Annotated in this window: 6 protein-coding genes; all 6 read right to left on the bottom strand. The window is 73.5% G+C overall.

Features of this window, described 5'->3' with window-relative positions; all coding sequences use genetic code 11:
• A partial coding sequence (locus tag NBY69_RS27990) for a type I polyketide synthase (RefSeq protein WP_284349434.1) occupies nt 1-2,932 on the bottom strand: 2,932 nt, incomplete at its 3' end.
• Between the two features lie 58 nt (nt 2,933-2,990).
• Complete coding sequence (locus NBY69_RS28000; protein ID WP_374211351.1) at nt 2,991-17,660, bottom strand: type I polyketide synthase; 14,670 nt, start codon at nt 17,658-17,660, stop codon at nt 2,991-2,993.
• Nucleotides 17,611-28,254, bottom strand: a complete 10,644-nt coding sequence (locus tag NBY69_RS28005) for a type I polyketide synthase (RefSeq protein WP_250304649.1) — start codon at nt 28,252-28,254, stop codon at nt 17,611-17,613. The genes NBY69_RS28000 and NBY69_RS28005 overlap by 50 nt, the downstream gene beginning before the upstream one ends.
• A 69-nt stretch (nt 28,255-28,323) precedes the next feature.
• A complete protein-coding gene (locus NBY69_RS28010; protein WP_250304652.1) occupies nt 28,324-43,434 on the bottom strand; it encodes a type I polyketide synthase in 15,111 nt (5,036 codons plus the stop codon).
• Nucleotides 43,434-55,844, bottom strand: coding sequence for a type I polyketide synthase (locus NBY69_RS28015; RefSeq protein WP_250304654.1), 12,411 nt, complete (start codon nt 55,842-55,844; stop codon nt 43,434-43,436). The genes NBY69_RS28010 and NBY69_RS28015 overlap by 1 nt, the downstream gene beginning before the upstream one ends.
• A 281-nt stretch (nt 55,845-56,125) precedes the next feature.
• Complete coding sequence (locus NBY69_RS28020; protein WP_250304656.1) at nt 56,126-57,502, bottom strand: NDP-hexose 2,3-dehydratase family protein; 1,377 nt, start codon at nt 57,500-57,502, stop codon at nt 56,126-56,128.
• Nucleotides 57,503-57,671 lie beyond the last annotated feature (169 nt).

Below are 57,671 nucleotides of genomic sequence, written 5' to 3' on the forward strand. Positions count from 1 at the left end.
GATCGGAACTCACACCCACCGGAGTCCACGAGACCTCGTACTTCAGCCGGTCCACCGCCGCACGCTCCTGGCGACGCTTACGCCACGCGGAAAGCGCCGGAAGCGCTTCGCTCAGCGAAGACCCTGCCCCCAGCCCGAGCTCTGCGGCAAACAGATCGGCATCACCCCGCTCGACCGCCTCCCATATCTCGGCGTCGGCACCCACACCAAGCTCCGCCAGGGCAGCGGGCTTCACACGCGGCCAGTAGCGCTCGCGCTGGAAGACATACGTCGGCAGGTCGACGGCGACCGCACCCGTGGGCGCGTAGAACCCCTGCCAGTCCACCGGACAACCATCCACCCACAACCGGCCCAACCCCATCACCGCAGTCAGCGGCTCCGAACGCTTACGGTGCAGCAACGGCACCGCAAGCACGTCATCACCACAGGTCTCACCGACCGCGCCCACCAGACTCGCGTCAGGACCAACCTCCACGAACCGGGACACACCCAGGGCCTGAAGCCGGGTCACCGCATCCGCGAACCTGACCGTCCCACGCACCTGATCCACCCAATACCGCCCCGTGAACTCCTCCACCAACTCACCCGTCAGCGTCGAGACCACAGGAATCTGCGGGCGATGTATCTCCATGCCAGAAGCCACATCCCCGAACGCCTCCAACATCGGATCCATCAGGACCGAATGGAACGCGTGACTCACCTCCAACCAGCGCCCCTCACGGGCGGACAGAGACGCAGCGACGGACTCAACAGCCGTACGCTCGCCCGACAGAACCACCTGGCCAGGAGCGTTCACCGCAGCGATGGACACACCCTCGACCAGAAGCGGCGTGACCTCCTCCGCAGACGCCCGCACCGCCCACATCACACCCCCCTCAGGCAACGCCTCCATCAACCCGGCACGCGCCGCCACCAAACGACACGCATCCCCCAGAGACAACCCACCCGCCACATACGCAGCAGCCAACTCACCCACCGAATGACCCACCACATAATCCGGCCGCACACCCCACGACTCCACCAGCCGGAACAACGCCACCTCGATAGCGAACAGCGCAGGCTGTGCCCAACCCGTCCGCCCCAACGCCACCCCGTCCCCGAACATCACCTCACGCAGCGGACGGTCGAGCAGCACGTCGAAATGCCCACACACCTCACCCAACACAGCACCGAACAACGGGAACGCCTCAGCCAACTCCCGCCCCATACCAACCCGCTGCCCACCCTGACCCGAGAAGACGAACCCGGTCAGTCCCTCACGTACCGTTCCTGAGATTCCGGTCCCAGCCGATGCCGTTCCCTCGGCCAGTTCCCGGAGTCCGGAGCGCAGTTCTTCCGTGTTCGTGCCGAGTACGACGGCACGGTGTTCAAGGCCCGAGCGGGTCGTCGCCAGTGACAGGCCCACGTCCACGCCCGCAGCTCCCCGCACCGCGGAGGCCAGCCGGGCCGCCTGTGCGGGCACAGCTGCGGCGGTCTTCGCCGAGACCAGCCACGGGATCACCGGCAACGCGACACCGGGGACAGCAGCCTCCGGTGCGTCGGCAGCCGCGTCCTCGTCGTCGGGTGTCCCGATCGGAGGTGCTTCTTCGATGATCACGTGTGCGTTGGTGCCGCTGACGCCGAACGCGGACACACCGGCCCGCCGCGGCCGGTCCGTCTCCGGCCAGGCCCGACCCTCGGCAAGCAGTTCCACCGCGCCAGCCGACCAGTCCACGTGCGACGACGGCATACCCACATGCAGCGACTTGGGCATGGCCCCGTGGCGCATCGCCTGCACCATCTTGATGACCCCGGCCACACCCGCCGCAGCCTGGGTGTGACCGATGTTCGACTTCACCGAACCCAGCCACAACGGCTCACCGTCCCGGCGGTCCTGGCCGTATGTGGCGAGCAGCGCCTGCGCTTCGATCGGGTCACCCAACGACGTACCCGTACCGTGCGCCTCCACCACATCCACATCGGAGGCCGACAGCCGGGCGCTAGACAGGGCCTGGCGGATCACTCGCTGCTGCGAGGGACCGTTCGGCGCCGTCAGACCGTTGGACGCACCGTCCTGGTTGACCGCCGAGCCTCTGACGACTGCCAGCACCCGCCGGCCATGACGCCGCGCGTCGGACAGCCGCTCCAGTACGAGAACGCCCACGCCCTCGCCCCAGCCCGTACCGTCCGCATCGTCCGAGAACGCCTTGCACCGGCCGTCCGTGGACAGGCCGCCCTGCCGGGCGAATTCGACGAAGGCCGCCGGTGTCGACATCACCGTCACACCACCGGCCATGGCGAGAGAGCACTCGCCGGAGCGCAGCGACTGCACGGCCATGTGCAGCGCCACCAGCGACGACGAACATGCGGTGTCCACGGTGACCGCCGGGCCCTCAAGGCCCAGCGCGTACGAGACCCGGCCGGACAGGACGCTGCCCGAACTGCCGGTCATCACATAGCCGTCGACGCCGTCGGCAGCCGACAGACGGGTGTCGTATCCGGACGGAGAACCGCCCACGAAGACACCGACGCGGTCGCCCTTCAGGGACAGCGGTGCGATTCCGGCGTGCTCCAGCGCCTCCCAGGAGCACTCCAGGAGCAGGCGCTGCTGGGGGTCCATGGCCAGGGCCTCGCGCGGCGCGATGCCGAAGAGCCCGGCGTCGAAGTCGGCGACGTCGTGAACGAATCCGCCCCGGGTCGATGCGTCGACGCCCGGCAGTCCGGTGAGGTCCCAGCCGCGGTCCAGCGGTACCGCACCGAGGGCGTCGACGCCACCGTCGACAAGCTCCCACAGGTCGTCCGCGGAACGGACGCCGCCCGGGAAACGGCAGTTCATCGCCACGATCGCGATGGGTTCCCGGGCCGCGTCCTCCACCTCACGAAGACGCTGGCGCGTCTCGTGAAGGTCGGCCGTTGTCCACTTGAGGTAGTCGCGAAGCTTGTCCTCGTTCACTTACGGACCGTCTCCTGTAGGCGTCGCCACGGGAATCGGTAGCTTCGGCGCACCCGCCTCAAGAAGACTTACCGAACTCCCGGTGGATGAATTCGAACAGCTCGTCGTCGGAGGCTGTCTCCAGCTTTCGGGACACAGGCTGGCCGGTTTCGGCGGACTGCCTGTCGCCCAGCGTCGAGATTAGGCTTCGCAGCCTGGCCTGAACGGCGTCCAGGTCGTGGTCTGGGGAAAGAGCTGAAATTCCGGCCTCAAGCTTGTCCAAGTCGGAGAGCACTGCCTGTTCCGGCGGAAGCTCCTGCTGCTCACCGGCGAACTCGGCGCGCAGCAGGGCCGTCAGGTCGAGCGGGGTCGGGTGGTCGAAGACCAGGGTCGCGGGCAGGGTCAGGCCGGTCGCGGAGGTCAGCCTGTTACGCAGTTCGACGGAGGTCAGGGAGTCGAAGCCGAGGTCCTTGAAGGCCCGTCCGGCTTCGACCGCCTGGGCGCTCTCGTGACCCAGTACGGCGGCGACGGCGGAGCGCACCAGGTCGAGCAGCGCGGCCTCGCGCTCGGCCTGCGGCATGTTCCGCAGCCGCTCGCCCGGCCCGGTGCCGGGTGTGCCGGTTTCCCCGACGGGGGCTTGCGATTCGCGCAAGGCCCGTCGTGCCTCCGGCAGTTCGTCGAGCAGCGGGCGCGGTCTCGCGGCGGCGAAGCTCGGCGCGAACCGGGCCCAGTCCACATCGGCGACGGCCACCACGGTGTCCTGGTGCTCCAGGGCCTGGCGCAGTGCGGCGAGGGCCTGTTCCGGTGCCATCACCAGGACGCCACGGCGGCGCAGGTGTTCCTCGGCCCCGGGATCCGCGGCCATTCCGCCGCCGCCCCAGGCACCCCAGGCGATGGAGGTCGCGGCGAGGCCACGCTCCTGGCGTGACTGCGCGAGTACGTCGAGGGAAGCGTTGGCCGCCGCGTACGCGCCCTGGCCACCACTGCCCCAGACTCCGGCGTTGGACGAGAACAGGACGAAGGCGTCCAGCGGTTCGTCGTCGAACAGTGCGTCCAGATGGGCCGCGCCCAGTGCCTTGGCGGAGAGCACCTCGGCGCACTCGCCCAGACTCATCTCCCGCAGCGCGGTGGCCTGTACCACTCCGGCCGCGTGCACGACGGTACGGATCTGCTCGCCTTCGGCCCGCAGGCCGGACACCAGCGCGGTCAGTGCCTCGCGGTCGGCGACGTCGCAGGCCGCGAAGGTCACCCGGGCGCCGAGGGCGTTCAGTTGGGTGCGCAACTCGGCTGCGCCCGGGGCGGTGTCTCCCCGCCGGCTGGTCAGCACGAGGTGTTCGGTACCGGCCTCGGCCAGCCAGCGGGCCACCTGTGCGCCGATCCCGCCCGTTCCGCCGGTGATGAGTGCGGTGTCCCGCGGCTGCCAGTTGCGCCGGGGAGGCGTGTCGCCGACCGGTGCGTGTACCAGCCTCCGTACGAACAGGCCCTGTTCGCGTACGGCGATCTGATCCTCTCCCGGTCCGGCGCCGGAACCGGAGCTGGAGCCGGAACCGGAGGAGCCACCAGAACCACCGGAACCGCCGGTGCCGATGATGCCGCCGAGTGCCTGGCGCAGTCGGTGTGCGGCCCGTTCTTCGATTTCTGCGGGAAGGTCGATCAATCCGCCCCAACGATCGGGGTGTTCGAGTCCGATGACCCGGCCGAGGCCCCAGATCTGTCCCTGGCGGAGGCCGGAGAGCCGGTCGGCCGGGGTGGCCAGGACCGCTTCCCGGGTCGCCAGCCACAGGGGTGCGTCGAGTGCCGCGTCGGCCATCGCCTGGGTCAGCAGCAGGGTCGCGGCCAGTCCGGTGGACATCGCGGGATGCGCAGGATGTGGCTGTTCGTCGACTCCGAGCAGGGAGAGGACGCCGTCGATCCGGCCTGCCTCGCTCAGGTGGCGGCCCAGCTGTGCGGCGAAGTTCTCGCGGGTGAGTGTGGCCGGGTCGACCTCCACCGTCACCAGGTGTGCTCCGGAGGCGTCCAGTGCCCGGCCGATCGCCCCGCTCCACTGCGGGTCGCTCGCGTCGGAGGCCAACAGGAGCCAGTTCCCGTCGAGTTGGAACGACGGCCGATCGGAGTTCCGGCCGGACTGCTGCCCGGACTGGCGGTCGGACTGGTGGTCGGTGAGCGGACGCCAGGTGACGCGGTAGCGCCAGGAGTCCAGGGCCGTCGCTTCGCGTCGCGTACGCCGCCAGCCGGCCAGGGCGGGCAGAACCTCGGCGAGTGCGGGGGTGCCGAGACCGAGGGTGTCGGCCAGGCCGTCCAGGTTCTCCTGCTCGACCGCCTCCCAGAACGCGCTGTCCACCGGGTCGGCGTTCGTCGGGGCCTCGTCGCGTTCGGCGGGGCGGGGCCAGAAGGTCCGGTGCTGGAAGGCGTACGTGGGGAGTTCGACGTGGTCCGGCCCGGCTTCGCCGAGCACGGACGTCCAGTCGACGTCCACTCCGGTCACGTAGGCCTCGGCGAGGGAGGTGGTGAAGCGTCGCGCGCCGCCGTCGTCGCGGCGCAGCGAGCCGCCCACGAAGACCCTTCCGGCGGTGACGTCGAGGGCGTCGAGCGTTTCCTGCACGGGAACGGTCAGGACCGGGTGCGGGCTGATCTCCACGAAGGTCCGGTGGCCGGTCGCTGCCAGTTCGCGGATCGCCGGGGCCAGCATGACGGGCCGGCGCAGATTGCGGAACCAGTAGTCGGCGTCGACCGTGCCCGCCTCGTCCGCGCCGATCCATTCCCCGGTGAGCGTCGACAGCATGGGCACGACGGGCTGCCGTGGCGCCGTCGGGCTCAGTGCGGTGAGCAGCTCTTCGCGGATCCGGTCGACGTGCGCGGAGTGCGAGGCGTAGTTCACCGGGATGCGCCTCGCCCGGGTTCCCCGGTCGGCGCAGTCGCGAAGGAGCAGGTCCAGGGCTTGTGCGTCGCCCGAGACGACGACCGACGCGGGGCCGTTGACCGCCGCGACCGAGAGGCGGCCGTCGTATCCGGCGATCAGCTCACCGACCTGCGCGGGGTCGAGCATGAGCGAGACCATCCCGCCCTCCGACGCCGGTGCCTGTTCGGTCGAAGCGGCGGTCGAAGCGCTCGGAATTGTCGGAGCTGTGGGGGCGGCACCGGGTCCGGCGGGGGCCGGCCGGTCGGGTCCGAGCGCGATCAGTGCCTGGCTCCGCAGGCAGACCACCCGGGCGGCGTCGCGCAGCGAGAGTGCTCCGGCGACGCAGGCCGCCGCGATCTCGCCCTGGGAGTGGCCGATCACCGCATGGGGGCGGACCCCGGAGGACTGCCAGAGCTCCGCCAGCGAGACCATCACCGCGAACAGTGCGGGCTGCACCACGTCCACCCGGTCGAGACCGGGCGCGGCAGGGTCGCCGCGCAGTACGCCGGTCAGTGACCAGTCCACGAACTCGGCGAGTGCCTCTTCGCAGTCGGCCAGCTTCGCGGCGAACACCGGTGAGGAATCCCGGAGTTCCGTGGCCATGCCGAGCCACTGACTGCCCTGGCCGGGGAAGACGAACACCGTCTTCCCCGGGGCGCCTGCGGTCCCGGTGACGAGGTGGTGTGCCTCCCGGCCGTCCGCGAGAGAGGTCAGGCCCGCTGCCATCTCGTCGGGTGTGGCACCGATGACGGCGGCGCGCTGTTCGAGTGCCGCGCGCGAGGTGGCGAGTGACCGGGCGATGTCACCCGGGGAAGGGGTCCGATCGCCGTCAGCACCTGTCCGGGCCATGGGAAGCAGCCGTGCGGCCTGACCGGCGAGTGCTTCTGCTGTCTTCCCGGACAGCAGCCACGGTACGACCGGGGGCCCCGACGAGGCCGGTGCGGCAGGTGCGGCAGGTGCGACAGGTGCGGCGTCTTCGGTGGCCTGACCCTCAAGGTCAAGGCCGGTGGGGTCGACCAGGCCGGGCGGGGCCGGGAGCGAAGATACGGGCGGCTCGGCCGGGGCCGGTTCGGGTGCCTGTTCCAGGATGGCGTGGGCGTTGGTGCCGCTGACGCCGAAGGCGGAGACACCAGCGCGGCGCGGCCGGTCGAGGCCGGGCCAGGGGCGGGGCTCCGTCAGTAGTCGTACGCTGCCGTCGTCCCAGTTGACGTGCGAGGACGGCGCGGAGACATGCAGTGTCCTGGGCAGTGTGCCGTGGCGCAGTGCCAGCACCATCTTGATGACCCCGGCCAGACCGGCCGCCGCCTGGGTGTGGCCGAGGTTCGACTTGACGGAGCCGAGCCAGAGCGGCCGGTCGTCCGGGCGGTCCTGGCCGTAGGTGGCGAGCAGGGCCTGCGCCTCGATCGGGTCGCCCAGCGCGGTACCCGTACCGTGCGCCTCCACCACGTCCACGTCCGAAGCCGACAGCCCCGCGTTGGAGAGGGCCTGACGGATCACCCGCTGCTGGGCGGGGCCGCTGGGCGCGGTGAGGCCGTTGGACGCACCGTCCTGGTTGACCGCGGTTCCCCGGATGACGGCGAGCACCGGGTGGCCGTTGCGGCGGGCGTCGGAGAGGCGCTCGACCATGACCAGGCCCACGCCCTCTCCCCAGCCCGTGCCGTCGGCGTCGTCGGAGAACGCCTTGCACCGGCCGTCCGCCGACAGGGCCCGCTGCCTGCTGAACTCCATGAACACGCCCGGGGTGCTCATCACCGTCGCACCGCCCACCAGCGCCGCGGTGCATTCGCCCGCGCGCAGGGCCTGGCAGGCCAGGTGGAGGGCGACCAGCGAGGCCGAACAGGCGGTGTCCACGGTCAGGGCGGGTCCTTCGAGGCCGAAGGCGTAGGCGACCCGGCCGGAGAACACACTGGCCGCGCTGCCGGTGGCGACGTAGCCCGCGACGTTCTCGGCGGAGCCCTGCAGAGCGGCGGGGTAGTCCTGGCCGTTGGTCCCGGCGAACACTCCGATGCGGCTGCCGCGTACGGCCTTCGGGTCGATCCCGGCCCGCTCCAGTGCCTCCCAGGAGCACTCCAGGAGCAGCCGCTGCTGGGGGTCCATGGCGAGGGCTTCGCGCGGGTTGATGCCGAAGAGCTCGGCGTCGAAGTCCCCCGCGCCGTGCAGGAAGCCGCCCTCCTGGACGTAGCAGGTGCCTTCGTGGTCGGGGTCCGGGTGGTAGAGCGACGCGGTGTCCCAGCCACGGTCCTCGGGGAACGCCGACATCGCGTCGGCCCCGTCGGAGAGCAGCCGCCACAGGTCTTCGGGGGTGTCGACGCCACCGGCGAACCGGCAGCTCATGCTGACGACGGCGATCGGTTCGTCGTCGGCGCGGGCCGGCCGGTCCGGGGACGGGCCGTCCGTCTGCGGGTGCCGGCGGGTGCCGGTGAGTTCGTCGAGCAGGTACCGGGCGAGCGAGTCGGCGGTCGGCCGGTCGAACACGAGCGTGGCCGGAAGGGCCAGCCCGGTCAGCGAGTTGAGCCGGGAGCGGAGGTCGAGTGCGAGCAGGGAGTCGAAGCCGAGTGCCGAGAACGCGGCGCCGGGTTCGACCGGTTCGATGGACGGGTGGCCGAGCACGGCGGCGGCCTGGGTGCGTACGGCTTCCAGGACCGCGTCGTGGCGTGCGGCCGGGGGCAGCGCCAGTACGTCGCGGCGCAGCGCGGTGTCGCCGTCCGGCGGCCCGTCCGTGGTGGGGGCGGGTGTACGGCCGGTGAGTTCGGCGATGAGCGGTGCGGGGTGCGTGGTGTCCCGGGCGCTCAACCGTGCCCAGTCCACGTCGGCGATCACGGTGCAGGGCGCGCCGCCGGACAGGGCCCGTTCCAGGGCTGCCAGCGCGGGCGCGGAGTCCATCGGGTTCAGTCCGTGCTGCCGCATGCCTTCCGCCAGGGCTTCGGTGGCGGCCATCCCGGCGCCGGCCCACGGGCCCCAGGCGACGGACAGGGCCGGGAGCCCGGCACGGGTGCGGGTCTCCGCGAGCCCGTCCAGATAGGCGTTCGCCGCCGCGTATCCGGCCTGTCCCACGGAGCCGAGGGTGCCCGCGAGGGAGGAGAACAGCACGAACGCGGACAGCTCACGGTCGCCCAGGAGTTCGTGCAGGTGGGCGGCGGCCGTCGCCTTCGCCGCCCATACGGCTGCCAGTTGCTGCGGGGTCGTGGTGTGCAGCAGGGCGTCGTCGACGACACCGGCGGCGTGCACCACCGCGTCGATGGCCACCCCGTCGGCGTCCAGGGTCCGGACGGCCGCGGCGAGCGCGTCGCGGTCCGATGCGTCGCAGGCCACGATGGTGACCTCGGCGCCGGAAGCGGTCAGTTCCGCCCGGAGCAGGTCCGCGCCGGGGGTTTCCGCGCCGCGTCGGCCGAGCAGGACGAGCCGGGCCGCGCCGCGACCGGCCAGCCACCGGGCGACCTCGCTCCCGAGTGCGCCGGTGCCTCCGGTGATCAGCACGGTGCCGCCCAGGGGCCACTCGGCGTCAGTGCGCTGACCAGCGACAGCGTGCTGACCAGTGGAAGTGTGCTGACCAGCCGGGGACGCGCCGCGCACGAGCCGTCGTACGAAGACACCGCCGGGCCGGATCGCGAACTGGTCCTCGCCGGAACGCCCGGCGAGCAGCGCGGTCAGCCGGCCGATGTCCCGGGCTTCGGGTGCGGCCGGAAGGTCCGCCAACCCGCCCCAGCGGTCCGGGTGTTCGAGTGCGGCGACCCGGCCGAGGCCCCAGGCCGCGGCCAGTCCGGGGTGCGGCGGGACGTCCGAGCCGCCGATGGAGACGGCGCCGGAGGTGACGTACCAGAGCGGGGCAGCCACCGCTGCGTCGCCCAGCGCCTGGATCACCTCGGCAGCCAGCGCGGAGGCAGCGGCGCCGGGCCCGGTCGACGGGCTCAGCAGGAGGAGCACTCCGGAGACGTCCGGGTGGCCACGCAGCAGTTCCGTGAGGGCGGCGCGGTCCACCTCCTCGTCCACCGCCACCGGTACGGGTTCTGCGCCTGATATCCGCAGGCCCTCCGCGAGTGCGGTGCACACCGGGCCCTCGGCGTCGGGCCGGGGCGCGAGCAGCAACCAGCGTCCGGTGAGGTCACCGCCCGGCCCGGCGGTGACCGGCCGCCATTCGGTGCGGTAGCTCCACGGGTCCGTGCCCGACGGGCGGTCCGCGGCGGTTCCGTGCAGCCAGAAGCGCTGATGCTGGAAGGCGTACGTGGGCAGGTCGGTGACGGCGGCACCGGTCGGCGCGTAGAACGCCTGCCAGTCGACCGGGCAGCCGTCCGCCCACAGCCGGGCGAGCGCCGTCACGGCGGTGGCGGGCTCCGGGCGGTCCCGGCGCAGCAGCGACACGGCGAGCGGCCCGCCGCCGGTCGTCCTGGTGATCTCGGAGGCCCCAGAGGTCTCAGAGATCCGGGGGGTCCCAGCGGTCCCAGCGGCCTCGACGGCCTCAGCGGCCTCGACGGCCTCAGCGGCCTCGACGGCCTCAGCGGTCCCCGTGGTCTCAGCGGTCCCCGTGGTCTCAGCGGTCTCGGTGGTCTCGGTGGTCTCGACGATCGCGCCGATCAGCCCGGCGTCCGGGCCGAGTTCCGCGAAGCGGGTCACCCCGAGGTCCGTCAGACGGGCGATCGCGTCGGCGAACCGGACCGTGCCCCGGACCTGGTCGACCCAGTAGCGCGCGGTGAACTCCTCGATCACCTCGCCGGTCAGGCTCGACACGACCGGGATCTCCGGGCGGCGCATCCCGATGGCCGATGCGGCCCGGCCGAACTCCTCCAGCATCGGGTCCATCAGCCCGGAGTGGAAGGCGTGGCTGACGTCCAGCCGGCGGTTCTCCCGGCCGGGCAGCGCGGCGACGACCGACTTCACGGCCTCCCGGGTGCCCGAGAGGGTCAGTTGGCCGGGGGCGTTGACCGCTGCGAGGGACACCCCGTCGGTCAGCAGGGGCCGGACCTCGTCCGCCGAGGCCCGGACCGCCCACATCACACCGCCGTCGGGCAGCGCCGCCATCAGCCCGGCCCGTGCCGCGACCAGCGTGCAGGCGTCCGCGAGCGGGAGCACCCCGGCCGCGTGTGCGGCGGCCAGTTCGCCGACCGAGTGGCCCACCAGACAGTCCGGCCGCAGGCCCCAGGACTCGACCAGCCGGAACAGGGCCACCTCGAACGCGAACAGTGCGGGCTGCGCCCAGCCCGTGTTCGTCAGCAGCCCCTCGGGGTCCTCGGCCATGATCGCGCGCAGCGGCCGGTCGAGCAGCCCGTCGAAGTGGGCGCACACCTCGCTCAGCGCCGCGTCGAACACCGGGAAGGTGTGGGCCAACTCCGTTCCCATTCCTGGCCGTTGGCCACCCTGGCCGGAGAAGACGAACGCGGTCAGGCCGGTGCCCGCCACCCCCGACACGACGCCCTCGGCCGTCGGGGTTCTGTCGGCGAGCGACCGCAACGCGGAGCGCAGCTCTTCCGTGCTTCCGCCGAGCACCACCGACCGGTGTGTCAGGGCCGTACGGGTCGTGGCCAGCGACAACGCCACGTCCGCGGGGGCCTTTCCGGCCGTCGCGGACGACAGCCGGTCCGCCTGCGCGACGAGTGCGGCGGGCGACTTCGCCGACATCACCCACGGGATCACCGGCAGGTTCACCGTGTCGGGCACCCCGTCAGGCACCGCGTGCGTCACGGCATCGGAACCGGGACGGGACCCGCCGGGTTCCACAGTCTCCGGGACCTGCGAGGCCTCCGGGACCTGCGAGGCCTCCGGGACCTGCGAGGCCTCCGGGATCTGCGGGACCTGGGGGGACTGCGAGGCCTCCGGAACCCGCGGGGCCTCTTCGATGATCACGTGTGCGTTCGTCCCGCTGATACCGAAGGACGACACGCCCGCGCGGCGCGGCCCGTCCCCGCGGGTCCACTCCCGTTCCTCCGTGAGCAGTTCCACCGCGCCGGCCGACCAGTCCACCTGGGTCGAAGGGGTGCTCACGTGCAGCGTCCTGGGCATCACCCCGTGCTGGATCGCGAGCACCATCTTCATGACTCCGGCGACACCGGCCGCCGACTGGGTGTGTCCGATGTTCGACTTGATCGAGCCGAGCCGCAGCGGCCGGTCGGCGGCGCGCCCCTGGCCGTACGTCGCCAGCAGCGCGTGTGCCTCGATCGGGTCGCCCAGGGCCGTGCCGGTACCGTGCGCCTCGACCGCGTCCACGTCGGACGCCGACAGTCCGGCGTCGGCCAGGGCCTGCCGGATCACCCGCTGCTGGGCGGGGCCGCTCGGCGCGCTCAGGCCGTTGGACGCGCCGTCCTGGTTGGTGGCGCTGCCGGTGACGAGGGCGAGGACCCGGTGTCCGTTGCGGCGGGCGTCGGACAGTTTCTCCAGGACGAGGATGCCGACGCCCTCGCCCCAGCCCGTACCGTCCGCCTCGTCGGAGAACGCCTTGCAGCGGCCGTCCCCGGCGAGTCCGCCCTGGCGGCTGAACTCGGTGAAACTGTCGGGCGTCACCAGCACGGTGACCCCGCCGGCCAGCGCCAGCGTGGACTCGCCCGAGCGCAGCGACCTGCTTGCCCAGTGCAGCGCCACCAGGGACGACGAGCACGCCGTGTCCAGTGTCACGGCGGGGCCTTCGAGCCCCAGGGTGTAGGCGACCCGCCCGGAGACGACGCTCGTCGCGTTCCCGACGAGCAGATGCCCCTGGACGCCTTCGGGGATGTCGGGGCCCGTCCCGTATCCCTGGTTGTTGGCTCCCATGAACACGCCAGTCCGGGTGGCGCGCACCGAGTCGGGGGCGATGCCCGCGTGTTCGAAGGCCTCCCAGGCGGCTTCGAGGACCAGCCGCTGCTGCGGGTCCGTCGCCAGTGCCTCGCGTGGGCTCATCCCGAAGAAGGCCGGATCGAAGTCGATCGCGTCGTGGACGAATCCCCCCTCGCTCACGCCGCCTTCGACATGGGACGGCCAGCCGCGGTCGGCGGGGAACGGGGTCAACGCGTCGGTGCCCGCGGCCAGGAGCTGCCAGAGCTCTTCCGGCGACCGCACGTTGCCGGGGAACCGGCAGCTCATCCCGATGATCGCGATGGGTTCGTCGTCGGCCGCGCCGCCCGGTACGACCGTGTCCTGCCCGGAGTCCTCCCCGGTCAGCTCGGTACGGAGACGGGCGGCCAGCGCCTGTGGCTGGGCGTGGTCGAAGACCAGGGTGGCGGGCAGGCGCAGCCCGGTCACCGTGCTCAGCCGGTTCCGCAGTTCGATCGCGGTCAGCGAGTCGAAGCCGAGTTCCCGGAAGGCGCGTCCGGCCTCGATGGCGCTCGTGTCCTCGTGGCCGAGTACCGCGGCGGCGTGCGTGCACACCAGGGTGAGCAGGTCCCTCAGCTGCTCGGCCGGGGACCGTCCGGCCAGCCGGGTGCGGAGCGCGCCGGTGGTCGAGTCGGGATCGGCCGCAGGCTCCCCCGTCTCCGACACCGCCCGTACTTCGGCCAGTTCGTCGAGCAGCGGCCTCGGCCTGGCCGCCGTGAACGCGGGGGCGAACCGTTCCCAGTCCATGTCCGCGACGACGGTGAACGTCTCGTCGCGCTCGACCGCGCCACGGAGCGCCGCGAGGGCCAGTTCCGGCTGCATCGCCCGGATGCCCCGGGCGGTCAGGTGCTGCGCCATGCCCGCGTCGGCCGCCATGCCCGCGCCGCCCCAGGCGCCCCAGGCCACCGAGGTCGCCACCCGGCCGCGGGAGCGGCGGTCGGCGGCCAGCGCGTCCAGGAACGCGTTGGCCGCGGCGTACGCGGACTGCCCGCCGCTGCCCCAGACACCGGCGTTGGACGAGAACAGGACGAACGCGTCGAGCGGTCGGTCGCCGAGCAGCTCGTCGAGGTGCCGGGCGCCGAGCACCTTCGCTCGCATGACGTCGGCGAGGTCCGCGGGGTCGCAGGCCTCCAGCTGCCGGAACTGCCCGACGCCTGCCGCGTGCACGACCGCGGTCAGCGGGTGCTCGTCCGGTACGGAGTCGAGCACCCGGGCCAGCGCCGCGCGGTCCGCCACGTCACAGGCGACGACGGTGACCCCGACGCCGAGCGCCGTCAACTCCTCCTGGAGTTCGGGTACTCCGGGGGCTTCCGCACCGCGTCGGCCGGTCAGCACCAGGTGCTGGATACCGTGGGCCGCCAGCCAGCGGGCGAGCGTGGAGCCGATACCTCCGGTACCGCCGGTGATCAGCGCGGTGCCGTGCGGCTGCCACGGGGTGCCCGGCCGGTCGGTGGGCGGGGTGTGCACGAGCCGCCGTACGTAGGAGCTGGAGGCCCGCACGGCGATCTGGTCCTCGGTGCCGTCGGCGAGAGCTGCGGCGAGCCGCTGCGCCGCACGGGCGTCCAGGGCCTGCCCCGGCAGGTCGATCAGCCCGCCCCAGCGGTCCGGGTGCTCCAGTCCGACGACCCGGCCGAGGCCCCAGACCGCCGCCTGTTCCACGCTGCGCAGCGGGTCGGAGCGGCCGATACCGACCGCTCCTTCGGTGGCGATCCAGACCGGCGCCGCGATCCCCGCGTCGCCGAGACTCTGCACCAGGACGGCCGTGGTCGCCAGCCCGTAGGAGACCGACGGCTCGGCGGGCAGCGGCCGTTCGTCGAGTGCGGCCAGGGACAGCACGCCGTCGGGCCGAGGGGTGATCTCCCGGAGCAGGTCGGTGAGTGACGCCCGGTCGCAGGCGTCGGCGGGCAACGGCAGTGTGCGCACGTCCGCGCCGTGCATGACCAGGGCGTCGACGACGGCCAAGGTCCGCTCCGTGGCCGCGTCGGCCTCGGGCACGACGACCAGCCAGCTGCCCGACAGTGCGGGCCGGCTGCCGGTGGTGCCGCTCCGCGGACGCCACTTGACCTCGTAGCGCCAGCTGTCCGTGGTGTTCTGCTCGCGCTGCTCCCTGCGCCACCGGGCGAGTGCGGGCAGCAGTGGATCCAGTGCTCCGGTATCGGTGTGCAGCGTGTGGGCGAGCGCCGGTGCGTCCTCGCGCTCGACGGCCGCCCAGAACTCCCCGTCCACGGTGTCGGCCCGGGTGGCCGGGGCGGTCTCCTGGGTGAACTCCGGCCAGTAGCTGCGGCGTTGGAAGGCGTACGTCGGGAGGTCGACCACGTGGGGCCGCGCATCCCGGAACGCGGCGGTCCAGTCGACCTCCGCCCCCCGTACCCACAGCTCCGCCACGCTCGTCAGGAACCGGTCCGGGCCGCCCTCGTTCCGGCGCAGCGACCCCACCACCACGCCGGGCTCGGCACCCGCCTGCTCGACGCTCTCCTCGACCGCGGCGGTGAGCACCGGGTGCGAGGAGACCTCCACGAAGGTGCCGTAGCCCTCGCCGGCCAACCGCTCGATCGCGTCGGCGAACCGCACCGGCTCGCGCAGGTTCCGGAACCAGTACGCGCCGTCCATCGTGAGCGGATCGACGAACTCCCCCGTCACCGTGGACAGCAGCGGCACCCGCCCCGCGCGCGGGGTGACTCCGCTCAGTTCCGGGGCCAGCCCATCCTGCAGGACGTCCATCGCGGCCGAGTGCGAGGCATAGTCCACCGCGATACGACGCGCCCGGACACCCTGCCGACCACACTCGGCCAGCAACTCGTCGACCGCGGCCGCCTCCCCCGAAACCACCACCTGAGAAGGCCCGTTCACCGCAGCCACCGACACCCGGCCCACCCACGCACCGAGCAGCTCCCGGACACGCTCGGCCGACACCCGGACCGACGCCATCGTCCCCTCGACACCGTCCGACCCGACCCCCGCACCAGCCAGCGCCGCAATGGCAGCCGACCGAGCGACCACGATCCGCGCGGCGTCCTCCAGGGACAGCACACCCGCCACACACGCCGCCGCGATCTCCCCCTGCGAATGCCCCACCACCACCGACGGCACCACCCCGAACGACTCCCACAACGCCGCCAACGACACCATCACCGCGAACGACACCGGCTGCACCACATCCACCCGCTCCAACGACGGCGCACCCACCACCCCCCGCAACACATCCACCAACGACCAATCCACGAAGCCGGACAGAACCGTCTCGCACTCGGCCAACCGTCCCGCGAACACCGACGACGAAGCCGCCAGCTCCACCGCCATGCCCGCCCACTGCGCCCCCTGCCCCGGGAACACGAACACCGGCCGGCCCACCGGCCCTGCCACACCGCTCACCACACCCGCTGCCAACTCGCCTGCGGCCAGCGCTGACAGGCCCTCACCGGAACCACCCGGCACCACGGCCCGGTGCTCGAACGACGACCGGGTCGTCGCCAGCGACCAGCCCACGTCCACCGGATCAGCCGTTCCGGCCACGTCGGCCAGCACCGCGGCCTGACCCCGCAGAGCCCCGGCGCTGCGCCCGGACAGCACCCACGGCACCGCCACCGGGGCCGCACCGACCGGCGCCACCGGGGGCTCGGCCGTCGCCGGAGGTTCCGGCGCCTCCTCGACGATCACGTGCGCGTTCGTCCCGCTCATCCCGAACGCGGACACACCCGCCCGCCTCGGCCGGTCCCCGCGCGGCCACTCCCGTTCCTCCGCGAGCAGTTCCACCGCGCCCGCCGACCAGTCCACGTGCGACGACGGCGTACCGACGTGCAGCGACCTGGGCATGACGCCGTGCTGCATGGCGAGCACCATCTTCATCACACCGGCGACGCCTGCGGCGCCCTGCGCGTGCCCCAGGTTCGACTTGACCGAGCCGAGCCACAGCGGCCTGCCCTCGGCACGGTCCTGGCCGTACGTGGCGAGGAGCGCCTGCGCCTCGATGGGGTCGCCGAGCGTGGTGCCCGTGCCGTGTGCCTCGACCACGTCGACCTCGGCGGGCGCCACCTCGGCGTTGGCGAGTGCCTGGCGGATCACCCGCTGCTGGGACAGGCCGTTCGGCGCGGTCAGACCGTTCGACGCACCGTCCTGGTTGGTCGCGCTGCCCCGTACGACGGCGAGCACCCGGTGCCCGTTGCGCCGGGCGTCCGACAGCCGCTCCACCAGGAGCAGGCCGACACCCTCGCTCCAGCTGGTGCCGTCCGCGTCGTCCGAGAACGCCTTGCACCGGCCGTCGATCGCGAGACCGCGCTGGCGGCTGAACTCCTGGAACGTGGAAGGGCTGGCCATCAGCGTCGCACCGCCCGCGAGGGCGAGCGAGCACTCGCCGGAGCGCAGCGCCTGCACGGCGAGGTGCAGCGCGACGAGCGAGGAGGAGCACGCCGTGTCGACGGTCACGGCCGGCCCCTCCAGGCCGAGGACGTACGAGATACGGCCCGACGCGACACTCGCGGCGCTGCCCGTCGCCAGGTAACCGTCGGTGTCGATCCCCGACTGGGCCATGAGCGGGCCGTAGTCCGCGCCGGTCGCGCCGGTGAACACACCGGTCGCGGTGGACCGCAGCGAGGCCGGTGAGATGCGGGCCTGTTCCAGCGTCTCCCAGGCGACCTCCAGGAGCAGCCGCTGCTGGGGGTCCATCGCCAGGGCCTCGCGCGGTGAGATGCCGAAGAAGCCAGCGTCGAACCGGTCCGCGTCGTGCAGGAAGCCGCCCTGGCTGACGTAGGTGGTGCCGCGCCGGTCCGGGTCGGGGTCGACGAGCTTCTCCACCTCCCAGCCCGGCCGCTCCGGGAAGTCGGAGATGGCGTCCGCGCCCCGGGACAGCAACTGCCAGAACTGCTCCGGGTTTTCGATGCCGCCGGGCAGTCGGCAGCCCATGCCCACGATCGCGATCGGCTCGTGCGCGACCTGTTCCAGGCGCTGGTTGTGCTGCTTGAGCCGCTCGTTGTCACGCAGCGCCGCACGCAGCGCATCGACGATCTTGTCGGAGGATGCCGTCATCTCAGCTTTCCCGTGAATCGGTGTCGGTGCCGAGTGCCAACTCGACGAGATCGGCCACATTCATGCCTTCGAACCGGTCCACGCCGTCGTCGGCCGCGTCGTCGGCTCCGGCTTCGGTTCCGGCGTCGGCTCCGGTCCGTTCCGGGGTCGCCGCGAGTTCGAGCAGCGCGTCGAGGAGTCCCCGCTCGCGCAGCCGGTTCAGCGGGATGGACCGCAGGGTCGCCCAGGTCGCCGCTTCCTCGGCGCTCTGCGCCGGGGCCTCGGTGCCCGCGCCGAAGAGCCGTGTCACCAGGTAGCGGACCAGGGCGGGGAACGTCGGATGGTCGAAGACCAGGGTCGTCGGCAGCTTCAGTCCGGTGACCGCGGAGAGCCGGTTCCGCAGGGCCACCACAGTCAGCGAGTCGAAGCCCAGCTCCCTGAGCGGGCGGTCGATGTGCATCTCGGCGGCCGACCCGTGCCCGAGCGCCACGGCTGCCTCCCGCCGTACCCGGTCGAGCAGCAGTCGCTGCCGCTCGCCGTCGGCCAGGGCGGCCAGTTCGCCGACGAGTTCCGGCTCTCCGACGTCGGCGGTGCCGACGGTGTCCGCTTCGGCCAGTGCCTGTCTGGCCTCGGCGACACCGAGGATCAGTGGCCTGCTCCTGGCCGCGTGGTACGTCGGCGCGAAGGCCTTCCAGCCGATGTCGGCGACCACCAGGTTTCCGTCCCGGCGGCCGACCGCGTCGGCCAGCACGCCCACCGCGAGCTCCGGGTCCATCTGCCGGTTGCCGAGCCGGCGCAGCTGGGTGGCGGTGTCCTCGTCCACCATCCCGCCGCCGCCCCAGGCGCCCCAGGCCAGCGACACCATGGGCAGTCCCGCGGCCCGGTGTTCGGCGGCGAAGGCGTCGAGGTAGGCGTTGGCCGCCCCGTACCCGATGCGTCCGGCGTTCCCCCAGGTGCCCGCGCCGGAGGAGAACAGGACGAAGGTGTCCAGCTCCAGACCGGCCGCGTGGGCGGTGAGATGGCGGGCGCCCGCGACCTTCGGTCCGAGCACCGAGGCCAGTTCGCCGGAGGTGAGGTCGTCGACGGACATCTCCCGGCCGCTGGTCCCGGCCGCGTGCAGTACCGCGCGGACCGGTGGCCCGTCGACGGCGACCTTGGCGAACAGGGTGGCGACCGCCTCCCCGTCGGTGAGGTCGCAGGCTTCGATGACCACCTCCGTGCCGAGGTCGATCAGTTCGTCGTGGAGTTCGGCCATGCCCTCGGCGGCGGACCCGCGCCGGCTGACCAGGACGACCCGGTCGGCGCCCGAGCGGGCCGCCCACCTGGCGAGGTGGCCGCCGAGCGCCCCGGTTCCGCCGGTGATCAGTACGGTGTCCCGGGGGCGCCACGGCGCCGAAGGGCCCTTGACGGGCGCGCGGACCAGTCGGCGGGCCGACACCCCGTCGGCCCTGATCGCGAGTTGCTCCTCACCCGTCGCACCGCTGAGGACGGCGCACAACTCCTCGCCGCTCTCCCGGCCGAGAACGGCAGGAAGATCGATCAACCCGCCCCAGCGGCGCGGCAGGTCAAGCCCGAGCACCACGCCCGCGCCCCACATCAGCGCCTGGGTCGGACGCCGCGGCGGGTCGTCCTGGCCGGTACCGACCGCTCCCGAGGTCGCGACCCAGAAGGGTGCCTCGCTCTCCAGGACGGTCAGCGCGCGGACGGCGGCCAGGCAGAGCCGGAGTCCGGTGGGGAGCACGGCGTACCCATCGGCCGGGGTCTCGTCGAGGCCGGTGAGGCAGAGCACCCCGGCGAGAGGGGTGGCACCGCACGCGGTGCGGATCCGGTCGGCGAGGCGGTTCGCTTCCCCCTCCGAAGCCCCCGGTCCATCCGTCAAGTCCCCTGTATTCAGGGGGAGTTCGGTGACCTGGGCTCCTGCGGCGGCCAGCGCGCGGACCGCTTCGTCCACCAGGTCTGCCGTGGCCTGCTCGGTGCCGGTGCCGGTGCCGGTGTCGCTTTCGCTGTCGGTACCAGTCCCGGAGCGCAGTACCAGCCAGTTGCCGGACAGCGAGGCCACGTCCGCGGGCCGTACCGGCACCCACTCCGTGCGGTAGCGCCAGGTGTCCAGGGTGGAGCGGACCCGGCGCCCGACGTGCCAGCGGGACAGCGCGGGGAGCACCGTCTCCAGCTCCTGACGGCCCAGGCCGATCCGTTCGGCGACCGCGTCGACGTCCTGCTCCTGCACGGCCTGCCAGAACTCGTCCTCCTGCGGGTCCGCGGCGGTCTCCGGGGCCGGTTCGTCGAACTCCGGCCAGAACCGCTGCCGGTGGAAGGCGTACGAGGGCAGGTCCACCGGCTGCGCGTCGGTGCCGTCGAAGACGCGGCGCCAGTCGACCGCGGCACCGACCGCGTACGCCTCCCCGAGGGACCGGAGGAAACGGGGGAGCCCGCCGTCCTGGCGGCGGAGCGAGCCGACCGCGCAGCCGCCCGCACCGCGCTCACCGCTACCGCTGTCACCGTCGGCCAGAGTCTCCTCGACGGCGCTGGTGAGGACCGGGTGCGCGCTCACCTCGATCATCGGTCCGAAGCCCTGCTCCGCGAGTGCCCGGACGGATTCGGCGAAGCGCACCGGCCGGCGCAGGTTCGCGAACCAGTAACCGGCGTCGAGCGGAAGGCTGTCCGCCCAGTCGGCGGTCACCGTGGAGAAGAACGGCACCTCCGGCGCCCCGGCGGCGACCGGGCCCAGCACGTCCGCGAGGCGGTCCTCGATGGCGTCCGCGTGCGACGAGTGCGAGGCGTAGTTGATGGGCACGCGCTTGGTACGGATGCCCAGGTCGCGGCAGTCGGAGACGAAGGACTCCAGCGCGTCGTCGTCCCCGGAGACCACGACGGCGCGGGGGCTGTTGACCGCACCGAGGACCAGCCGGTCCGCGTACGGCTGCAGCAGTTCCTCCGTCCGGGCGGGGGACGCCTCGACCGACACCAGGCCGCCGCGTCCGGCGAGCGCGGTGACCTCGCGCCCGCGCAGACACACGACCCGGGCGGCGTCGCGCAGCGAGAGCGCACCGGCGAAGCAGGCCGCCGCCATCTCGCCCTGCGAGTGTCCGACGACGGCGGCGGGCCGCACTCCGTGGGCCTGCCACAGCTCGGCGAGCGAGACGGTGACCGCGAACGTCGCGGGCTGCACCACGTCGTCGCCCTCCAGGCCCGGCGCACCGGGTGCACCGCGCAGTACGTCCGTGAGCTTCCAGTCGACGAACTCCGACAGCGCCCTCTCGCAGCGGGCGACGGACGCGGCGAAGACCGGCGAGGAGTCGAGCAACTCGGCGGCCATACCGGCCCATTGGGACCCCTGTCCGGGGAAGACGAAGACCGGCTTGGTACCCGGCCCGGCGACGCCCTCGACGAGGTTGCCGATCGGCTCACCGGCCGCCAGGGCGCGCAGTCCGTCGAGCAGTTCCGCCCGGTCGGAGCCGACGATCACCGCCCGGTGGTCGAACGGGGACCGCGTGGTGACCAGCGACAGGCCGACGTCGGCCGGGGCCAGGACCTGCGCCCTCGGGAGCAGCCGGGCCGCCTGCCTGCGCAGGGCGGGCACGCTCGGCGCGGACAGCGGCCAGACGACGGGCACGGGCCGGTGCCCGCCGCCGGACCCGGCCGGGCCGGTCGCCTCGGTCGCGGTCACCTCGGTCGCGATCGGATCGGCCCCCGTCACGCCGGTCCCGGCCGTGTCGCTCAAGGCCGTGTCGCTCAAGGCCGTGTCGGTCCCGGCCCGGTCGGCCCCGGTCCGGTCGGTCCCGGTCCGGTCGGTCCCGGTCCGGTCGGTCCCGGTCCGGTCCTTCCGTACGTCCTCGTCGGCCGCCTGCTCCAGCACCACATGGGCGTTGGTGCCACTGATCCCGAAGGACGACACAGCGGCGCGGCGCGGGCGTCCGGTGTCCGGCCAGTCCTGGTTCCGGTCCAGCAGCCGTACCGCGCCGTCCTCCCAGTCCACCCGGGACGACGGCGCGTCCAGGTGCAGGATCTTCGGCAGTACCCCGTGCCGCATGGCCATCACGGTCTTGATGACGCCCGCGACCCCCGCCGCCGCCTGGGTGTGGCCCAGGTTCGACTTGAGCGCCCCGACCAGCAGGGGCACGTCGGCCGGCCGGTCCTGGCCGTACGTGGCGATCAGCGCCTGCGCCTCGATGGGATCGCCCAGCGGGGTCCCCGTACCGTGCGCCTCCACGGTGTCGATGTCGACGGCGTCGAGCCCGGAGTTCGCCAGTGCCTGGCGGATCACCCGCTGCTGCGAGGGGCCGTTGGGCGCGGTCAGGCCGTTGGACGCGCCGTCGGAGTTCACCGCGGACCCTCGGACGACGCCCAGCACCTGGTGTCCGTTGCGGCGGGCGTCGGAGAGCCGTTCCAGCAGGAGGAGCCCCACGCCCTCGCCCCAGCTCGTACCGTCCCCGCCCTCCGCGAAGGGCTTGCACCGGCCGTCGGTGGCGAGGCCGCGCTGCCTGCTGAACTCCAGGAAGACCGTGGGGGTCGACATGACGGTGGCGCCACCGGCCACCGCGAGCGAACACTCGCCGGAGCGCAGCGCGTTGGCCGCCCAGTGCATCGCCACCAGGGACGAGGAGCAGGCGGTGTCGACGGTGACGGCCGGGCCTTCGAGCCCGTACGTGTAGGCGATACGGCCGGAGGCGACGCTGCCCGCGCTGCCATTGCCCAGATGGCCCTCCAGGTCGTGCTTGCGCCCGTGCAGCAGAACCGGGTAGTCGGTGTACATCAGGCCGACGAACACTCCGGTTCTGCTGCCCCTCAGCGAGCGGGCCGGGATTCCGGCCCGCTCGAACAACTCCCAGGAGGATTCGAGCAGGAGGCGCTGCTGCGGGTCCATGGCGAGCGCCTCGCGCGGCGATATCCCGAACAGCGACGGGTCGAACAGGTCGGCCCCCGCCAGGAAGCCGCCCTCGCGCACGTAGCTGGTGCCCGCCTGTTCCGGGTCCGGGTCGAAGAGGCCGTCGATGTCCCAGCCGCGGTTGTCCGGCATCGGCACGATGGCGTCCTCGCCACGCAGCACCAGCTCCCACAGCTCTTCGGGCGACTCGACACCGCCGGGCAGTCGGCAGGCCATGCCCACGATCGCGATCGGCTCCTCGGGGTCGGCGCCGCCCGTCGCGGGCACGGCGGCGGCGCGGTCCCCGGGTACGGCCTCCCCGTCGCCCGACAGTGACTCCAGGTGCGCCGCCAGCGCGGCCGGGGTGGGCTGGTCGAAGATCACCGAGGCGGGCAGCCGGACGCCGGTCTCCTCGCTGAGCTGGTTGCGCAGTTCGACCGCCATCAGCGAGTCGAAGCCCAGCTCGGAGAAGGCCCGGTCGGAGTCGACGGCACTCGCCGATGGGTACCGCAGGACCGCGGCGACCCGGGAGCGTACGACATCGATCATCGCGACCGGACGGACACCGGAGCGGGTACGGACGCCGGAAAGGGTACCGGCGCCGGGGCGGGCGGCCGTGGCGGGTACGGACACCGGCTTCCGTACCAGCCCGCGCAGCAGTGAGGGGAGGGCCAGCCGGCCCGCCTGCGCGCGCAGCAGCGAGAAGTCGAAGGCGACGGGCACCAGTCCGGCCTCGTCGCGCCGGAGAGCCGCGTCGAACAGCGCGAGCCCGTCCGGGCCGGTCAGGCTGAGCACTCCGATGCTCCCGGCGCGCTCCAGGTCCGCGTCGGTCAGGCCGCCGACCATGCCGTCGTCGCCCTCCCACAGCCCCCAGGCCAGCGACATACCGGGCAGGCCGGTACGGCGGCGGTGGTCGGCCAGCGCATCCAAGTAGGCATTGGCGGCTGCGTAGTTGCCCTGACCGGGTCCACCGAACGTACCGGCCGCCGAGGCGAACAGGACGAACGCCGAGAGGTCCGCCTCCCGGGTCAGCTCGTGCAGGTTCAGCGCGCCGGACACCTTCGGGGCCAGTACGGCGTCGATCCGTTCCGGCGTCAGGGACTGGACGATTCCGTCGTCGAGCGTGCCCGCGAGATGGATGACCGCGGTCAGCGGGTGGTCGGCCGGGACCGTGTCGAGCGCCGCGCCGAGCGCGGCCCGGTCCGCCACGTCGCAGGCCACGAGGGTGACTTCGGCGTCCAGGCCGAGGAGTTCGGCCGCACCGGCGGAATCCGCCCCGGAGCGGCTGATCAGCAGGAGGTGCCGGACACCGTGCACGGCCACCAGGTGCTGGCAGAGCGCACGGCCCAGCCTGCCGGTGGCGCCGGTGACCAGGACCGTGCCGTCCGGGTCGAAGGCGGCGGGTCCTGATCCGGCCTGATCCGGGCGGATCGCCCCGGGGAGCGCGGGAACCCGGGCCAGCCGGGGTGCGTACCAGCGGCCGTCCCTGACCATCAGCTGCGGTTCGTCGTACGCGACGGCCTGCGCGGTGATCACAGGTTCGGCCCCGGCCAACCCGTCGGCCACGTCGGTCCCGTCGGCCCCATTGGTCCCGTCAGCCCCATCGGCGCCATCGGTCCCGTCACCCACGTCGATCAGCACGAACCGGTCGGGGTTCTCGGACTGCGCGGAGCGGACCAGGCCCTGGACGGCCGCCGCGTGCGGGGCGATCCTGCCGCTCTCCCCCGGCAGTTGCACCGCACCACGCGTACGCAGCACGAGCGGCGTGGCGCCCATGGGTTCGGCGAGCCGGGCCTGGAGCACGGCGAGGGTGCGGTGCACGGCTTCCCGTACCGCCTCGTGCGGATCTCCGGGCAGTTCGGAGCCGCCGGGCAGGTCCACGATCTCCGGTGCTTCCGCGGGCTGTTCGGCGCCCTCGGGCAGTCCGGCGGGCAGCTCCTGCCACTCCAGCCGGAACAGAGCGTCGAAGTGGCCCGGCAACCCACCCACCCCCTGTTCGGCCAGGGGGCGCAGTTGCAGCGAGTCGACGGAGAGTACGGGGACACCGTTGCCGTCAGTGGCTGTGAGGGCGAGCGACCGGTCCGAGGGGCGGCTCAGGGTGACCCGCAAGGCGGCGGCGCCGGGCGTGCGCACCGAGACTCCGGACCAGGTGAAGGGGACCGCGGCGGTCGGGGCGTCCTCGCCCAGGGCCTGTCCGGCCGCTGCCGCGTGCAGGGCGGCGTCGAGCAGCGCCGGGTGCAACTCGTACCGCTCGGCGTCCACTTGGTGGGTCTCGGGCAGTTCGACCTCGGCGTGGATCTGCTCTCCGCTGCGCCAGGCCGCGCGCAGTCCCCGGAACAGCGGGCCGTACGCCAGTCCGGCGGCGGCCAGCTCCTCGTAGAGCCGCTCGGTGTCGACGGGCTCCGCACCGGGCGGTGGCCATGCGGCCGGGCCGTACTCGGTGGGGCCGTACTCGGCGAGGCCGTCACTGCCGGTGTCGGGGGCCAGCGAGCCGGTGAAGTGGCGGGTCCACGGGCGGTCCCTGCCGCCCGTTTCGGCTTCCGCGTCACCGCTCTTCAGGTCCTGCCGGGAGTACCCGGTGACCGGCCTGCCGCCGTTCGGGTCGGCGGCGCCGATCACGACCTGGAGGGAGATCCGGTCGGTCGCGGTGAGGGCCAGCGGTTCGGTGAGGACCAGTTCGTCGACGCGGGCGCAACCGATCTGGCCACCGGCCCGCAGCGCGAGTTCGAGGAAGGCCGTGCCGGGCACCAGGATCCGGTCGGAGACCCGGTGGTCGGCCAGCCAGGGATGGGTGCGTACGGACAGCTCGCCGCCGAACACGAACCCGTCCGCGTCGGCGCGTTCCATCCGGACGCCGAGCAGTGGGTGCCCGGCGGCGAGGTCCTGCCGGGTCAGCGGCACATCGAGCCAGAAACGGCGCCGCTGGAACGCGAAGGTGGGCAGGTCCACGGTGGCCGCTCCGGTGCCGCCGAAGAACTCCGCCCAGTCGGGCTGCACACCGCGGGCCCACAGCTGGGCGACCGCGTCCGTCAGGGCCTGGGCCTCGGGAACGTCCTTGCGCAGCAGCGGCTGTACGAGGCACTGCTCCGGCAGGTCGTCGGCGACGGCCGCGCAGAGCGGCCCGGCGGGTCCGAGTTCGACGAAGCGGGTCGTGCCGAGCGCGTGCAGCCGTCCGATGCCGTCGGCGAAGCGCACCGCCTCGCGCACATGGCGTACCCAGTGGTCGGCGGTGAACGTGTCGACGACATCACCGGTCAGATTGGACACGACCGGGATCCGGGGCCGCAGATACTCCACCGACTCGGCCACCGCGCGGAATTCGGCGAGCATCGGCTCCATGCGGTGCGAGTGGAAGGCATGGCTGACCGTCAGGCGGTGGGTGCCTCGCCCGGCGAACGGCTCGGCGGCCCGCAGGACCGCGTCCTCGTCGCCGGAGAGCACGACCGAACCGGCGGCGTTGATCGCGGCGATGGACACCCCGTCGGCCGGCAGCGGTGTCACCTCCGCCTCGGTGGCGCGTACCGCGATCATCGCGCCGCCGGAGGGCAGCGCCTGCATCAGGCGACCGCGCGCGGCGACCAGTCGGCAGGCGTCCGGCAGGGACAACACGCCCGCCACGTGGGCGGCCGACAGCTCGCCGATGGAGTGACCGATCAGCCGGTCCGGCCGCACCCCCCAGGATTCGAGCAGCCGGAAGAGAGCCACTTCCAGGGCGAACAGGGCGGGTTGTGTGTAACCGGTGCGGTCGAGCAGGCCACTCTCACCGGATCCGTCGACCGGCTCGAACATCACGGTCCGCAGCGACGGGCCGGTGCCGGTAGCGGAGTCGGCCTCCGTAGCCGTGCCGGTGTCGGGGCCGGTGTCGGGGCCGGTGTCGGGGCCGGTGTCGGGGCCGGTGTCGGTGTCGAAGTGCGCGCAGATCTCGTCGAGAGCCGCAGCGAACACCGGGAACGCCTCGTACAACTCGCGCCCCATACCGATGCGTTGGGATCCCTGACCGCTGAACATGAACGCGACGGAGCCACCGGTGGCGCGCCCGCGCACCACACCGGGGGCGCTCTCCCCCGCGGCGATCGCGGAGAGTCCGGCGAGCAGTGCGTTCCGGTCGGTGCCGACCGCGACGGCACGGTGGTCGAGCGGCGCGCGCGTCGTGGCCAGCGAGAAGCCGATGTCCAGTGGAGCGCCGTCGGTCACTGCGGCCAGCAGCCGCTGCGCCTGGGCGGCGACTCCGTCCGCCGTCTTCGCCGACACCACCCAGGGAACGGCGGGCATCGGCCGGTACGCGTGTTCCTCAGCCGCCCCAACAGCCTCGGCCGACCCAACAGCCTCAGCCGACCCAGCAGCCTCAGCCCTCTCAGTAGTCTCAGCAGTCCCAGCCGAAGCCGGTCCTGCCGTCCCGGCCGCTTCGTCCGCCCCGGCCCGGGGGGCCTCCTCGACGATCAGATGCGCGTTGGTCCCGCTGACCCCGAACGCCGACACACCGGCTCTCCGGGGCCGGTCCAGCTCGGGCCACGGCTGCGCGTCCGTCAGCAGCCGTACGCCACCCGCCGACCAGTCCACGTGCCGGGACGGCGCGTCCACATGCAGGGTCTTCGGCAGCTTCCCGTGCCGCATCGCCATGACCATCTTGATCACTCCGGTCACACCGGCGGCGGCCTGGGTGTGCCCGAGGTTCGACTTCAGCGAACCCAGCCAGAGCCGGCGGTCGTCCGGCCGGTCCCGGCCGTACGTCGCCAGCAGCGCCTGTGCCTCGATCGGATCGCCCAGCGAGGTGCCCGTGCCGTGCGCCTCGACGGCGTCCACGTCGGCGGGCGTCAGGCCCGCGTTGTCCAGCGCCTGCCGGATGACCCGCTGCTGGGACGGGCCGTTCGGGGCGGTGAGGCCACTGCTGGCACCGTCCTGGTTCACGGCGGTGCCGCGGATCACGGCCAGGACGCGGTGGCCCTTGCGCCGCGCCTCCGACAGCCGTTCCAGCGCGAGCAGGCCGACGCCCTCGGACCAGCCCGTACCGTCGGCGCCGTCCGCGAACGACTTGCAGCGTCCGTCCGGTGCCAGCCCCCGGTGCCTGCTGAACTGTACGAAGGTGACCGGCGTGGACATCACCGTCACGCCGCCCGCCAGGGCCAGCGAACACTCCCCCGACCGCAGGGCCTGGCAGGCCAGATGGATCGACACGAGCGACGACGAGCAGGCGGTGTCCAGTGTGACGGCGGGGCCCTCCAGGCCGAGGGTGTAAGCGACCCGGCCGGAGGCGATGCTCGGCGAACTGCCGTTGCCGATGTGGCCCTCCATGCCCTTCGGCGGGCGCAGGACGCGGGTGGCGTAGTCGTTGTACATCACGCCGACGTAGACCCCGGTGCGGCTGCCCCGCAGCGAGGCCGGGCTGATCCCCGCGCGCTCCAGCGCCTCCCACGACGCCTCCAGCAGGAGCCGCTGCTGCGGGTCGGTGGCCAGTGCCTCGCGCGGGCTCAGCCCGAACAGCTCCGGGTCGAACTCCGCCGCGTCGTGGAGGAAGCCGCCCTGCGTGGTGTAGCAGGTGCCCGGCTGGTCGGGGTCCGGGTCGTACAGCGACTCCAGGTCCCAGCCGCGGTCGGTCGGGAATCCGCCCACGGCGTCGGTGCCGTCGTCCAGCAGGCTCCACAACTGCTCGGGCGACGCGACGTCACCGGGCAGGCGGCAGCTCATGCCGACGATCGCGATCGGCTCGGAGCTCCTCGCCTCCAGCTCCGACAGCTTCTGCCGGGTCCGGTGCAGGTCGGCACTTGCCCTCTTCAGGTACTCGCGCAGCCGCTGCTCATTCATCGGTTCGCCCCTCGTCCGGACCGCGTCGCCTCTTGCACGGCGTGCTCCCCATTCGGCATTCCGCTGCTCTCACGTGTCCAGCTGGTTGTCGAGGAACTGGAAGATCTCCTCGTCGGTGGCCGATTCGAGGTCGTCGACCGCCATGGACGTGACGGTGTCCGCCGTGTCCTCCGACGCCACCTCGGACAGCAGCTCCCGGAGCCTGCTCTCCACCCGGCCGCGCAGTTCGTCGGCGGCGGTCACCTCGGGCAGGTTCGCCGCCAGTTTCGCCAGCTCGTCGAGGATCGGGCCGAGTACCCGCTCGGCCTCCGACGGGAAGATCTCGCCGAGGTAGGCGACGAGGGCGGCCGGCGTCGGGTAGTCGAAGAGCAGGGTCGCCGGAAGCGTCAGGCCGGTCTCCTTGCCGAGGCGGTTGCGCAGCTCGATCGCGCTGAGCGAGTCGAATCCCATCTCCAGGAAGCCCCGCTCGGCGTCCACGAGTTCGGGCCCCGCGTAGGCCAGCACCCGTGCGGCTTCGGCCCGGACCAGCTCCAGCAGCGCGCGGGCACGTTCGGCGGCGGACATGGCGCCCAGCCGGTCCGCCGAACCGGTGGGCCGCTCCGGTACGGGAGCGACCACGGCGGGCCTGGCCCGGCCGCGCACCAGGCCGCGCAGCAGCGCGGGCACCTCGTGCGGCCCGGCGAACCCGGTGACGGAGATCCGGGCGGGCACCAGTACCGCCTCGTCGCGCGCACAGGCGGTGTCGAGCAGGGCGAGTCCGTCGTCCGAGGACAGCGGGGTCACCCCGCCCCGTGCGAACCGCGCGTGGTCCGATGCGGCGAGTCCGCCGGTCATCGTGGAGAGCTCGGCCCACGGCCCCCAGCACAGGGCGACCGCGGGGAGTCCCTGCGCCCTGCGGCGTGCGGCGAGCGCGTCGAGGAAGGCGTTCCCCGCGGCGTACCCCGCCTGTCCTGCGCCGCCGAACGTCGAGGCCAGCGAGGAGAACAGGACGAAGGCCGAGACCGGCCGGGACGCGGTGAGTTCGTGCAGGTTGAGTGCGGCGTCGACCTTCGGTGCGAGCACCCCGTCGATCCGCTCGGGGGTGAGCGCGGTGATCAGCCCGTCGTCGACGACGCCGGCCGCGTGCACCACCGCGGTCAGCGGATGCGCGTCGGGGACGGTGTCCAGCAGCGCGCTCAGCGCCGTACGGTCCGCCGCGTCGCACGCCGCTACCGTCACCTCGGCACCGAGAGCGGTCAGCTCGGCGCGCAGCTCGGCCGCGCCGTCGGCGGCGGGTCCGCTCCGGCTGAGCAGCAACAGCCGCCGGACACCGTGGGTGGTGACCAGGTGCCTGGCGACGAGGCGGCCCAGTGTGCCGGTGGCACCGGTGACCAGCGTGGTTCCGTACGAATCCCAGACCGGTTCCGTACGGTCCGCTGCCGCCGGGACCCGGGCCAGCCGGGCGGCGCGGACCCGGCCCTCGCGCACCACGAGTTGCGGTTCGCCGGAAGCTACGGCGAGGGGCAGCGCAGCCGCGGATTCCTCGCTCGCGTCGGTGTCGACCAGGGCGAAGCGCCCCGGGTGTTCGGAGGCGGCGGCCCGGATCAGCCCGTGCACGGCGGCGCCGGGCAGATCGGTCAGGTCCGCGCCGGGGTCGGCGGCGACCGCGCCGCGGGTCACGAACACCAGCCGGGATGCGGCGAACCGGTCGTCCGCGAGCCACTCCTTGACCAGGGCGAGCGCCCGGTGACACGCGGCCCGGACGGCTCGGGCCGACTCGCCGGCGGCGGGCGTGGCGGTGGTGGGCGTGGCGGCGGGTGTGTCGGCGGCGGGCGTGGCGCTCACGACGACCCGGTCGGGTACGGTCCCGCCCGCCCTGACCGCTTCGGACAGCGCGGCGATCGTCGGATACGCGCCGGGCGTTCCCGCGCGGGCGAGCGGGCCGTCGAGCCCCGGCCACCCATCGGGTGAGCCGATCAGCGCCCAGTCCGGTCCGGTCGGCAGCGGGGCCGCCGGGATCTCGCGCCACTCCGTGCGGAACAGCGTCTCCAGGGGTGCCGCCGTACGGTGCGGCCGGGCCCCGGCGGTCGGCCGGATCGCCAGCGAGTCGACGGAGGCGACCGGACGGCCGGAGGGGTCCCAGACCTGTACGGACACGGTGTTCTCGGCGGTGTCCCGGAGCCGGACCCGCAGGCGGGTCGCCCCTGAGGTGTGCAGGACCACCCCGCGCCAGGAGAACGGCATCACCCCCTGGCCCCGGTCACCCGCCGCGCCCAGCCCGATGGTGTGCAGTGCGGCGTCGAACAGCGCCGGGTGCAGGCCGTACCCGGTGACATCGACGCCCTCGGGCAGGCTCACCTCGGCGAAGACCTCGGACCCGTGCCGCCAGGCGGCACGAAGCCCCTGGAACGCGGGGCCGTAATCGGCACTCACCTCGGCCAACGCGGCGTAGAAATCACCCAGTTCGACCGGGGACGCCTCGGCGGGCGGCCACTGGTCCGGGGCGGGCTCCCCGACCGGAACACCGGTCGGCACATCGGCCCGCGCGTCGGACAGCAGCGTGCCGGTGGCGTGCTGCTGCCACGGTTCGCCGTCGGGGGCTCCGGCCGGGCGGGAGTGCACCGTCAGGGTGCGCGCGCCCGCCGTGTCCTCGGCTCCCATCCGGATCTGCACCTGTACGGCACCTCGCTCGGGCAGCACCAGCGGCGCCTGCAGGGTCAGTTCGCCGATCTGCCCGCAGCCCGCCCGGTCGCCCGCCCGGACGGCCAGCTCGACGAAGGCGGTGCCGGGCAGCACGGTGGCACCGTCGATGACGTGATCGGCGAGCCAGGGATGGCGCTGGACGGAGAGCAGCGAGGTGAACAACAGCCCTTCACCGTCGGCGAGTTGCAGTACGGCGTCCAGCAGCGGATGGCCGTCCCGGCCGAGGCCCGCCGAGGTGACGTCCCCGTCCGGCCCCGGGGCGTCCAGCCAGTACCGCTGCCGGTCGAACGGGTAGGTGGGCAGCTCGGTGAGGCGGCCGTCCGGGCAGAACGCGGACCAGTCGCAGGGGGCGCCGTGGACGTACAGCTGAGCCGCCGCCGCGATCACCGACCCGGCCTCGTCCCGGCCGCGGCGGACCGCGGGCACCACCACCCCGGGAGCGTCGTCCGCCCGGCAGTCCACGGCCATCGCGGCGAGGACCGCGTCGGGGCCGACCTCCAGGAAGCGGCTGGCCCCCTCGCGGGTGAGGAAACCGACGGCGTCGGCGAATCTGACCGGTTCGCGCAGCTGCGACGCCCAGTACTCGGGCGTGCACAGTTGCTCGGCGGTGGCCCGCTCCCCCGTGACGCCGGAGACCACGGGAAGGGTCGGCGGTGCCATCGGAATGCCCCGGACGATCTCGGCGAAGCGCTCCAGCATGGCGTCCATCTGCGGTGAGTGGAATGCGTGACTGACCCGCAACTGGCGTGTCTTCCTGCCCAGTCGGGTGAAGTGGTCCGCCACTCGGGCCACCTCGTCCGGCTCCCCGGAGACCACGGTCGCGGCCGGTCCGTTGAGTGCGGCCAGTGCGATCCGGTCCGCACGTCCGGCCAGCAGGGGCAGTACCTCGTCCTCGGCTGCGGCCACCGCGACCATGGCGCCGGCCGAGGGCAGTTCCTGCATCAGCCGTCCCCGGGCCACCACCAGCCGGCACGCGTCGGCGAGGGTGAACACCCCCGCCAGGTGGGCGGCGCTCAGCTCACCGATGGAGTGCCCGACCAGATAGTCCGGGGTGACACCCCAGGACTCGTAGAGCCGGTACAGCGCGACCTCGACGGCGAACAGTGCGGGCTGCGTGTAGTCCGTACGGTCGAGCAGCGCGGCGTCCGGCCCGTCGGGATCGGCGAACACCACGTCCCGCAGCGGCCGTTCGAGTTCCAGGTCGACATGCGCGCAGACCTGGTCGAAGGCGTCGGCGTAGACCTTGAAGGTCCGGTACAGCTCGCCGCCCATGCCGGGGCGCTGCGCGCCCTGGCCGGAGAAGAGGAAGGCGGTACGGCCGCCGCTCACGACACCTGCGGCGGACGGCGTCGCCGGGCGGCCGTCACCGGGCAGCCAGGCGGTGAGCCGGGCGCGCAGTTCCGCCCGGTCGGCTCCCCAGAGGACCAGCCGGTGATCGAAGCGGGCGCGCCCCGCCAGGGTGTGCGCGATGTCCACGGCCTCGGCGCCGGGGCGTCCTTCGACAGCCGCGAGCAGGTTCTCGGCCTGCGCGGTCAGGGCGGTGGCGGTGCGTGCGGACAGGGTCCAGGGCAGCAGTCCGGCCGTGGGGCCCCGGACAGGTTCTGGCGCCGGAGGCCCGGCCTGCGGGGACGCGGCGTGCGGCGCGTCGGACAGTTCGGCGGGCGGGTCGGTGGACGGGCCGGCGAAGGGGGCGGCCTGGTCGGCCGCCGTTTCGGCGGGCGGGGCCTGCTCGATGATCACGTGCGCGTTCGTGCCGCTCACACCGAACGAGGACACGCCGACCCGGTGCGGAGTGTCGCCGCCGGGCCACGGACGCTCCTCGGTGAGCAGCCGCACGGTGCCCGTCGACCAGTCGATGTACGGCGACGGCTCGGCGGCGTGGAGGGTGCGCGGCATGGTGCCGCGCTGGATGGCCAGTACGGCCTTGATGACCCCGGCGACACCCGAAGCCGCCTGGGTGTGACCGATGTTGGACTTCACCGAGCCGAGCCAGAGCGGCCGGTCCGCCGGGCGGTCCTTGCCGTAGGTCGCCAGCAGCGCCTCGGCCTCGATCGGGTCGCCCAGCTTGGTGCCGGTGCCGTGCGCCTCCACCATGTCCACGTCGGACGCGGTGAGACCGCCGTTGGCGAGGGCCTGCCGGATCACCCGCTGCTGGGCGGGGCCGCTCGGCGCGGTCAGCCCGTTGGACGCGCCGTCCTGATTGACCGCGGCGCCGCGGATGATCCCGACGACCGGGTGGCCGTGGCGGCGGGCCTCGGACAGCCGCTCCACCAGGAGCATGCCCACGCCCTCGGCCCAGCCCGCGCCGTCCGCCCCAGCGGAGAACGCCTTGCACCGGCCGTCCGGCGAGAGGGCGCCCTGCCGGCTGAACTCGATGAAGGTGTCCGGGGTGGAGATCACCGTCACCCCGCCCGCCAGCGCCATGGTGCACTCGCCGGACCGCACCGCCTGGGCCGCCAGGTTCAGTGCCACCAGCGACGACGAACAGGCGGTGTCCACGGTGACCGCCGGGCCTTCCAGCCCGAAGGTGTACGCCACCCGGCCCGAGGCGACACTGGCCGCGCTGCCGGTGGCCAGCTGCCCCTCGTACTCGCCCGGTGCGCTCCTCAGCCTGGACCCGTAGTCGTTGTAGTTGGAGCCGACGAAGACTCCGACCGGGCTGCCCTTGACCGCCGCCGGGTCGATCCCGGCCCGCTCGAACGCCTCCCACGCGGTTTCCAGCAGCAGCCGCTGCTGGGGGTCGATCGCCGGGGCGACCCGCGGCGAGATGCCGAAGAACAGCGGGTCGAAGCGGCCCGCGTCGTGCAGGAACCCGCCGCCCCGGGTGTAGAAGGTGCCGGGGCGGTCCGGGTCCGGGTCGTAGAGCCGCTCGATGTCCCAGCCACGGTCCGCCGGGAGGACCGAGACGGCGTCGCGGCCCTCGGCCAGCAGGTCCCAGTACTCCTCGGGGGTGCTGATCCCGCCCGGCAGACGGCAGCTCATCGCGACGATCGCGACCGGATCGTCGGTGAGGTCCGTTGCGGTGGCGGTCAGTTGCAGGGGGCTTTCGGGGTGCGGGGCCGTGGACGCCGCACCGAAGAGCTCGGTGTCCAGGTGCCTGGCCAGCCGGGCCGCCGTCGCGTGGTCGAAGACCACGGTGACCGGGAGCCGCAGACCGGTGACCGCGTTCAGCCGGTTCCGCAGATCGACCGCCGTCAGCGAGTCGAAACCGAGGTCGCGCAGGGCCCGGTCGGGATCGACCGCGTCGGGGCCCGGCAGGCCGAGCGCCGCCGCCGCCTGGGTCCGTACGAGCGCCACCAGCGCCTGTTCCCGTTCGAGTGGCGCGTGCCCGGCGAGCGTCCCGGCGAATCCCGCGTCCGACGGTTCGCCGACGGGCCGGGAGCCGGTGTCGGCGCCGGAGGGGGTGGCACCTGGGGCGGTGGCACGGGCCTCGGGCAGACTGTCGAGTACCCGCCCGGAGCGGCCTTCGGTGCAGGTCGGCCCGTACCGCTGCCAGTCGACGTCGGTGACCGCGAGGCAGGTCAGGTCCTGGTCGAGCGCCTGCTGGAGCACGGTGAGCGCCAGTTCCGGAGCCATCTGCCCCATGCCGGTGCTGCGCAGCCGCTCACCCAACTCCCCGCTGGCCAGCCCCACTTCTCCCCAGACACCCCAGGCGAGGGAGGTGGCGGGCAGCCCCTGGGACCGTCGTGCGACGGCCAGGGCGTCGAGGTAGGCGTTGGCCGCCGCGTAACTGGCCTGACCGGGCCCGCCGAGGGTTCCGGCCAGCGAGGAGAAGAGTACGAAGGCGTCGAGGTCGGCGTCCTGCGTCAACTCGTGCAGATGGCGTGCCGCGTCCACCTTCGGGCGCAGGACCGTCGCGGCCCGCTCGGGGGTGAGCGCGTCGAGCAGACAGTCGTCGAGGACGGCTGCGGCGTGCACGACCGCGGTCAGCGGGTGCTCGTCCGGTACGGACTCCAGGAGCAGCGCCAGAGAGTCGCGGTCCGCCACATCGCACGCGGTCACGGTCACCTCGGCGCCGAGCGCGGTCAAGCGGGCCTTCAACTCCGCGGCCCCGGGGGCCTGTTCACCCCGGCGGCTGGTGAGCAGCAGATGGCGGGCGCCGTTCCCGGCGAGCCACGCGGCGATCTCCGCGCCGATGCCGCCGGTGCCGCCGGTGACGAGGACGGTGCCGGTGGGCCGCCAGGAGCGCACGGCCGAGGTGTCGGACAGCGGCTTGCGGATCAGGCGGCGCACGTACAACCCGTTGGGGCGGACGGCCAGTTGGTCCTCGCCCTCCCGTCCGGTCACCGCTGCGACCAGGCGCTCGACCGCGCGGTCGTCCGGGGTGGCAGGGAGATCGACCAGTCCGCCGATCCGCTGCGGATACTCCAGCGCGGCGATCCGGCCGAGGCCCCAGAGCAGGGCGTGACCAGGGTCGACGGACCGGTCCGAACGCCCGACGGACACCGCGCCCCGGGTCGCGCACCAGAGCGGCGCCGTGATCCCGGCGTCGCCGAGCGCCTGGATCACGGCGACCGCCGTGTTCACATGCGACGGCCCGTCCGAACGGTGTTCCTGTCGTACGTCACGTTCATCGAGGGCCAGGAGCGACAGCACCCCGGTGCAGCCGTCGGCTGCCGCGTCCCGCAGTCGGCCGGTCAGTTCCGTGCGGTCGGCGGCCTCCACCTCGACGAACCGCACGTGTGCGCCCTGCCGTTCCAGTCCCTGCCCGGCCTCGGACGCCCACGCGGACGCCCCTTCGGCCAGGCCTGCCGGGACGAGCAGGAGCCAACGGGAGCCGTCGATGCGGGAGATACGGGAGATGTGGGAGCCCGTTCCGTCGGTGACGGGCTGCCAGGAGATGCCGTAGCGCCAGGAATCCAGTACGGCTGTCTGCTTCCGCCGGTGGCGCCAGTCGGCGAGTACGGGCTGCAACGACCCGAGCCGGTCCTGGTCGTCGTCGATGCCGAGGGTGGCGGCGAGAGCCGCAGGGTCGTCGCCCTCGACGGCCGCCCAGAACTCGGCGTCGACCGGGTCGGACGCGGGAAGGGCCGGGGCTGCCTGCTCCTCCAGCCAGTAGTGCTGACGCTGGAAGGGGTACGTGGGCAGGTCGACGACGTGCGGCCGGGTGCCGTGGAACGCAGCCGACCAGTCGACCTCCGCACCCCGTACCCACAGCTCCGCCACGCTCGTCAGGAATCGCTCCGTGCCGCCCTCACCACGGCGCAACGACCCTGCCACGACGCCTTGTCCACCACCGCGCGCCTCCAGCAGCTCCTCGACGGCGCCCGTCAGCACCGGATGCGAGGACACCTCGACGAAGACACCGAAGCCGTCCTCCGCCAGACACTCCACCGCATCCGCGAACCGCACGCGCTCCCGCAGATTCGTGAACCAGTACCCGCCGTCCATGGTCAGCGGGTCCACGTACCCGCCCGACACGGACGACACCACCGGCACCCGGCCCGCCCGCGGTGACACCCCGCTCAGTTCGGCGGCCAGCCCCTCCCGCAGCTCCTCCATCGCCGCCGAGTGCGACGCGTAGTCCACCGCGACCCGGCGCGCCCGCACCCCCAGCCCCTCGCACACGCCGACGAACTCGTCCAGGGCGGCGCGCTCGCCCGAGACCACGACCTGCGACGGACCATTCACCGCGGCGACGGAAACCCGCCCGTCCCAGCGTTCCAGCAGCCCCTCCACCACGGCCACCGAGGCCCCGACGGACACCATCCCGCCCCGGCCGGCCACCGCACCGATCGCCGCGCTGCGCACGCACACCACCCGCGCGGCGTCCTCCAGGGACAACACACCCGCCACACACGCAGCCGCGATCTCCCCCTGCGAATGCCCCACCACCACCGACGGCACCACCCCGAACGACTCCCACAACGCCGCCAACGACACCATCACCGCGAACGACACCGGCTGCACCACATCCACCCGCTCCAACGACGGCGCACCCACCACCCCCCGCAACACATCCACCAACGACCAATCCACGAAGCCGGACAGAACCCGCTCACACTCCGCCAACCGTCCCGCGAACACCGACGACGAAGCCGCCAGCTCCACCGCCATGCCCACCCACTGCGCCCCCTGCCCCGGGAACACGAACACCGGCCGGCCCACCGGCCCTGCCACACCACTCACCACACCCGCGCCCGGTACACCTCCGGCGACGGCGGACAGGCCCTCGCCCAACTCCCCCACCACGACGGCCCGGTGCTCGAACGAGGACCGCGTACGCACCAGCGACCAACCCACATCCGCGCGGTCAGCCCCCTCGGCCGATCCGGCCAGCGTGGACGCCTGCTCCCGCAGCGCCCCGGCGCTGCGGCCCGACATCACCCACGGCACCACCGCTTCAGGGTCCGTCGCCACCGGATCGCCGGACTCGACCGCCTCTACCGCCTCTATCGCCTCGACCGGAGGCTCCGGTGCCTCCTCCAGGATGACGTGCGCGTTCGTCCCGCTGACGCCGAACGACGACACGCCCGCCCGGCGCGGCCGAACAGTCCGGGGCCACGCCCGCTCCTCGGTCAGCAGTTCCACCGCTCCGGCCGACCAGTCCACGTACGACGAACGGGCCTCCGCATGGAGCGACTTGGGCAACAGCTCGTGCCGCATCGCCAGCACCATCTTGATCAGCCCGGCAGCTCCCGCGGCGACCTGGGTGTGGCCGATGTTGGACTTCACGGACCCGAGCCACAGCGGCTCGCCGTCCGCCCGGTCCGCACGCCCCTGTCCGTACGTCGCGAGCAGCGCCTGCGCCTCGATCGGGTCGCCCAGCGGTGTGCCCGTACCGTGCGCCTCCACTGCGTCCACATCGGCGGGCGACAGTCCCGCGTCGGCCAACGCCTGCTGGATCACTCGCTGTTGGGAGGGTCCGTTGGGAGCGGTCAGGCCGTTGGACGCACCGTCCTGGTTGGTCGCGCTGCCCCGCACCAGCGCCAGTACCCGGTGGCCGTTGCGCCGGGCGTCCGACAGCCGCTCCAGCAGGACCATCCCGGCGCCCTCGGCGAAGCCCATGCCGTCGGCGTCCTCGGAGAACGCCTTGCACCGGCCGTCCGCCGCGAGCCCGCGCTGGCGGCTGAAGCCCAGGAAGCCGATCGGCGCGGAGATCACCGAGGCGGCCCCGGCCAGGGCCAGCGAGCACTCCCCCGAGCGCAGCGACCGCACGGCGAGGTGCAGCGCCACCAGAGCCGACGAGCAGCCCGTGTCGAGGGTGACCGCGGGGCCTTCGAGGCCGAGCGTGTACGAGATACGGCCGGAGGCGACGCTGGTGACGGTGCCCGTGACCAGATGCCCCTCGACGCCTTCCGGCAGGTGCCGGAGGCTCGCCCCGTACCCGCTGTGTGCGGCGCCGACGAAGACGCCGCACTCGCTGCCGCGGAGGCTGTGCGGGTCGATCCTGCCGTGCTCGATGGCCTCCCAGGAGGTTTCGAGCAGGAGGCGCTGCTGCGGGTCCATCGCGAGGGCCTCGCGTGGTGAGATGCCGAAGAACGAGGCGTCGAAGCGGCCCGCGTCCCGGACGAAACCCCCGGTGCGGACGTACGTCTTGCCCGCCTCGTCCGGGTCGGGGCTGTAGAGCTGATCGAGGTTCCAGCCCCGGTCGTCGGGGAAGGGGCCGATGGCGTCCTCCCCGGCGCTCATCAGCCGCCACAGGTCCTCGGGGCCCGTCACCTCGCCGGGGAACCGGCAGCCCATGCCCACGATCGCGATGGCGTCGTCGTCGGACGCGCCCGTGGTGACGGCCGGTGCCGGTGCCGGGGGGCGGGCGTCACCGAAGAGGACCGTGCCCAGATGGGCGGCCAGTCGGGTCACGCTCGGGTAGTCGAAGACGAGCGTGGTGGTGAGCTTCAGGCCGGTTGCCGCGTGGAGCGCGTTGCGCAGCGTGACCGCGAGCAGGGAGTCGAACCCGAGGTCGCGGAACGGGCGTCCGTCGTCGATCCCGTCCGGGGTCCGGTGCCCGAGTACGGCGGCGACATGCGTACGCACCAGGTCGCGCAGGGCGCTGCTCCGGTCCTGCGCGGACAGCGGGCGCAGCTGCTCCCGCAGTGCCCCGGCGGCCGAGTGGGCGTCGTTCGCCGGGGCGTCGGTGCGCTTCTCACGGTCGAGTACGGCGCGGACCTCGGGGACGGTGTCGAGCAGGGGGCGGGGGCGGGCGGCGGTGAAGGCCGGGACGAACTGTTCCCAGTCCACGTCGGCGACGGCGAGGAACGCCTCGTCGTCGGTCACCGCCTGCCGCAGCCCGGCGATCGCGAGGTCGGGGTCCATGAACGGGAGTCCCCGCCACTTGAGTTCGGTGCTGACGACGTCCTTCGCCATGCCGCCGCCGTCGGCCGACCAGATGCCCCAGGCGAGGGTGGTTCCGGCGAGGCCCCGGGCGCGCCGGCTGCGGGTGACGGCGTCGAGGTAGGCGTTCCCGGCGGCGTAGGCGCCGTGGTCGGCGGCGCCCCAGAGCGCGGCCACCGACGAGTACAGGACGAACGCGTCCAGGTCGGCGCGGTCGAACAGCCGGTCCAGGTTCGCGGTCCCGGCCAGCTTCACGTGCGCGCCCGCGGCGAACGCGTCCAGGTCCGTCCCGGCCAGCGGCGCCAGCTCGCCGACCCCGGCGCTGTGCACGACGGTCCTGATCCGCGGTCCGTCGCCCTGTACGTCCGCCACGAGGCGGGCCAGCGCCGCGTGGTCGGTGACATCGCAGGCCACGACGGTGACCCGGGGGCCCAGGGCGGTGAGTTCCGCCGCCAGTTCACGGGCACCCGGCGCGTCGGGGCCACGGCGGCTGGTCAGTACGAGGTGTTCGGCGCCCGCCTGTGCCAGCCAGCGTGCGGTGTGCGCGCCCAGGCCGCCGGTGCCGCCGGTGATGAGCGCGGCCCCACTGGTCCGCCACTGCCGGCCGTCGTCCTGCGGCGCGGGGGCCCGGCGCAGTCGGCGCAGCAGGGTGGCGCCCGCGCGGATCGCCGTCTGGTCCTCGCCGTCGTCCGCGGCCAGTACGGCGGCGAGCTGCCCCGCGTCGCCGGGGCCGACAGCCGTCGGCAGATCGATCAACCCGCCCCAGTGGTCGGGATGTTCGAGACCCATGCCCAGGCCGAGGCCCCAGGTGGGGCTCTGCCCGGGACTGCTGACCCGGTCGTCGCCACCGGCCGGGACGGCGTCCTGGGTGCACAGCCACAGCGGGACGGGCGTGTCCTGGTCGGTGAGGGCCTGGGCCAGCAGGAGGTTGAGGGCGAGGCCGGTGGTCAGCGCGGGGTGGGCGGGATGCGGGCGCTCGTCCAGGGCCAGCAGGGAGACCGCCCCGGCGGCATCGGGGTGGTCGGAGAGCAGCGCGGCGATCCCGGCCCGGTCCAGGTCGGCGGTGAGCGTCAACTCGGTTACGGCTGCGCCCTGTTGGCGGAGGGTAAGCCCGATCAGTTCAGCTGCTTCATGGCCGGACTTCTCGAAGCCGGATTCGCAGCCGGACTTCCCGCGACCGGGCGTCCCGCCACCGGGCGTCCCCTCACCGCACGTCCCGTGACCGGGCGTCGGGTCCCCCGAGGTCAGCAGGAGCCAGTGGCCGGTGAGCCGCGCCGGGGTGCGACCGGTGGCCGGTACCCAGTCGACGCTGTAGCGCCAGGAGTCGAGCGTGGAGCGGTCGCGCTGCTGGGCGCGCCAGTGCGTGAGGGCCGGGAGGACGGCGCTCAGCGGCGCGTCCTCGCTCACTCGGAGCGCTCGGGCGACGGCGCTCGTGTCGCCGCTGCCGAGGGTGGCCCAGAAGGCGGCGTCGGCCGGGTCGGGCTCGTGGGCGCTTCCGGTGTCCGGGTCCGTCAGCCAGTAGTGCTCGCGCTGGAAGGCGTACGTCGGCAGGGTCGTGGCCGCCGCGCCGGACGGAGCGTGAAACCGGTGCCAGTCGACGGGGCAGCCGTCCGTCCACAGCCGGGCGAGGGCCGTCACCGCGGTCCGCGGCTCGGGGGTGTCGCGGTGCAGCAGCGCCACGGCGAGCGCCTCGTCGTCGCAGGTCTCACCGATCGCGCCGAGGAGTGATCCGGCCGGTCCCAGCTCCAGGAACCGGGTGACGCCCAGCGCCCGCGCCCCGGTCACCGCGTCGGCGAACCTGACCGTGCCACGCACCTGGTCCACCCAGTACCGGGCGGTGAACTCCTGTACCGGCTCGCCCGTCAGGGTGGAGACGACCGGGATCTGCGGGCGGCCGGTGCCGATGCCCGCCGCCGCCTCGCCGAACCGCTTCAGCATCGGGTCCATCAGTACCGAGTGGAAGGCGTGGCTGACCTCCAGCCAACGGTTCTCCCGGCCGGGCAGTGCGGCAGCGACCGACTCCACGGCTGCGCGGGAGCCGGAGAGCACGAGTTGCCCCGGCGCGTTCACCGCGGCCACCGACACGCCCTCGGTCAGCAGCGGTGCGACCTCGGCCGCCGAGGCGCGCACCGCCCACATCGCGCCCCCCTGCGGCAGTGCCTGCATCAGCTCGGCCCGTGCCGCCACCAGGCGGCAGGCGTCCGCGAGCGACAGCGCACCGGCCACGTGGGCGGCGGCCAGTTCGCCGACGGAGTGTCCCACCAGACAGTCGGGACGCACACCCCAGGACTCCACCAGCCGGAACAGCGCCACCTCGACGGCGAACAGCGCGGGCTGCGCCCAGCCCGTGTCCCTGAGCAGGCTGTCGGGGTCGTGGAACATCACCTCGCGCAACGGCAGCTCCAGCAGCCGGTCGAAGTGGTCGCACACGTCACTCAGCGCGGCGTCGAAAACCGGGTACGCGGCGGCCAACTCCCGCCCCATTCCGGCCCGTTGGCTGCCCTGGCCGGAGAAGACGAAGGCGGTCAGCCCGTCGCCCGCCACCCCGGACACCACTCCGGGCGCGGGCAGCGCGCCGTCGGCCAGCGCACGCAGCCCGGTGCGCAGCCCGTCCGGGTCGGTGCCGAGGACCACCGCGCGGTGTTCGAGGGCGGCGCGGGTCGTCGCCAGGGACAGTCCCACATCCGCCCTGGACAGGCCGTCCACCGAGGACAACAGTCGCTCTGCCTGGGCGGGCAGCGCGGCGGGGGTGCGCGCGGAGATCACCCACGGCACCACCGGTACGGGTACGGACCGCGGGTGGGGCTGAGTCCCCTCGTCGGCCGGGTCGGCTTCGGGGGCCTGTTCCAGGATCACGTGCGCGTTCGTCCCGCTGGCGCCGAACGACGACACACCCGCCCGCCGGGGCCGGTCCGTCCGCGGCCACTCCCGCGTCCCGGTGAGGAGCTCGACGGCTCCGGACGACCAGTCCACGTACGACGAAGGCGTCCCCACGTGCAGCGACCTGGGCAGGATCCCGTGCCGCATCGCCGAGACCATCTTCATGACACCCGCGATGCCGGAAGCCGCCTGGGTGTGGCCGATGTTCGACTTCACCGAGCCGAGCCACAGCGGGTCGCCGTCGCCGCGCCCCTGGCCGTACGTCGCGAGGAGCGCCTGCGCCTCGATCGGGTCGCCCAGCGCGGTGCCCGTACCGTGCGCCTCCACCGCGTCCACCTCGGCCGGCTGCACCCCGGCGTTCGCCAGCGCCTGGCGGATCACCCGCTGCTGCGAAGGGCCGTGCGGTGCGGTCAGGCCGTTGGACGCGCCGTCCTGGTTGGTCGCGCTGCCGCGTACCACCGCCAGTACCTGGTGACCGTTGCGCCGGGCGTCCGAGAGCCGTTCGAGGAGCAGGACGTTGACGCCCTCGCCCCAGCCCGTGCCGTCCGCGTCGTCCGAGAAGGACTTGCACCGGCCGTCCACCGCGAGGCCCGACTGCCTGCTGAACTCGATGAAGTTGCGCGGTGTGCCCATCACGGTGGCGCCCGCCGCGAGCGCCAGCGTGCACTCGCCGGAGCGCAGCGCCTGGACCGCCAGGTGCAGGGCCACCAGGGAGGACGAACACATGGTGTCGACGGTGACGGCGGGACCCTCGAAGCCGAGGGTGTACGCGATGCGGCCGGACAGGACGGCGCCGGAACCACCGGTCAGCAGGTGGCCCTCGACGCCCTCGGGGGTGGTGCGCAGCGAGGTGCCGTAGCCCTGGTTGCTGGCGCCGACGAAGACCCCGGCGCGCTCGCCGCGCAGGCTCTCCACGTCGATGCCCGCCCGTTCGAACACCTCCCACGCCGTCTCCAGGAGGAGCCGCTGCTGCGGGTCCATCGCCAGCGCCTCGCGCGGGGAGATCCCGAAGAATCCGGCGTCGAACCCGGCCGCGTCCCGGAGGAAGGCGCCGTGCCGGGTGTAGCTGGTGCCGGGGTGGTCGGGGTCCGGGTGGTAGAGGCCCGCCAGGTCCCAGCCGCGGTCGGTGGGCAGCTCGCCGACGAGGTCGGCGCCCGCCGCGACGAGGTCCCAGTACTTCTCGGGGGTGTCCGCGCCGCCCGGGTACCGGCAGCTCATCGAGACGATCGCGACGGGTTCGAGCTGCTGGTCCTCCAGCTCCCTGACCCGGTGCCGGGTGGTCCGCAGATCCGCGGTGACCCGGTTCAGGTACTCCCGGAGCCGCTCTTCGGTCGCGCCGCTCATCAGATGCCCAACTCCCGGTCGATCAGGTCGAAGATCTCATCGTTGGTCGCCGCCGCGAGGTCGTCGTGCGACTGCGCGCCTGTGCCGGAGCCGTCGGCCGCTTCGGCCCTGCGCAGCAGCGTGCGCAGCCGCTCGACGATGTCGGCGCGGGACCGGTCGTCCTCCGGCAGGGCCGCGAGGCCTGCCTCCAGCAGGTCCAGCCCGTCCTGTACGGGGTCCGTGCCGCCGGACAGCTGGTCGCGCAGCTGCCGGGCGAGGAGCAGCGGGGTGGGGTGGTCGAAGACGAGCGTGGCGGGCAGCCGCAGTCCGGTCGCCGCGTTGAGGCGGTTACGGAATTCGAGCGCCGTCAGTGAGTCGAAGCCGATCTCCTTGAAGGCCCGCTTCGGCCGGATCTCGTCCGGCCGTGCCTTCAGCACCCCGGCGGCCTCCCGCCGTACGACGTCCACGAGTACCGCTTCCTGCTCGTCGGCGGACAGTCCGGCGAGGCGGCGGGCGAGCGCCGGGGTCCGGTCCTGCGGATCGGGCTCCGGCCCGCTGCCCTGGTCCCGCTGGTGCGGCACCTGCTGGGCCGCGACGAGCGCTTCGACCAGCGGTCTGGGCCGCTTCATCGTGTAGAGCGGCAGGAAGCGGGAGAGGTCGAACGAGGCGACGGCGATGCTGGTGTCGCGGCTGCCGACGGCGACCGCGAGGGCCCGTACGGCCGACTCGGGGCGCATCATCCGCACCCCGCGCCGGGTGAGCAGGTCGGCCACTTCACCGTCGACCATGCCGCCGCCCGCCCAGGCGCCCCAGGCGACGGCTGTCGCCACCTCGCCGCGGGCGTGCCGCTGGTGGGCGAGTGCGTCCAGGTGGGCGTTGGCCGCGGCGTAGGCGCCCTTGCCCCGGTCGCCCCAGGTTCCGGCGCCCGAGGAGAACAGCACGAAGGCGTCCAGTTCGGTGCCCGCGGTCAGGGCGTCCAGATTGCGGGCGCCCTCGGTCTTGACCCGGATGACGCGGGCGAGTTCGTCGGTGGACAGGTGCGCCACGGGGATCTCGGGCTGGGTGAGTCCGGCCGCGTGCACCACCGCGGTGAGCGGATCACCGGCCGGGATCGCGGCGAGCACCGCGGCGAGTGCGCCGGGGTCGGCGACGTCGCAGGCCGCGATCGTGACCCGCGCGCCGAGTCCGGTCAGCTCCTCGTACAGCTCCTTCGCGCCGGGCGCGTCCGCGCCGCGGCGGCTGGTGAGGACGAGGTGCGCGGCGCCGTTCGCGGCGGCCCAGCGGGCCACATGGGCGCCGAGTGCCCCGGTACCGCCGGTGATCAGGACGGTGCCCCGGGGCCGCCACGGTTCGGCGGGTCCGGCGGGGGCCGGTACGAGCCGCCGCCCGAGTACGGTGCCCGCCCGCAGCGCCACCTCGTTCTCCCCGGTGCCCCCGGCGAGTACGTCCACCAGCCGGTCGAGGCCCGCGTCGTCCAGTACGGCCGGCAGGTCGAGCTGTCCGCTCCAGCGTTCGGGTTCGTCGAGACCGAGCACCACTCCGAGGCCCCAGATCTGCGCCTGCGCGGGGCTGGTCACCGGGTCGTCGTCGGCCGTGGTCACCGCGCCCCGGGTCGCCAGCCAGAGCGGTGCGTCGGCGGCTTCCCCGGCGAGGGCCCGTACCGAGGCGACCGTGTCGGCGAGACCCGTGGTCACCGCGGGCTGCGTCGCGTCGGGCCGCTCGTCGAGGGCGGCCAGGGACAGCACCCCGTCGACGAACGGCGGCAGTTCACCGGCCGCCGTCGCCAACTGGCCCGCGGTGAGCCGGTGCACGGTGGCGCCGCGTGCGGTGAGGCCCTTGACCACGGTCTCCACCAGCTCCGGCTGCACGGCTTCGCGCGGGGTCACCACGACCCAGTCGCCGGTCAGCCGGGAGGCGGCACCGGGCGCCGGTACCGGGGTCCACTCCAGGCGGTAGCGCCAGCCGTCGATGGCGGCCGACTCGTCCCTGCGGGCCGCCGCGGCCGGGGGTTCCAGCCAGTGGCGCCTGCGGGTGAACGGGTAGGTCGGCAGGGGTACGGCCCGCGCGGCGCCGTCGGTGAAGGCCCGGCCCCAGTCGACCGGGGCGCCGCGCACCCAGGCGGCGCCCAGCGACAACAGGAAGCGTTCCAGGCCGCCTTCGTCGCGGCGCAGCGAGCCCACCGCGCAGAGGTCGTCGCGGTCCTCCAGGGTCTCCTCGATCGCCGCGAGCAGCACCGGGTGCGGGCTGCACTCGACGAAGAGCCCGAAGCCCTGGGCGGAGAGGGCGCGGACCGCGTCGGCGAAGCGCACCGGCTGCCGCAGGTTCGCGCACCAGTAGGCGGCGTCCAGTAGGGGGCCGTCGATCCAGTCGCCGGTGACGGTGGAGAAGAACGGCACCTCCGGCGTCCTCGGTGCGACCGGTTCGAGCAGGGTGGCCAGTTCGTCGAGGATCTTCTCCACGTGCACGGAGTGCGAGGCGTAGTCGACGGGGATCATGCGCAGCCGGATCTCCCGGCGTTCGCAGACCCGGCGCAGCTCCTCCAGCGCGTCGCGGTCGCCGGAGAGGACCACCGAGCGGGGGCCGTTGACCGCGGCGACCGTGATGCGCCCTCCGTAGGGCCGCAGCAGGTCGGCGGTCCGGTCCTCGGGCAGGAAGACCATGGCCATGCCGCCCGCGCCCGCCAGCGCGGTGATCGCCCGGCTGCGCAGGCAGACCACCCGCGCGGCGTCCTCCAGCGACAGGGCCCCCGCCACGCAGGCCGCGGCGATCTCGCCCTGCGAGTGGCCGACGACCGCGGCGGGCCGCACCCCCCAGGACCGCCACAGTTCCGCCAGCGACACCATGACCGCGAACGACGCGGGCTGGACCACGTCGACCCGCTCCAGCGTCGGCGCGCCGTCCACGCCGTGCAGCACCTCGGTCAGCGACCAGTCCACGTACGCGGACATCGCGGTCTCGCACTCCGCGAGCCGGGCCGCGAACTCCGGGGATTCAGCGGCCAGTTCGACCGCCATACCGGCCCACTGCGCTCCCTGGCCGGGGAACGCGAACACGGTCCTGCCCAGCGGTCCCGCCACCCCCTGCACCAGTCCGGGGGCCGTGCCGTCGGCGGCCAGTGCGGTCAGCGCGGCGCCGTGGTCGCCCGTCACGACGGCGCGGTGCTCGAAGCGGGCGCGCCTGGTGGCGAGCGACCAGCCCACGTCGTACGGATCGGCCTCCCCGGCCGAAGCGGTCAGCGCGGTCGCCGTGGCCCGCAGCGCCGTCGGTCCGGTCGCCGAGAGGGTCCACGGCACGGCGCCCGTCGCGCGGGCGGCCGGGGCCGCCGGGCGGGGAGCGGGTTCGGGTGCCTGCTCCAGGATCACGTGCGCGTTGGTGCCGCTGATACCGAAGGCGGAGACCCCTGCCCGGCGCGGGCGGCCCGTCTCCGGCCACGGGCGGGACGCGGCGAGGAGCCGTACGCCGCCCGCGTCCCAGTCGACCCGTGAGGTGGGTTCACCGGCGTGCAGGGTCATCGGCAGGATGCCGTGCCGCAGCGACTCCACCATCTTGATCACCCCGACCACCCCGGCGGCGGCCTGAGTGTGCCCCAGGTTCGACTTGACCGAGCCCAGCCAGAGCGGGCTGTCGGCGGGCCGGCCGGCGCCGTACGTCGCGAGCACCGCCTGTGCCTCGATCGGGTCGCCGAGACGGGTGCCGGTGCCGTGCGCCTCCACCGCGTCCACCTCGGTGGCCGACAGGCCCGCGTTCGCCAGGGCCTGCCGGATCACCCGCTGCTGGGACGGGCCGTTGGGCGCGGTCAGGCCGTTGGACGCGCCGTCCTGGTTCACCGCCGAGCCGCGCACCACGGCCAGCACCTCGTGCCCGTCGCGCCGCGCCACCGACAGCGGCTCGACGAGGAGTACGGCGACGCCCTCGGCCATCCCGAAGCCGTCCGCGTCCTCGGCGAACGACCGGCACCGGCCGTCCGCCGACAGGGCGCGCTGCCTGCTGAAGCTGACCATCGGCGTCGGGGTCGACATCACCGCGGCGCCCGCGACCAGCGCGCGTTCGCACTCGCCGGACCGCAGGGCCCGCATCGCCAGGTGCAGGGCCACCAGTGAGGAGGAGCAGGCCGTGTCGACGGTGAGCGCGGGCCCGGTGAGACCGAAGGTGTACGCGATCCGGCCGGACGCCACACTCGGCGCGCCGCCCGTCACGTGGTAGCCCTCCAACTCGCCGGGCATGCCGTGCGGTTGTCCGTAGTCCGGCGCGAGGATGCCCGCGAACACCCCGGTGTTGCTGCCCTTCAGCTCGTCCGGGACGAGACCCGCGTCCTCGAACGCTTCCCAGGAGGTCTCCAGCAGCAGCCGCTGCTGCGGGTCCATCGCCAGCGCCTCCCGTGCGGAGATCCCGAAGAACTCGTGGTCGAACTCGGCTGCTCCGGACAGGAATCCGCCCGCCCTGGTGTAGCTGGTGCCGTGCCGGTCCGGGTCCGGGTCGAAGAGCGCGTCCAGGTCCCAGCCGCGGTCGGCGGGCAGCCCGCCCACGCCCTCGCCGCCCTCCGTCAGCAGCCGCCAGAGGTCGGCGGGCCCGGCGATGCCGCCGGGCAGCCGGCAGGCGGTACCGACGATCGCGAGCGGTTCGCCGTCCGCCGCACCGGACGGTCCCGGCTCCTCGGTCTCCGCGATCAGCCCTTCGGCCTCCCGCCACAGCTGCTCGGCGAGCAGCGTGGGCGTCGGGTGGTCGAAGACCAGCGTCGTGGGCAGCTTGGTGCCGGTCACCGCGGCCAGCCGGTTGCGCAGCTCGACCGCGGTCAGCGAGTCGAATCCGATGTCCCTGAAGGCGCGTCGGGCGGCGACGGCGCCGGGATCGGTGTGTCCGAGGACCTTCGCCGTCTCCTCCCGCACCAGGTCGAGAACCGCTTCCCGCCGGTCCGGTTCGGAGAGACCCGCCAGCCGCGTACGGAGCGCGGACGCGGGCGGGGTCTCCTCGGCGGGCCGCGTCCCGGCCGCCGGGGCGGAGGTCAGTTCGCCCAGCAGCGGGCTCGGCCGTGCGGCGCCGAACACGGCGGTGAAGCGTTCCCAGTCGACGTCCGCGACGGCGAGCGCGGTCTCGTCGTGGTCGAGTACGAGTTGCAGCGCGTCCAGGGCCAGGTCCGCGTCGATGACCGGGAGGCCGGTGGCGGCCAGCGCGGGCCACAGGCTCGGGTCGATCATCCCGCCGCCGCCCCAGGGGCCCCAGGCGATCGAGGTGGCGGACAGGCCGCGGGCCCTGCGCTGTTCGGCCAGGGCGTCCAGGCAGGCGTTGGCGGCGCCGTAGGCGGCGTGGTCGGCGACGCCCCAGGTCGCGGAGATCGAGGAGAAGAGGACGAAGGCGTCCAGCGGGGTGTCCGCGAGGAGTTCGTCGAGGACGGCCGCCCCTTCGGTCTTGGCGTGCAGGACACGGGCCAGTTGCCCGGGTCCCGTCCGTACCAGCGGGTCCAGTTCGCAGGCCCCGGCCGCGTGGAACACCGCGGTCAGCGGCCGGTCCTGGCCGATCCCCGCGAGGAGTTCGCCCAGCGCGGCCCGGTCGGTCACGTCGCAGGCGACGACGGAGAGTGCGGTGGCCGTGTCCGCGAGGTCCGCCGCGAGCGCGCGGGCCCCCTCGGCGTCCGCTCCCCGGCGGCTCACCAGGACGAGGCGTTCGGCGCCGCGTCCGGCCAGCCACCGGGCGAGCCGCAGTCCCAGCGCGCCGGTGCCGCCGGTGATCAGGACCGTGCCGCGCGGCCTCCAGTCCGGTCGTACGGGCGCGCCGCGCACCGACCGGACGAGCCGGCGGGCGAACAGTCCGGCCTGCCGGATGGCCAGTTGGTCCTCCGGCCCGGCGCTGCCGAGCACCGCCGCCAGCCGGGCCCTGGACCGTACGTCCCAGCGTTCCGGAAGGTCGACCAGACCGCCCCAGGTCCGGGGGTGTTCGACGGCCGCGGCCCGGCCCGCCGCCCAGACCGCCGCCGGTGCCGTGCGGGCGGCGGGGTCGGACGGCCCGGTGGACACCGCGCCACGTGTGGCACACCACAGCGGCGCCGCGCATCCCGCCTCGTCCGACGCCCGCACCAGGGCGGCCGTGCCGGCCACCGCGGCGGCGGGGCCCGACCGCTCGTCGAGCGCGAGCAGGGACAGCACCCCGGCGAACTCCCGGCCCGTCAGCGCGTCCACGAGTGCGCGGTACAGGGTCGCGGCCGACGCATCGTCAGTGGCGTCCGCACTGTCCGCACTGTCCGCGCTGTCCGCGCTGTCCGCGCTGTCCGCGAGGGTGCACGGGACGATGTCCGCGCCCGCGTTCCGCAGGGCGCCGAGCACCTCCTCGTACTGCTGCGTACCGGCGGTCGCCGCAGGGGCCACCACCAGCCAGTCGCCCGACAGGGACCCGCCCGCGGGGTCGGGCACCGGCCGCCAGACGATGTCGTGGCGCCAGTCCGCCACGCCCGGTCCGGTCGCCACCGCCGCGTCGTGCGGCGCCGCCGCGGTCTCCGTCGGCGGCACCCACCAGTACCGCTCCCGGCTGAACGGGTACGTCGGCAGGTCGACCTGGCGCGCACCGTGCCCGGCGAACACCGCGTCCCAGTCCGGCTCCACCCCGTGGGCGTGCGCCTGCGCGAGTGAGGTGCGGAACCGGCCGAGCCCGCCGTCGCCCCGGCGCAGCGAGCCGATGGCCACCCCGTCGTGGGCGTCCGCGTGCTCCAGGGTCTGCTGCACCGCGATGGTCAGCGTCGGATGCGGGCTCGACTCCACGAAGATCCGGTGCCCGGCCTCGGCGAGCCGCCGGGTGGTCTCCTCGAACCGCACGGTGGAGCGCAGGTTGCGGTACCAGTAGTCGGCGTCCAGCTCGGTCCCTTCGAGCACGCTCGCGGTGACCGTCGACCAGAACGGCACCTCGGCGCGGCGCGGCCGGACCGGCGCGAGCACCTCGGCCAGTTCGGCCCGGAGGGTCTCGACCTGGGCGGAGTGGGAGGCGTAGTCGACCGGGACGGCCCTGGCGTGGATGTCCGACTCCGCACAGACGGCGAGCAGTTCGGCGACCGCCTCGGTCTCGCCCGAGACCACCACGGAGCCCGGCCCGTTGACGGCGGCGACGGAGACCCGGCCCTCCCACCGGCTCAGCAGTTCGGTCACCTGCTCCACGGGCCGGAAGACGGAGGCCATCGTGCCGTGCCCGGCCAGGGTGGTCAGCAGCGCCCGGCTGCGCAGTGCGACGACCCGGGCCGCGTCCCGCAGGCTCAGCGCCCCGGCCACGCAGGCGGCGGCGATCTCCCCCTGCGAGTGGCCGATCACCGCGGCGGGCCGGACCCCGTCGGCCTGCCACAGCGCGGCGAGCGAGACCATCGTCGCGAACAGCGCGGGCTGCACCACGTCGACGCGGTCCAGTGACGGCGCCCCCTCGACGCCTCGCAGGACATCGACGAGCGACCAGTCGACGAACTCGGAGAGCGCCAGGTCGCAGTCGCTCACCCGCTGCGCGAAGACCGGTGAGGAGTCGAGCAACTCGGCGGCCATGCCCAGCCATTGACCGCCCTGGCCGGGGAAGACGAAGACGACCCGGTGGTCCTCCGCAGGCACTCCGCGCACCAGTGCGGCGGCCTCGCCGTCGTCTTCGAGCACCGCGAGTGTCCGGTCGAGTTCCGCACGGTCCGCAGCGAGGACCACGGCACGCCGGTCGAACCGCGCCCGGCCGGTGGCCAGGGTGTAGGCGACATCGGCGGGTCGCACGGCAGGGTCGTCGCGCAGCAGCCCCCGGAGCAGACGGGCCTGTTCCCGCAGGGCGGAGGTGGTGCGGGCGGAGAACACGTACGGCAGCGGCTCGCCCGGGGACAGCACAGCGGCCGGGGAGCCGGACCGGCCCTGGACGGCGGGCGCGGAACCGGTCTCCCGCGCGAACCCCGCCCCGGTCTCCTCCGCGAACCCCGCCCCGGTCTCCGGCGCGATCTCCATCCCGGGTTCCGGCGTGAGCCCCTCCCCCGTCTCCGGTGCGACCTCCGCCCCGGCATCCTCCGCGATGATCACGTGCGCGTTGGTGCCGCTCACCCCGAACGCGGAGACGCCCGCCCGGCGCGGGCGGTCCCCCGCCGGCCACGGCGCCGGCCCGGTCAGCAGCCGGACGTCCCCGGCGGACCAGTCCACCTGCGCGGACGGCGGGTCCGCGTACAGGCTCTCCGGCAGCAGTCCGTGCCGGATCGACTGCACCGTCCTGATCACCCCGGCCATGCCCGCGGCGGCCTGGGTGTGCCCGATGTTGCCCTTCACCGAGCTGAGCCAGAGCGGCTGTTCCCCGGTGCGGTCGTGTCCGTAGACCTCGATGAGCGCGCCCGCCTCGATCGGGTCGCCGAGCACCGTGCCGGTGCCGTGCGCCTCCACGGCGTCGATGTCGGACGGGCGCAGCCCGGCATCGGCCAGGGCCTGCCGGATCACCCGTTGCTGCGAGGGCCCGTTCGGCGCGGTGAGTCCGTTGCTCGCGCCGTCGGAGTTGACCGCCGAACCTTCAAGGACGGCGAGCACCCGGTGTCCGTGGCGGCGGGCGTCGGAGAGCCGCTCCAGCACCAGGGTGCCGACACCCTCCCCCCATCCGGTGCCGTCGGCACGGTCCGAGAACGCCTTGACCCGCCCGTCCGGGGAGAGCCCGCTCTGCCGGCTGAACTCGACGAAGATGCCGGGGCGGGCCATCACGGTCGCCGCACCGGCCAGCGCCAGGGAGCACTCGCCGCCGCGCAGCGACCGTACGGCCAGATGGATCGCGACCAGAGAGGCCGAGCAGGCGGTGTCCACCGTCATCGCGGGCCCTTCCAGACCCAGTACGTAGGCGATCCGGCCGGACATCGCGCTGCCGGCGGTCCCGGTCAGTACGTAGCCTTCGAGCCCGTCCGACGCCTCGTGCAGGCGCGGACCGTACTCCTGCGCCATCGCGCCGACGAAGACACCGGTCCGGGTGCCACCGAGCTGCGACGGGTCGATCCCGGCGCGTTCCAGCGCCTCCCAGGAGGTTTCGAGCAGCAGCCGCTGCTGCGGGTCCATGGCCAGTGCCTCGCGCGGGCTGATCCCGAAGAACTCCGGGTCGAAGTCGCCCGCGTCGTGCAGGAATCCGCCCTGCGCCACGGCGGAGCCGCCGGGGAGGCCGGGGCCGGTCAGCAGCCGCTGGAGGTCCCAGCCGCGGTCCGCGGGGAACGGCGAGACGGCGTCGGTGCCCGAACTCACCAGCTCCCAGAGGTCCTCGGGCGAGCGGACGCCGCCAGGGAACCGGCAGCCCATGCCGACGATCGCGATCGGCTCGTGCGGCGCGGGCGCGGAAACGGAAGCGGAAACGGGTACGGGTACGGGTGCGGACCGGACCGCCGGAGCCGGCCGGGCTTCCGAGGCGTCCCGCGTGCCGCCCGGAGCGACGGCCGGGCCGTGCGTCCGGAGATGGTCACGGACATGGTCCGCCAGCCGGGCGGGTGTCGGGTGGTCGAAGAGGACGGTGTTCGGCAGCGTGATGTCCAGGGCCTCACAGATCCGGTGGCGCAGGCGCAACGAGGACTGCGAATCGAGGCCGAGGTCCTTGAACGGGGTCCGGGGCGGCACGGACGCGGTGTCGCCGTGGCCGAGGATCGCGGCGGTGTGCGCGCGCACCAGGTCCAGCAGGATGCGCAGCCGCTCGTCCGCTCCGGCCTGCGCCAGCCGCCCCGCCACCGCACCGGCCAGGGTGTCGTCGTCGGGGGTCTCGGGGGCCACGGTGTCGAACCAGTGGCGCCTGCGGCGGAAGGCGTACGTGGGCAGCGCGACGGTGTTCGGCCGCGTACCACGGTAGGCCGCCGTCCAGTCGACCTCGACACCCTTGACCCACAACTCCCCTACGGAGGAGAGGAGTCGGGCGAGTCCGCCGTCGTCGCGGCGGAGCGACCCGGTGACCGCGTCGGGTGCGGCCCCGGCCTGCTCGGCGGTCTCCTCCACGGCAGCGCCCAGCACCGGGTGCGAGGACACCTCGACGTACACGCCGTGCCCGTCGGCCGCCAGCCGTCCGATCGCGTCGGCGAACCGCACCGGCTCGCGCAGGTTCCGGAACCAGTACGCGCCGTCCATGGTGAGCGGGTCGGCGTACTCACCGGTCACCGTGGACAGCATCGGCACCCGTCCCGCGCGCGGGACGATCCCGGCCAGCCGGACGGCCAGCGGTTCGCGCAGTTCCTCCATCGCGGGCGAGTGCGAGGCGTAGTCCACCGCGATCCGGCGGGCCCGGATGTCCGACCGGGCGCACTCCAGGAGGAGTTCGTCGACGGCCGTCGTGGCGCCGGAGACGATCACCTGTGAAGGGCCGTTCACCGCCGCCACCGACACCTGGTCCTGCCAGGGCGCGAGAAGAGCCCCGGCGCGGTCCGCCGGGACACCCACCGACGCCATCGCGCCCCGGTCCGTACCTGGGTCCGTGTCCTCGGCGGTGAGCCCCGCGATGAGCGCGGACCGGGCCACGACCACCGTGAGCGCGTCCTCCAGGCTCAGCACACCGGCGACGTACGCCGCGGCGATCTCGCCCTGCGAATGCCCCACCACAGCCGCAGGCTCCACCCCGTACGAACGCCACAACTCCGCCAACGCCACCATCACCACGAACGAAGCAGGCTGCACCACATCCACCCGCTCCAACGACTCACCGCCAGAGACACCCCGCAGCACATCCGTCACCGACCAGCCCACCAGCCCCGCCAACACCCCCTCACAACGCGCCACCATCCCCGCGAACACGGGTGAGGACTCCAGCAACGCCCGGCCCATCCCCGGCCACTGCGCCCCCTGCCCGGGGAACACGAACACCGTCCGCCCCACCGGGCGCGCCACACCCGACACCACACCGGCCGCCGGCTCACCCGCCACCAACCCGGCAAGCCCGGACCCGAACCCGCCCACCACCACCGCACGGTGCTCGAACCGCGCACGCGTCGTCGCCAACGACCAACCCACATCCACCGGATCAGCCACATCCACCAGACCGCTCAACGCAGCCGCCTGACCCCGCAGACCAGCCGCACCACGACCCGACAACAACCACGGCACCACCGCGGGTTCCTGACCGGGTGCGGCGTCCGCGTCCGACTCGGTGACCGGTGCCGGTGCCTGCGCCTGCGCCTGCGTCGGTGCCTGGGACAGCACCAGGTGGCAGTTGGTCCCGCCCATCCCGAACGCGCTGACCCCCGCGACCGCCGGGCGGTCCGGTTCGGGCCAGTCGGTGAGCTCCTGCGCGACGCGCAGGTTCAGTTCGGACAGGGGTATCCGCGGGTTGCCGCGGGTGTGGTGGAGGCTCGCCGGGATCCGTCCGTGCGCCACTGCCAGCACCGTCTTGAGCAGGCCGGTGATCCCGGCGGCGCTCTCCAGGTGCCCGAGGTTCGTCTTGGCCGAGCCGACCAGCAGGGGGTTTCCGGGTGCCCGGTCCGCCCCCAGTACCGCGCCCAGCGCGGCGGCCTCGACCGGGTCGCCGACCGGGGTCCCGGTGCCGTGCAGCTCGACGTACTGCGCGGCGCCCGGCCGGATGCCTGCCGACCGGTAGGCCTCCCGGAGTACCGCCGCCTGCGCCTGCTCGCTCGGGACGGTCAGCCCGTCCGTGGCACCGTCGTTGTTGACGGCGCCGCCGCGGATGACGCTGTACACACGGTCCCCGGCGGCGAGGGCGTCCGAGAGCAGCTTGAGTACGACGACCACGCCGCCCTCACCGCGGACGAACCCGTTCGCCCGTTCGTCGAAGACATAGCAGCGGCCGTCCGGCGAGAGCCCGCCGAACTCCTCGACGATCAGGCCGGTTTCGGCCGCCAGGTTGAGGTTGATGCCGCCCGCGAGAGCCAGCGTGCTCTCCCCGCGCCGCAGGCTGTGCACCGCGTGGTGCACCGCGACGAGCGAGGACGCCTGCCCGGCGTCGATCACCAGGCTGGGCCCGCGCAGTCCGAGGAAGTGCGACACCCGGTTCGCGATGACGCCCCGGCTCACACCGGGCATCGTGTAGTGGTTGGCGGCCTCGGCGCCCGCCCGGTTGAGCAGGACGGCGTAGTCGTCACGCATCGCGCCGACGAACACGCCGGTCGGGCTCTCCCGCAGGTCGTCGCCGACCGTCCGGGCGTCCTCCAGCGCCTCCCAGGCGAGTTCGAGCACGAGGCGCTGCTGGGGATCGAGTACGGCCGCCTCGCGCGGGGTGATCCCGAAGAACTCGGCGTCGAACCGGTCGACGCCGTCGAGGAACGCGCCCCAGCGGCCACCGGCCGGCTCGCGCCCCGCGGGCACCTCGGTGACGGCGTTACGCCCGTCGCGGAGCAGCTGCCAGAAGGCCTCGGGGTCCGGCGCTCCGGGCAGTCGGCAGGCCAGTCCCACGATCGCGACCGGCTCGTCTCCGGAACCGAATGAGCCAGAACCGAATGAGCCGGAGTCGAATGAGCCGGAACCGGACATGTCGGAACTGGACATGTCGGAACCGGGTGCGCCGGAGCCGGATGCGAAGTCCCCTGATGCGTCCACTGGTCGCCCTACTCCCGACTGTTCGGCGATCCCGGTGGTCCCGAGCCCGGCGCGGCGCCGCCGTCCGGCCCCCCGGTGGTGGCCGGGTCCGACGGTCTGCACGGTCTGCGCTGCCTGCTCGTCACCGGATCTGTGCTGGATCCTGGACTGTTCTGCGTGGGCCGCACGGGCTGCCGTGCGCCACCGCGCGGGCGGCTCGTGCCGCCCGCGTGTCCCGCGTACCGGCGGGGTCAGCCGGTGCAGGCGCGCAGGCAGGCGATGAGGCTGCGGGCCTGCACGTTCAGATAGTGCTGGTGCTGGAGGAGCCAGGTGATCTGCGGCAGGGTCGTCCAGCGGAACCCTTCCGGCTCCTGGTCCGGGTAGTTCTCGCCGACTTCGATGATCATGTAGCGGCTGCGGGAGTGGTAGAACCGGCCGCCCTCCTCCGACATCTCCGCGTCGAACAGCACCCGGCCCTCGTCGCGGTACCGCTCGATGTCCCGCAGTTGGTCCTGGACCAGACCCGGCAGATGGGCATGGTTCTCGGGGGTGCCCTGCACGGTCGGCGCGAGCTCGATGACGTCGACATAGCCGGGTTCGATGCGGGCCCTGAGCAGCGCGTGCAGCACTCCGTCGAAGCGCTTCACCAGCAGTGCGGCGACGCCGATGCCGTGCGGTTCGATCAGCGGCTGGGTCCACCCGGACACCTCGCGGCTGTTGGCCCTGACGTCCACGGCGCCCACGTGGAAGAAGAGTCCCCGCTCGTGCGAGATCGACCGCTCGGACCGTTCCCAGCCGGGCAGTCCGGAGAGCCCGACGACGGTGGTGGTCACATCGCGGGTGGCCTGGTTGGTGGTGATCCAGTGCAGCAGTTCGGTGCTGGTGTGCACCCCGCTGCCGACACCGGGGCCCGGCAGGCAGGAGAGCACCGTGCGGGCGTCCATGTTCACCCGGTGATCGATGCGCAGCTGCTCCTGCACCTGTCCGAGCGTCATCCAGCAGAAGTCCCCGTCGGCCTCGACCTCGGGGCCGACCTCGATGACCATGTTGCGGTTGCGCTTGCGGTAGAACCAGGCGCCGTGCTCGGACTGGAGCACATCGGCGACCACCCGGTGCGGGCGCACGTTCCTGAAGTGCTCGATGTACGGCACGGTCCGGCCGCGGTGGACGCCCGTGTAGTTGCTCTTGGTCGCCTGGACCGTCGGGGAGAGCTGCACGCCGTTCGGGTTGCCCGGCTCCGTCTTGGCCTGCATCAGCAGGTGCAGGACCCCGTCGATCTCCCGTACCGCGATGCCGAGCAGCCCGATCTCCTGCTGCACGATGATCGGCTGCGACCACTCCCGTACCGGCCCCTGGTCGACCTCGACGCGCAGGCCGACCACCGAGAAGAACCGGCCGCTGTCGTGCACCAGGTTCCCGGTGTCCGGCGCGAACGACCAGTTGCGCATCCGGTCGAACGGGATCGGGGTGACCTCGTGCACCTGGGCGGCGCTCCGGTCGGCGAACCACTTCTCGAACTGCTCGGTACTGGTGGCCACTCCGTCGACTGCCTGCGCGGACAGCGCGAGCCGCGCGGGCAGGTGCGCGTCCTCCTGGCGGAGGACGCCGAGTCCGGTGGTGTTCGGCATGGGAGTCTCTCTCCGGTTCATGAGTCGACGGATCACTCCGATTCCGGTCGGGGCGACCGGAGTTCAGCCCGTGGCGTTGCGTCCCAGGTGAACACGGCCGTGGAGGCGGGCCCAGGTGGAACCGGGGCACTCTAGGGGTTCACTCAGACCCGCCCTTCGACCCCCTGCG

This window comes from Streptomyces sp. A 4/2 (assembly GCF_940670765.1).
Lineage (GTDB): Bacteria > Actinomycetota > Actinomycetes > Streptomycetales > Streptomycetaceae > Streptomyces.

Excerpts from the sequence above, each read along its gene's own strand:
- NBY69_RS28005 (WP_250304649.1), bottom strand. The coding sequence starts at position 28,254 with ATGAATGAGCAGCGGCTGCGCGAGTACCTGAAGAGGGCAAGTGCCGAC.
- NBY69_RS28010 (WP_250304652.1), bottom strand. The coding sequence starts at position 43,434 with ATGAGCGGCGCGACCGAAGAGCGGCTCCGGGAGTACCTGAACCGGGTC.
- NBY69_RS28015 (WP_250304654.1), bottom strand. The coding sequence starts at position 55,844 with ATGTCCAGTTCCGACATGTCCGGTTCCGGCTCATTCGACTCCGGCTCA.
- NBY69_RS28020 (WP_250304656.1), bottom strand. The coding sequence starts at position 57,502 with ATGCCGAACACCACCGGACTCGGCGTCCTCCGCCAGGAGGACGCGCAC.